Origin of the sequence: Paenibacillus sp. FSL H8-0537 (genome assembly GCF_038051995.1) — a bacterium.
GTDB lineage: Bacteria > Bacillota > Bacilli > Paenibacillales > Paenibacillaceae > Pristimantibacillus.
In genome coordinates this window covers 874,213-931,883 of the sequence record NZ_CP150290.1, presented here as the reverse complement: position 1 = coordinate 931,883, position 57,671 = coordinate 874,213, and the positions used below count along the sequence as shown (strand labels likewise).

41 protein-coding genes (2 of these 41 only partly in view) are annotated in these 57,671 nt (G+C 47.7%); 13 read left to right on the top strand and 28 right to left on the bottom strand.

The window, feature by feature from the left end:
- From MHB80_RS03880 to MHB80_RS03870, 3 genes are all read right to left on the bottom strand, one after another.
- On the bottom strand, window positions 1–1,161 hold the start of the coding sequence (locus MHB80_RS03880) for a cytochrome P450 (RefSeq protein WP_341280938.1). Its footprint begins 2,058 nt before the window's first position; 1,161 of the gene's 3,219 nt are visible here — the first part of the coding sequence; the start codon lies at window positions 1,159–1,161; the stop codon falls past the left edge of the window.
- Between the two features lie 814 nt (window positions 1,162–1,975).
- A complete protein-coding gene (locus MHB80_RS03875) occupies window positions 1,976–2,395 on the bottom strand; it encodes a VOC family protein (protein ID WP_341280937.1) in 420 nt (139 codons plus the stop codon).
- A 47-nt stretch (window positions 2,396–2,442) separates the two neighbouring features.
- The gene (locus MHB80_RS03870; RefSeq protein WP_341280936.1) at window positions 2,443–3,729 is read right to left on the bottom strand and encodes an MFS transporter; all 1,287 of its coding nucleotides are present in this window, start codon (window positions 3,727–3,729) and stop codon (window positions 2,443–2,445) included.
- 133 nt (window positions 3,730–3,862) lie between these two features.
- Between MHB80_RS03870 and MHB80_RS03865 the strand changes: the two genes are divergently transcribed.
- A complete protein-coding gene (locus tag MHB80_RS03865; protein ID WP_341280935.1) occupies window positions 3,863–5,638 on the top strand; it encodes an ABC transporter substrate-binding protein in 1,776 nt (591 codons plus the stop codon).
- Between the two features lie 108 nt (window positions 5,639–5,746).
- On the opposite strand, the gene MHB80_RS03860 is transcribed toward MHB80_RS03865, so the two are convergent.
- Complete coding sequence (locus MHB80_RS03860) at window positions 5,747–6,376, bottom strand: NUDIX hydrolase (RefSeq protein WP_341280934.1); 630 nt, start codon at window positions 6,374–6,376, stop codon at window positions 5,747–5,749.
- Window positions 6,377–6,605: 229 nt separating this feature from the next.
- Here MHB80_RS03860 and MHB80_RS03855 point away from each other — a divergent pair, with 229 nt between their 5' ends.
- From MHB80_RS03855 to MHB80_RS03845, 3 genes are all read left to right on the top strand, one after another.
- A complete protein-coding gene (locus MHB80_RS03855; protein ID WP_341280933.1) occupies window positions 6,606–7,229 on the top strand; it encodes a LysE family translocator in 624 nt (207 codons plus the stop codon).
- A 46-nt stretch (window positions 7,230–7,275) separates the two neighbouring features.
- The gene (locus MHB80_RS03850; RefSeq protein WP_341280932.1) at window positions 7,276–8,385 is read left to right on the top strand and encodes a metallophosphoesterase; all 1,110 of its coding nucleotides are present in this window, start codon (window positions 7,276–7,278) and stop codon (window positions 8,383–8,385) included.
- Between the two features lie 143 nt (window positions 8,386–8,528).
- Window positions 8,529–8,819 carry a TetR-like C-terminal domain-containing protein gene (locus tag MHB80_RS03845; RefSeq protein WP_341280931.1) on the top strand — a complete coding sequence of 97 codons (291 nt, stop codon included), beginning with the start codon at window positions 8,529–8,531 and terminating at the stop codon, window positions 8,817–8,819.
- Here the strand turns inward: MHB80_RS03845 and MHB80_RS03840 are convergent.
- The 17 genes from MHB80_RS03840 to MHB80_RS03760 all read right to left on the bottom strand — a co-directional run bounded on the left by MHB80_RS03840 (window position 8,814) and on the right by MHB80_RS03760 (window position 30,662).
- Window positions 8,814–9,074, bottom strand: a complete 261-nt coding sequence (locus MHB80_RS03840; protein ID WP_341280930.1) for a hypothetical protein — start codon at window positions 9,072–9,074, stop codon at window positions 8,814–8,816. The genes MHB80_RS03845 and MHB80_RS03840 overlap by 6 nt on opposite strands.
- A gap of 29 nt (window positions 9,075–9,103) precedes the next feature.
- Window positions 9,104–10,345 carry a hypothetical protein gene (locus tag MHB80_RS03835; protein WP_341280929.1) on the bottom strand — a complete coding sequence of 414 codons (1,242 nt, stop codon included), beginning with the start codon at window positions 10,343–10,345 and terminating at the stop codon, window positions 9,104–9,106.
- A gap of 11 nt (window positions 10,346–10,356) precedes the next feature.
- Window positions 10,357–11,199, bottom strand: coding sequence for a hypothetical protein (locus tag MHB80_RS03830; RefSeq protein WP_341280928.1), 843 nt, complete (start codon window positions 11,197–11,199; stop codon window positions 10,357–10,359).
- Window positions 11,196–11,885, bottom strand: coding sequence for an ABC transporter ATP-binding protein (locus tag MHB80_RS03825; protein ID WP_341280927.1), 690 nt, complete (start codon window positions 11,883–11,885; stop codon window positions 11,196–11,198). The genes MHB80_RS03830 and MHB80_RS03825 overlap by 4 nt, the downstream gene beginning before the upstream one ends.
- The gene (locus MHB80_RS03820) at window positions 11,878–12,309 is read right to left on the bottom strand and encodes a GntR family transcriptional regulator (protein WP_341280926.1); all 432 of its coding nucleotides are present in this window, start codon (window positions 12,307–12,309) and stop codon (window positions 11,878–11,880) included. Before MHB80_RS03820 ends, MHB80_RS03825 begins: the two co-directional genes overlap by 8 nt.
- 285 nt (window positions 12,310–12,594) lie before the next feature.
- Window positions 12,595–18,132 carry a cadherin-like beta sandwich domain-containing protein gene (locus MHB80_RS03815; RefSeq protein ID WP_341280925.1) on the bottom strand — a complete coding sequence of 1,846 codons (5,538 nt, stop codon included), beginning with the start codon at window positions 18,130–18,132 and terminating at the stop codon, window positions 12,595–12,597.
- A 186-nt stretch (window positions 18,133–18,318) separates the two neighbouring features.
- Entirely contained in the window at window positions 18,319–18,852 is a 534-nt protein-coding gene (locus tag MHB80_RS03810; RefSeq protein WP_341280924.1) for a tail fiber protein, read from the bottom strand.
- Window positions 18,853–18,870: 18 nt separating this feature from the next.
- Window positions 18,871–19,371, bottom strand: coding sequence for a tail fiber protein (locus tag MHB80_RS03805; RefSeq protein WP_341280923.1), 501 nt, complete (start codon window positions 19,369–19,371; stop codon window positions 18,871–18,873).
- Window positions 19,372–19,412: 41 nt separating this feature from the next.
- Window positions 19,413–19,940 carry a tail fiber protein gene (locus tag MHB80_RS03800; RefSeq protein ID WP_341280922.1) on the bottom strand — a complete coding sequence of 176 codons (528 nt, stop codon included), beginning with the start codon at window positions 19,938–19,940 and terminating at the stop codon, window positions 19,413–19,415.
- 81 nt (window positions 19,941–20,021) lie between these two features.
- Window positions 20,022–20,495 carry a GNAT family N-acetyltransferase gene (locus tag MHB80_RS03795; RefSeq protein ID WP_341280921.1) on the bottom strand — a complete coding sequence of 158 codons (474 nt, stop codon included), beginning with the start codon at window positions 20,493–20,495 and terminating at the stop codon, window positions 20,022–20,024.
- A 986-nt stretch (window positions 20,496–21,481) separates the two neighbouring features.
- Window positions 21,482–22,336 carry a diguanylate cyclase gene (locus MHB80_RS03790; protein ID WP_341280920.1) on the bottom strand — a complete coding sequence of 285 codons (855 nt, stop codon included), beginning with the start codon at window positions 22,334–22,336 and terminating at the stop codon, window positions 21,482–21,484.
- Window positions 22,326–24,425, bottom strand: coding sequence for a cellulose biosynthesis cyclic di-GMP-binding regulatory protein BcsB (locus tag MHB80_RS03785; protein ID WP_341280919.1), 2,100 nt, complete (start codon window positions 24,423–24,425; stop codon window positions 22,326–22,328). Before MHB80_RS03785 ends, MHB80_RS03790 begins: the two co-directional genes overlap by 11 nt.
- Window positions 24,426–24,442: 17 nt before the next feature.
- Window positions 24,443–25,693 carry a glycosyltransferase gene (locus MHB80_RS03780; RefSeq protein WP_341280918.1) on the bottom strand — a complete coding sequence of 417 codons (1,251 nt, stop codon included), beginning with the start codon at window positions 25,691–25,693 and terminating at the stop codon, window positions 24,443–24,445.
- Between the two features lie 10 nt (window positions 25,694–25,703).
- A complete protein-coding gene (locus tag MHB80_RS03775; RefSeq protein WP_341280917.1) occupies window positions 25,704–27,308 on the bottom strand; it encodes a hypothetical protein in 1,605 nt (534 codons plus the stop codon).
- 4 nt (window positions 27,309–27,312) lie between these two features.
- Window positions 27,313–28,839 (bottom strand): hypothetical protein, encoded by a 1,527-nt coding sequence (locus MHB80_RS03770; protein ID WP_341280916.1) that lies wholly within the window; start codon window positions 28,837–28,839, stop codon window positions 27,313–27,315.
- A gap of 237 nt (window positions 28,840–29,076) precedes the next feature.
- Window positions 29,077–30,258 (bottom strand): hypothetical protein, encoded by a 1,182-nt coding sequence (locus MHB80_RS03765; RefSeq protein WP_341280915.1) that lies wholly within the window; start codon window positions 30,256–30,258, stop codon window positions 29,077–29,079.
- 35 nt (window positions 30,259–30,293) lie between these two features.
- Window positions 30,294–30,662, bottom strand: coding sequence for an MGMT family protein (locus tag MHB80_RS03760; protein ID WP_341282854.1), 369 nt, complete (start codon window positions 30,660–30,662; stop codon window positions 30,294–30,296).
- A gap of 226 nt (window positions 30,663–30,888) precedes the next feature.
- Here MHB80_RS03760 and MHB80_RS03755 point away from each other — a divergent pair, with 226 nt between their 5' ends.
- The gene (locus tag MHB80_RS03755; RefSeq protein WP_341282853.1) at window positions 30,889–31,746 is read left to right on the top strand and encodes an SDR family NAD(P)-dependent oxidoreductase; all 858 of its coding nucleotides are present in this window, start codon (window positions 30,889–30,891) and stop codon (window positions 31,744–31,746) included.
- A 223-nt stretch (window positions 31,747–31,969) separates the two neighbouring features.
- On the opposite strand, the gene MHB80_RS03750 is transcribed toward MHB80_RS03755, so the two are convergent.
- On the bottom strand, window positions 31,970–32,479 hold the full coding sequence (locus tag MHB80_RS03750) for a GNAT family N-acetyltransferase (RefSeq protein WP_341280914.1): 510 nt from the start codon (window positions 32,477–32,479) through the stop codon (window positions 31,970–31,972).
- Between the two features lie 268 nt (window positions 32,480–32,747).
- Here MHB80_RS03750 and MHB80_RS03745 point away from each other — a divergent pair, with 268 nt between their 5' ends.
- Window positions 32,748–33,701 carry a ribose-phosphate pyrophosphokinase gene (locus MHB80_RS03745; protein ID WP_341280913.1) on the top strand — a complete coding sequence of 318 codons (954 nt, stop codon included), beginning with the start codon at window positions 32,748–32,750 and terminating at the stop codon, window positions 33,699–33,701.
- Window positions 33,702–33,755: 54 nt separating this feature from the next.
- On the opposite strand, the gene MHB80_RS03740 is transcribed toward MHB80_RS03745, so the two are convergent.
- Window positions 33,756–35,513 carry an AraC family transcriptional regulator gene (locus tag MHB80_RS03740; protein ID WP_341280912.1) on the bottom strand — a complete coding sequence of 586 codons (1,758 nt, stop codon included), beginning with the start codon at window positions 35,511–35,513 and terminating at the stop codon, window positions 33,756–33,758.
- A 193-nt stretch (window positions 35,514–35,706) separates the two neighbouring features.
- Between MHB80_RS03740 and MHB80_RS03735 the strand changes: the two genes are divergently transcribed.
- Window positions 35,707–36,672 (top strand): ABC transporter substrate-binding protein, encoded by a 966-nt coding sequence (locus MHB80_RS03735; protein ID WP_341280911.1) that lies wholly within the window; start codon window positions 35,707–35,709, stop codon window positions 36,670–36,672.
- Window positions 36,673–36,812: 140 nt separating this feature from the next.
- On the opposite strand, the gene MHB80_RS03730 is transcribed toward MHB80_RS03735, so the two are convergent.
- Together MHB80_RS03730 and MHB80_RS03725 are read right to left on the bottom strand one after the other, a co-directional pair.
- Window positions 36,813–39,161, bottom strand: a complete 2,349-nt coding sequence (locus MHB80_RS03730) for an endo-1,4-beta-xylanase (RefSeq protein WP_341280910.1) — start codon at window positions 39,159–39,161, stop codon at window positions 36,813–36,815.
- 308 nt (window positions 39,162–39,469) lie between these two features.
- Complete coding sequence (locus MHB80_RS03725; protein WP_341280909.1) at window positions 39,470–40,123, bottom strand: TetR/AcrR family transcriptional regulator; 654 nt, start codon at window positions 40,121–40,123, stop codon at window positions 39,470–39,472.
- Between the two features lie 334 nt (window positions 40,124–40,457).
- Between MHB80_RS03725 and MHB80_RS03720 the strand changes: the two genes are divergently transcribed.
- The 3 genes from MHB80_RS03720 (at window position 40,458) to MHB80_RS03710 (ending at window position 42,793) form a co-directional block, all read left to right on the top strand.
- Window positions 40,458–41,228, top strand: coding sequence for an SDR family oxidoreductase (locus MHB80_RS03720; protein WP_341280908.1), 771 nt, complete (start codon window positions 40,458–40,460; stop codon window positions 41,226–41,228).
- 40 nt (window positions 41,229–41,268) lie between these two features.
- Window positions 41,269–42,021, top strand: a complete 753-nt coding sequence (locus tag MHB80_RS03715; protein ID WP_341280907.1) for an SDR family NAD(P)-dependent oxidoreductase — start codon at window positions 41,269–41,271, stop codon at window positions 42,019–42,021.
- A 127-nt stretch (window positions 42,022–42,148) separates the two neighbouring features.
- A complete protein-coding gene (locus MHB80_RS03710) occupies window positions 42,149–42,793 on the top strand; it encodes an HAD hydrolase-like protein (RefSeq protein WP_341280906.1) in 645 nt (214 codons plus the stop codon).
- A gap of 98 nt (window positions 42,794–42,891) precedes the next feature.
- On the opposite strand, the gene MHB80_RS03705 is transcribed toward MHB80_RS03710, so the two are convergent.
- From MHB80_RS03705 to MHB80_RS03695, 3 genes are all read right to left on the bottom strand, one after another.
- A complete protein-coding gene (locus MHB80_RS03705; protein ID WP_341280905.1) occupies window positions 42,892–49,032 on the bottom strand; it encodes a hypothetical protein in 6,141 nt (2,046 codons plus the stop codon).
- Window positions 49,033–49,532: 500 nt separating this feature from the next.
- Window positions 49,533–50,762: an S-layer homology domain-containing protein gene (locus MHB80_RS03700; RefSeq protein ID WP_341280904.1), complete on the bottom strand. Its 1,230-nt coding sequence runs from the start codon at window positions 50,760–50,762 to the stop codon at window positions 49,533–49,535.
- 25 nt (window positions 50,763–50,787) lie between these two features.
- Window positions 50,788–51,786 carry an S-layer homology domain-containing protein gene (locus tag MHB80_RS03695; RefSeq protein WP_341280903.1) on the bottom strand — a complete coding sequence of 333 codons (999 nt, stop codon included), beginning with the start codon at window positions 51,784–51,786 and terminating at the stop codon, window positions 50,788–50,790.
- 596 nt (window positions 51,787–52,382) lie between these two features.
- On the opposite strand from MHB80_RS03695, the gene MHB80_RS03690 reads away from it, so the two are divergent.
- From MHB80_RS03690 to MHB80_RS03680, 3 genes are all read left to right on the top strand, one after another.
- Window positions 52,383–54,620 carry a carboxylesterase family protein gene (locus tag MHB80_RS03690; RefSeq protein ID WP_341280902.1) on the top strand — a complete coding sequence of 746 codons (2,238 nt, stop codon included), beginning with the start codon at window positions 52,383–52,385 and terminating at the stop codon, window positions 54,618–54,620.
- An 842-nt stretch (window positions 54,621–55,462) separates the two neighbouring features.
- Window positions 55,463–56,263: a hypothetical protein gene (locus tag MHB80_RS03685; protein ID WP_341280901.1), complete on the top strand. Its 801-nt coding sequence runs from the start codon at window positions 55,463–55,465 to the stop codon at window positions 56,261–56,263.
- 966 nt (window positions 56,264–57,229) lie between these two features.
- On the top strand, window positions 57,230–57,671 hold the 5' portion of the coding sequence (locus MHB80_RS03680; protein ID WP_341280900.1) for an alpha/beta hydrolase. It continues 365 nt past the right edge of the window; only the first 442 of its 807 coding nucleotides appear in the window; its start codon is at window positions 57,230–57,232; its stop codon lies beyond the right edge, outside the window.

Here is a 57,671-nt window from a genome sequence, read left to right as displayed (position 1 = left end):
CTTGGCCATATCCTCAAACCGCTCAGGCCGGAAAAGCTCTGCATCCTCTCCCCATGCAGCCGGATCGCGGTGAAGCTGAGGCAAAAGCACACTGAGACTCTGTCCCTTGGGGATGGGATACTTCCCGCCAATGATTGTGTCCTCTCTGGCATAAACGTCAAATCCTGGAGCCGTCGGCCACAACCGCAGCGATTCATTTAATATCATACGGATATAGTTAAGCTGAAGAACCTCCTCATATTGCGGGGCTTTACTTGTCAGCACGCGGTCTACTTCTTCCTGAGCCTTCGCGAGCACTTCCGGATGCTTCAGCAGGAAATAAACAGCAAAGGATAGCAGACCGCTCGTTGTTTCATGACCCGCAATCAGAAAGGTAATGATCTGATGACGAATGTTTTCGTTATCCAGCATTTCTCCGGTTTCCGGGTCCTTGCCTTCCAGCATGCGTGCCAATAAATCCGTCTGTCCCGGCTCGGAGCTTGCCTTTCGTTCGGCAATGATCTTATCCACCAGCGTAAACATCGTCTGAATATCCTCTTCAAAACGGCGTTTTGTTTTGAACATTAACAGATTTTGAATTTTCATTCGCGAGCTTCTGAGCATCGCTTCGTTCAATGCTCGAACCATACTTTGGACAAACGGGGCATGATCTTCCCGGTAAAAGCTGTTAAAGCGATAATTGAATCCACAAAGTCCAATCGTATCCAGCGTCAACCGGGTCATATCATCGGCTACATCGATAGTGTCCTGCGGGTTTAGCCGTGCCCACTTGAGCATTAACTGATCGGCGATGTCAATCATCATGGAGTGATATCCCTTCATCGCCTGCTTGCTGAACGTGGGCAGCAGTATGTTGTGCGCTTTTTTCCAGTTAGGCTCATGCGTCCAGCTTGTAAACAGCCCATCGCCGCCGAAGGCGCGAACGTCCTGCATCTCATTGGATAAATGTTTGTCAAATCGGGTCACATCGCATATTTCAGCAACGAGATCATTGCCCGAGACGAACAGAGTGGATAGTCCCGGTGCGGTAAAGCGGAAAATAGGTCCGTATTTTTCTGCCAAAGCTCCCAGGGATATTGTTGGTGATTCTACGTCAATCAAAGGCAAATTGCCTAGCGGGCCATACGTTTGGGGATGGGGAATAGAGATTTTGTCTTTCATCTTCTATCATTCCTCTCTTTATGTGTTGAAAAATATTAATGAAAGTTCATCGCTTCAGTTGTTGAATCCCTGCACAAAAATAGATTTGGCGGACTCAGCAGCCGTTATTTCAACTGAATCATGGGTTAAGGCACTGGATGCGGACTCAGAAGCCGCTAATAAGCTGTAAATGACTATTTCGACGGGATAATGAGAGCCATAGCGGATTTCCTGTCCGCTTACAGCCTGAAATCAGTGAAAAGACTGGAATAGCGGTACCTCAGTCCTCCAATCAAGGAGTGAGCATCCCAAACTGTTTAGCCTCAACAGCAATTGTAAGCTGAGGTGCACCAGCCCTGAAGCGCCAGATGAGATTGGTCCCAGTGAAACGATAGGCAGGTTGTAGCAGGTTATCCCCAGTTTGCATACACGTCCTAGCCATACTTGTTCAGCATTGAAAAGATATGAGAAAACAAAATTATCAATTGATAGTGTAAACTATCAATTGATAATAGTATAATTTCTTTCGTTTTAATTTTCAACTTTAACTGTATTTTTGAATACTTGTCTTGAGGGGAAACTCAGGCAGCGGGAAATATCTTGGTTAACCTATATAAACCAAGGTGAAACGGCTGTCGACATCCTTTAGCGGTGCGGCACGTTTCATTCCGAGAAATATAGAGAAAGGATAGCGTTAAGATGTCCTTTCTTAATATAAAAAAAGGCTTTGCTCACCCATAGATACAAGTAAGCAAAGCTTTCAGAGCGGCTTTCTTTTTGATTTCTCCAAATCATGTTTCCTTAGTTCAACTTTCCATTAGCCCACAATCAGCTATCAGCTCAGTCCAGACGTGTTTTGCAGCACGATACGATAGCCGTCGGGATCGGCGATGGTGATGGCTTTTTGCTTCCAGTATGGGTTTTCCGGCTCCACCTCAGGGTAGCCCAGCTCCAATAGCCGCTTGGCGATAATTAACTGCTGCTCGCGATCGTCAATGTAGAACACTAGCAGATTATCCTCAGATGGTCGTGCGAGCGGCGCCCCCGAGACATGCTGCGTAAACTCCAAATGGTAGTCCGCCCCCGGCAGGCCGAACATCAAACCATCGTATCCGTCATGCCCCTCGAAGGAGCCAATTCGCAATAGGCCCAGCCCCTGTTCATAAAAGGCAGCCACCTCAGCCAATTGGTTCGTCGGCCTTGCTACTCTGAATTGTACGGCTGGCATCGCGCCAGCCCATTGTTTTTTACTCATGCTGCACAACCTCCTCTATATTGTTCGCTTACAACAGCTATTCGCTTCTAAATCTTCGCTACCGTCGGTGCTGAACCTTGAGGACGCGACTCCCCTGGCGCAAGCCGCTGAAATACATAATGTGTCAGCAGCAGCCCCGTCATGCCCATAACGAAAATAATCATGGCCATGTAACTGGAGTGCAGCACAGCACCAAGACTGATGCCAATAGCGCCGAAAGCGCCAGCGAACTGCCCCAGCAGGCCATTCACCGCTAAATACGAACTTCGCGCATGATCCTTCACAATACCAGCCAAATAAGCTTGTCTTATCGGCGTAAACATGAGCTCGCCAACCGTCGCTCCCAGCATCGATAGGAGCAGCAGCCACACGGAGTTGCTGAAGCCGACGATCGTAAAGCCAAGCGTGTACAAAATAACGCCAATATACATCATTCGTGCCGGACGGAAACGGCGGACAAAGCTGGCTGCCCAGATCGCTAGGCAGACGATGATGAGCGTGTTCTCGACCTGCAGCAGACTGACAAGCCTAATGCCTGTCAGGTCAAAGGTGAAATTGTCCAGCATGGACAGTTGCTGGGGCTCGAACTCTTTTTGCAAGCGGACGCTAATGTAGTTGTACAAGTGAATTTCCAGCGAGCGAATGAGCATCCCGCTGACACTGTAGATAATAAACAGCTTGTCCTGCGCCACCAGCTTGTAATTCAGCACCATATTGCGAATGGGGCCGTTGCCACTGTACTGCAGCCGGCTTTCCTCATCTGGAAAATGGGTTTCCCGAATTAAAAATAACGTCAGCATAAGCGTAGCTAAGCTCGCTAGTCCCATAATCATAAACAGCTCGGTCCGATGCGTCGCAAACAGAAAGCCGCCGATCGGTGCGCCAATCGAAATCGATAAATTGATCGCCCAGAAGTTAATGCTATAAATAAAAGCGCGATTTTCCTTTGTGCTGACGTCGATCAGCATGGCCTCGGCCGCTGGATTAAACATGCCATTGCAAAGACTAAGCAGCAGCATCATGGAAAAGGTCAGCCAAGTGGAATCAATAAATGGCGAGTTCGCAAGCGTCATGACAAGGATGGAAATAAAGCGGATCATTTGGGCGTATGCCATTACCTTTTTTCGTCCATAACGATCTGCCATATAGCCGCCGTACAGGCTCGCTGTAATTTGCACGAGCAAATTAATGAGCAGCAGTAGGCCCGCAATCCCCGCCCCCAGCCGCTGGGTAAAATAAATCGCCATAAACGGCAGGATCATCGCCTCTACGCAGCGGGTCAGAAAGGTCGTCAAAATCCGAATTTTAATATTGCGATCAAGCTGCATAAACATGATGGTTCTCCCCTCTCTCTATGTAGACTTAATTTTAGCTGGGAAAACGAGAATAAAAAGAGTAAGATTGAAATTAAAATTTCACCTTTTATGGACAGCGCTTGCGCCAGCCTGAGCAAAGGACGGTTAGAATATGAAACATAAGGAGCATTATATTAGCCTGCTGTTATCACTGTCTGGCAAACAGCATAAAGGCACAACGATACCGATTACGATTGGCGAGCTGACGGAGGTGCTAAACTGTACGCCACGCAACGTCAAGCTTGTACTGCGCAGGCTGGTGGAGGAAGGCTTTGTGGCATGGAGCGCAGGGGTGGGACGCGGCCATATTTCGCAATTGACGGTTATCCGCGGGCTGGAGGATGTGCTGACGGAGCATTTTAACGAGCTGCTGGCGAAGGGGAAAATGAAGGAGGCCATCGATTTCATCTCCAGCCACGAGCTGCCTTCTGCCTTGCGTGACAAGCTGCGCGCCATGCTTGAAAATCGCATGGGCTTCCAGCTGGAGCAGGCAGGTGCCGCCAATCTTGATGTGCTTCGGGTGACTGTGACGAGGAAGCTCGGCATCTTCGACCCGGCTTTTGCTTTTACCGTTACCGAGGTGTTTCTACTCGAGCAAATCTACAGCCGCCTGATCGACTTTGATTCGGCGTCGCAGCGTTTCCTGTCTTCGCTTGCCCATGCCTGGGAAAGCAATGACGACTACACAGCCTGGACCTTTTATTTGCGCAAAGGAGTCCGCTTCCATCATGGACTGCTCCTAACAGCGGAGGATGTGCGGTTCACGGTGGAGCGTTTGCGTGAGGTGCATTCTCCCTCCTGCTGGCAATACGAGGACATTGCAGGCATTGAGATCGTCAGCGATTATTGCCTGATCTTCAGGCTGCGGCAGCCAAACCCGTTTCTGCTGCATTTTCTCAGCTGCGCGACCATGTCGATTTTGCCGCATGATGTGGCATTTTCCGAGCAGAAGATGCTTGGGACAGGCTCCTTCAAGCTGGTGGAAAATGCAGCGCAGGTGCTGCGGCTCGAAGCCTTCGACCACTATTTTCGCGAGCGGGCCTGGCTTGACCTTGTGGAAATCTGGCATATTCCTTCAGATGCCCCGCGGGAGCGGCAATTTTCCTTGCCGCATATGGATGCCGCATCCGAAGACCATGCCGCGGAAAATAATAGAGCGATGGATTCCTTGCTTGATGGCTGCCGCTATTTAATTTTCAACTTCAGCATGCCGGGCATTCAGCACCAGTCCTCCTTCCGCCAAGCGCTGCGGCTGCTGCTTGACCGCGAACTGCTAATTGCGGAGCTCGGAGGCAATCGCGCCGTACCCGCAAACAGCTTTCTTGTCGCCAGCAGTGAGCTGGCTTCATATGAATCTGGCTCGCTGGCTGATGCAGAGGCACTGCTTCGGGAAAGCGGCTATGCCGGAGAAGTCATTCAGCTGTATCATCACGGCAGGCCTGTTGAACAGCAGGATATGCTTTGGCTGCAGCAGCGGGCAGCTGCTATTGGCCTTCGCCTGAGCCTCCATCCCTATGTCATCGCAGAGGTCTCGCCGCAAAAGCTCGCGCAAACTGCCCATTTGATGCTGGCAACTGAGATACTGGAAAATGATACAGAAGTGGGTCTGCTGCGGCTTTTCTATAATGAGGACAGCAATTTGCATCATTTTCTGACTATGGAGCAGCGAAAGCGGCTGCGGAGCATCCTCGCCCGCTACGTCAGCCTCCCTTCCCCAGCCGAGCGCGCCCAAATTGTAGAGGAAGCCGAGCAATGGCTGCGGCAGGACAACTGGCTGCTGTATCTTTACCATTCCCGGTTCCAGACGCAGCTGCCGCTAGCCCTTCAAGGCTTGGCTATCGACTCCTTCGGCTGGCTGGATTTTTCTAAACTATGGATTAAAAAATAAGTATGCCGGAACGATTATCTTTGATGCTGCGGCGCTGCAACCAGCCTATCAAATAAGGGCAGCCTCGCTAGTAGTTAAACACTACTGGCAAGGCTGCCCTTATTCCGATTAATCCAATATAACCGGCTTATCCGGCTGCTTCAAAAATTCGAACATCATCTTGATCTGCCGCTCCGTATTGCGCTGCACCGATAATGGGGGAAGCGAATCCTCTGCAAAAAAGCCAACATCAGTCGTCTCCGGTCCAACCGCCGCTTCTCCGCCAATGATTTCACATTCAATAAACAGATCGTAAATATGATAAATATCCGGTGGATGCTCGTGCTTCTTTTTGTCCAGCACCGCGAGCAGCCGCTTTGGCTTGACTTTAAAGCCGGATTCCTCCCAAATTTCCTTTACCGCCACCTCAGATGGCGAAATGCCAACGTCCGCCCAGCCTCCCGGCAGCGCCCAAGCCTGATCCTGCTTTTCTTTGATCATTAAAATCCGCTTATCCTGGAACACAACGCCGCGAATGCCGACCTTCGGCGTCGCATATCCCGTATCGCTGGCGAAAGTTAACGCGAGCTGATCCCGCTTCATGCCGGTAGCAAATGCCAGCATATCTACCGAAATAGCGCGAAGCTCCTCATATCGCTCGATATCGAAAGCATTTTCCGAATAGGCAAGCCCATTTTGCGCGAGTGCTTGAACCCGTTTTACCCACTCCAGCCACTGCTCGTCTGACGAATGGTTCATTCCACATTCCTCCATATTTCTAACTCTGGCTTAAATCGCTTTATCTAGCTTGCAATAACCCATTGTATGCTTTCACAATAATATCATGAAACTCTGTATTTGCCTTTATCGTTTCTTCGAGCTTGGCGCGCGGCTGACTCTAGTAAAGTGAATAGTTTGAGATCAGGGAGTCGTTCCTAGTATACTAAAGGAAGTAAGTAACTTTTTAATAGAACAGGATGTGTTGACCTTGGAATGGGCTTCCCTCTTATCGTTTCTAGGCGTTGCGGTGCTGCTGACCTTAATGCCGGGACCAGATAATTTGTACGTACTCACTCAAAGCATCGCCCGTGGCAAAAAAGCAGGAATCTTCACAACGCTGGGACTATGCACCGGCCTCTTCGCCCATATTTTCGCAGCTGCTCTCGGTATCTCCGCTATCGTCTACCAATCGGCAGTTGCCTTTGCCGTTGTGAAGTATGCCGGTGCCGCCTATTTGCTCTATTTGGCCTATAAAGCTTTTCGGCAAAAGCAATCCGCCCTCGCACTCGGCACCGCCGATGAACTGGCCTATGCCTCCTTGTACAAAAAAGGAATCTTCATGAGCATGCTGAATCCTAAAGTTTCCTTGTTTTTTCTGGCTTTGCTGCCGCAATTCGTCAATGAGGCAAGCGGTTATGCTTCGTTGCAAATGATTGCGCTGGGACTCGTGTTCATGCTGCAAGCCATCGTTATTTTTACCCTGATCAGCATATTTGCCGATGTGCTGCGCCGGTTTATTTTCAAACGTCCACGTCTGTCCAGCAAATTGAATATCGTCGAAGGCTCCGTGTTCGGCCTAATCGGCCTTAGCATCGCCTTCAGCAGAAAATAACTAAATACGTAAAAACATAGAAAGAGACATAAAAGGGAGAGTTACCATGTTTATTGTTATGGGTATTGTCATGCTTGCCGTTTTCGGCTCGCTCGTTTTTTATCAAAGCTGGAGCATTTGGCGGTGGCTGAAGCCGCTGCATACGAAGTCACGCAAACTCATTTATACAATCGTCGCCGCTGCGCTGCCCTGCGTCTTTATTACGGCGATGGTTGCGCAAAATGCTATTTTAATTGCCATTGGCATGTACTGGCTCGCTATTTTTTGCTTATTGCTGCTCATTATTCCATCCATACAGCTCATCGCAAGACTGCTGCGCAATACGTCGTTGCCGCGCGAGTCGGTGTTCAAATGGTCTGGCATTGCCGTCCCCGTACTGCTCATTACGCTGCTTGGCTATGGTTCTTTTCTAGCCTACAGCCCCGTTGTACGCACGTATGACATTACGATTCCCAAAGGCGCACAAGACAGCGATCCAGCTAAAAATACATTAAAAATCGTCATGGCCTCCGATATGCATTTTGGCATTTTGTCCGGCAAAGATCATGCCGTCCGTCTCGTCGATCGCATTAATGAGCTGCAGCCCGACATCGTGCTGTTTCCCGGCGATATTTTGGATGATCAAATCCGGCCTTATTTGGACAATGGCATTGATAAAATCATGGCAGCGATCGAAGCGCCATATGGTGTATACGCCTCGCTCGGCAATCATGATAAATACAATGGGCATATCGAGGACATTATTAACGCCGTTGAAGCAGGCGGCATGAAGGTGCTTTATGATGAGTCGGTTACCATAGATGACCGTTTCACCCTGCTTGGACGCAAGGATCATTCCGATCATGAGCGTGCGCCGCTAAGCGAGCTCGTTCAAGGCATAGATGCTGCCAAGCCGTTCATTCTGCTGGAGCATCAGCCCTACGATTTCGATATTGCCGATGAGCTCGGCGTTGATCTGATGGTATCAGGCCATACGCATCACGGCCAAATATTTCCGGCGAATTTCATTACGCAGCTCGTGTTCGAGAATGACTGGGGCTATTTAAAAAAGGAAAAGCTGCAATCGATCGTTTCCTCCGGCTTTGGCTTCTGGGGACCGCCGATCCGACTCGGCTCCCGCTCTGAGATCGTGGAAATCAATGTGACATTCAGTTAGAGCACCGTCTATCTGTTTATAGAAAAATATAAAAAAACAAAAAGAAGTGGGCATCCCTTCTTTTTGTTTTTTACTTGCTTCCTTCTAAATTAGATGCTCCGTTTTTAAGTCTTGTTAGTAGTTTGACTCCCGTAAAAGTTGTTTTGTACACCGAGCTTGCAATAATAACTCCTGTTGCCTCTGCAACTTTTAAATGTGAAGCAACAACAGACTCGCTGTTAAAACATGTAAAGCATTTAAATACTACTTTTCAATTGAACAGCAGCTCCATTGATGCTGAAATTGTGACAGAAGCGCATATCGGTGCCATTCTGGGCGTACTAAATTGGTGGATTGAAAACAAGATGCCTATTGATCAAGGCGAAATTTATAAAATGTTGGAGGATTGGGATTTTTCTGTATTCAACAATAAAAAACAGCGGACACCGTTATGAACGGCGTCCGCTGCTTGCGCTGACGATAAGCGCTTTGCGCATAATCATCTTTTTCACTTTGTCTCGGCGTTCAGCCTCCGGCTGGAGGTGGAAGGCCTGCTCTCGGCCAATCGCAAGCAGCGCCTGTTTACCCGCTTCAGCGGCAAGCCTCTCATCCTGCAAAATATAAAAGGCAAGCTGATAGCTCCATGTTTCCAGCTCTCTGAGCGCCTCGACCATTTGACCCAAGCTGACTGCTGCCTGCATGCCTTGCACCTCACCCTCTTTTTTGGGACGTTTCTAGTCTATTCTTTAATGCTCATATTATTTAGCGCTATATCGCTTAATGCGATCTGTCTCTCTTCCTCGCTGCCCTCAGCCGTCACACTGCCTTTATATAATGGCTCGCCAGTTGCAGCATTCATTACCACAACGGTTCGAGCATCTTCCTTAGCGAGCAAAACATAAAGACGCTCTCCATTAATAAAAAAGCTCTGCAATTCGCCCTCGCCAATCTGACTTGACAACAGTGACCAAGTCTCACCTCGTCTTTCCCCTGTTTCCAGACTGTAGCGTGATACTGTAAATTGCGTCTCATTGTAATTTGTAAAATAGAGGTCACCGCCTGAAATGTAGCGCCCCCCCATTCTACGCGCATCCAATTTCTGCATTTCATCCGGCAAGCGCTGCGTTATCCCGCTCTTATACGAATACACATAAAGCTCTGCCGGAACGCTTGTCGGAACGCTGCTGCTGTTGGCTTCTCCCGTCTGTTCCTGCATAACGATACTTATTACAAAATAATCATGGGGTGCTGTATAATCACTTTGGGTGTTTGCAGATGAAAGGGGAGTCAGCTTGGTCCCAGCAGCATCTACAAATTCCACGGCCATTCTTTTAATGAGCTGACCGCTAGCCGAATCGATTATATAATCAAAATACTGTCTTGCTCCTGACGGCCTATTGTCTGTTTCATATTGGTTTACCATCACATGAAGACCATCTGCTTGCAGCTGTACATCATATATGGTGGCATGCTCTCTCATGCCTTGCTGAGATAGAGGAGTTAATGCAATCGAATAGTCTGCGACCTTGCCAGTGCTTCGATTCAGTATCTCTACCTCTATTGTTCCTTCCGGGTCATTTGTAGCCGTATTGTATGGAATTTTCGCATAGGCTAACCAGTCCTGATCCTGATAAAAGCTGCCTATCTCCGCTTTGCCCCGCATGAAAGCGGGATATATTTCAATAAGCTCTCTCATGCCCTCTTGCTCATAAAACCACTCACGTGCATCCGTTATATACGATTCATAAAGGGACTTTCTACTCCCATACTCATTGCCATGTACAGTTAAATTCAGAGGCTGCGAGCCCTTCCCGCCTATATAAGAACCGACTAATACCAGATTGGCCGCTTCATTCGCATCCCCTTCCAGCGTCTCTAATCGATATTCCGGCAAATGGTCTGCCGAGCCAAAAGCGTAATACGTGCTGAACCCTGCTGCAGCGAGCAGGACGAGCGCCAGCGTAGTTATATAACGTTTCATCTTGCCCCTCCTTACACGGTAATCTTTTTATTTAACAGTCTGATGCTGAGCCATACGGATACCAAAATGAGAATAGCGGTCAACGCCAGCATAATAGAATAAGTTTCCCCTGGATATAAATAGGAAGCCGCATTCCCCGGTCGCTGCAAAGTAACGGGAGCCAGCAGCGCAGCACCGCATACGAATACATAAATAACAGCAAAACCAATGCCAATAACCCGATAGCTTCGTTCCAGCAAAATAACAGTAAAAGCAGCAAGTACGGTCAAAATGCCGATCCCGTAGGCCATCACAAACGCATCAAACTGGCCTGGATAAAGCACTTTCAGCGTTTGATTTTGCAAAATCGCCTGCGACAAATAGGACGGATCGCGCAGCCCCTCTGGTATTACCAGATTAAACAACATCATTTCAAGCGGAAGCAGCAGCAGCTGGAAGGAAACGAGTCCGAACGTAAACAGCAGAATCGCCGTCAGCTTCGCTGCGTAAATGGAGCCTCGGTTACCCGGCAGCATCAGCAGCCGATAAATAAACGTATCGCGCCCCAGCCAATCACGGTACCAAATGAGAAAAACATAAGCGGCGATAACCGCAATGCTGATCAGCACCGGAAGGACAAACCAAAATTGATTGCTGAACATCAGCTCATTAAACGTCAGCTTCCCGGTTTCAGAGAAAGGGTGATATGTAATTATCTGCTCACTCCAGCTGGGGCTCGTTCTAATACTCCGCTCACTAAGCGACCACAGCAGCACTACTCCGAACTGCATGAGAATCGTTAACGCCATTAAGCCCCCAAGCAAATAGCGGAAACGGTGCACTTCCATATGTACCAGCTTTAAATAAAACTTCAAGCTTGATACACCTCCTTCATAACATCCACAATCGACTTGGCTTCCTCCATACGAAGCTGCTCACAGTAGAAATCGCGGCATACCGCACCATTTTGCAGCAGCACCGCCCGATCGATGAGATGTTCTACGTCTGCAATCTCATGCGTCGTAATTAATACACCGCGATCTTCAATTAAATGGCTCGAAAAAACCTCCGTAATGAGCGCTCGGCTGAACATATCAATGCCGGAGAACGGCTCATCCATCAGCACATATTCGGTATCCAGTGCCAGCCCTAGAAGCAGGTTGAACTTCGCCGCTGTCCCTTTAGACAAATGGCCGATTCGTTCTTTACCCTCCAGTTGAAAAAAGCTCATCAGTTCCTTGGCCCGCTCTTCATTCCAGCTGCGATAAAAGTCCGCCATAAAAACCATCGCTTCATCCAGCTTCATGGCAGGCGGCATCGTCAGATGATCCGGGATAAAAGAAATTTTCTCATACCGCTCCTTGCCAAGCTTTTGCCCATCCATTATGATTTCGCCCTTGCGGATCGGCGTCAGCCCCATAATGGCTTTCATAACGGTCGATTTGCCCGCTCCATTCGTGCCGATCAGACAGGTAATTTCGCCCTTCTCGATTTGAAAGGAGACGCCGTCCAGCACCTTGCGCCGACGATATTTTTTATGGATATCCCTCACCTCAATCATGCTGCGCCCCTCCTCCCTGCTTGTCGCCATTCAACTGCTTATCTTCTGTATACTTATGCTTGACCAGCTCCAGCAGCTCCTCTACCGGAACGTCGATTTTACGAACAGAGGCAACGAAAGCCTCGACAGCTTCGCCAATCAGCTCTGCGCGAATGGCCCGCAATACGTTCTCGTCCATAGTAATCCGGCTTGGCGAGTTTCCTTCTGTTACGATCAACTGCTGTTCCTCCATTTCCTTATAAGCCTTCTGCGCCGTATTGGGGTTAATCTTCAACAGTGCGCCGAGCTCCCTTCGCGAAGGAATGATTTGTCCGGCTTCCATGTTCCCAATGACCAATTGCTCCTTAAAAAACTTCACGACCTGCAAGTAGACCGGGTCACGGCCATTGAAAGCGACTTCCGTCCAGCCTTCATTTGTCTTCATCCCGTTACCTCTCATTCTTGTTCCAGCGTGTGTACCAAGTAGTTCATACACTTTAAGTGTATTATGCGGTTAATACGTTTTTCTGTCAAGTATTTGTTAAAAAATAGGTAAAACATCCAGCACCGCAATTTGCGGATACGTTATTTATCAGCCTCGGAACGGTGAAAAATGACGTCAGCAGCATCTACAGCAAGCTGGATACCCGTGACCCAGTGCAGGCGTTCGCCGCAGCGCAAACAGCCCCGAAGACATAAGTCTCCAGGGGCTGCTTCATATTTCAATCTTTTAAATCAGCTTCGAATTGGCAAGCAGCCTCTGCACCATAACGGCAATTTCCGCTCTAGTGATAAAAGCTTTAGGGGCCAGCTGCGCACCCGAGCGGCCTGAAATAACTCCGCCCTGCAGGCTGTCTGCAAGACTGCTTCTTGCCCATGCTGCCGCTTCATTCGCATCAGCATAAGGCAGTAAAATATCGTCAGCATTTGCCGCTGACAATCCCGCTTTCAGTCCAGTGATGGCCATTGCTTTTGCGATAATGACCGTCGCTTGTTCGCGGGTTATGGGCTCATTGGGCCGGAAGGTTCCGTCTTCAAAACCATTGATCAGCTTGTAGGCAACAGCCGTTTGAATCGCCTGATTATACCAAGCGCTGGTCTGCACATCAGAGAATCCGGATGCTCCGGTCTCCAGCTTCAATCCCAGACCCCTTACGATAATAGCCGCAAATTCAGCACGGGTAATCGAGGCATTTGGATTAAAGCGGTCACCACCAACCCCGCTGATGACCATCCGAGAGCCCATATCATTGATTGCCTGCTGCGCCCAATGGCCAGCAGCATCTTGGAACTCTACTGGATTCCAGACCAAAGCATATGTGCTGTTAGTCAGGCTATATATTTTCGCCCAATAACTGCCGTTCGCCTGTACGACCTTAGTTGGAACATGGCGAATGCTACCATCTGCCTCAATCACAATCGCCGTTGTAATTCGCTGTGGATCAACGGTGCTTGGAATCGCTATTTCGCGCTCTACATAAGTATTAAATTTCGCAATCTCCTGCCGTGTCGCCCCATTTACGACCCTGACTGTAAAATCAAACGGCTCTCCAATAAGCTCAAAGCCACCCTTTGCAGCGGCTGATTTCACTTCCTGCAGCCTGCTTGGAGTTAATGCTGCCAGCTCAATTTGAAACTCCAATTGTTCCAGCCCTGTCTGCTGAAGCAGCTCTCTTATAACTTGAGAACCCGTAATTTGCTCTATAGGCAGAGTGTAAGTGGCGCTACCTGTTTGAATTTTGACAAGGGCTTGCTTTTGCTCCAGCGCCTTCACATTATCTCCATTTAGCTTCACGATCAACGCACCTGATTGGATATCCACAGGAAACGTAACAACAACTCCACTTGCTTCATTTGCAAGCCTGCCTTTTAGGGCTTCCTGATTCACACTCAACGTCGTTACGCTTTGATTGTTGACCATTGCAGTTGAAGTCGAGCCTATGTTATACACGATTCCGTTTATTAAGACATTAATGCTTTTATTCGTTGGCGTATTCGGATTGCTTGTGCTTCCACCACTGCTTCCACCGCTCGAAGGAGCAGTCGGAGTTATCGCGTTAGACTGAGTAGATGCAGCACTGCTGCCCGCAATATTGAGTGCTTTTACGGTAAACGTATAACTGGTCCCGTTCGTAAGTCCCGTCACCGTTATTGGGCTGCTAATACCAGAAACTGTAACATTTCCTGGCATCGCTGTCACTTCATACCCTTTCACGGGGCTACCCCCATTGTCGACAGGGGCAGTAAAACTAACGACTGCCTGTGCATTGCCATGAGCAGCTGCGACACCAGTAGGTACGCCAGGCGTATGAATATTTAAGCGCGTCACCTTCACCGTATAGGTTTTAGAAAGCTTCCCTGCTTCTTCTACAACAATTGTGACAGTCTGTTCTGAGCCAGCATTCAGACTAATTGGGGGAGAAGCGATTCCGCTTGTTACTGTCGAACCATCCACTTTAATGGTTCCAGATCCACTTGGCGTCACTGTTAGAGTGGAAACGTTATATGGAACTGTCAATCCGATATAATCATACGTACCACTGGCAAACCCAAAACCGCTTGGACTGTCGCTCAATACAAGGTTAGTGAGGTCTGCTGCCTCTGCTTGCGTATAACTAACGCTTTCGACGTCACTGTCGAAATAATCGGCCTTCGTAGCAATCGCCTTCACGGTTATTGCTGAATTGATGACTGGCTTTGCTGCCGCATTATATTCTAGCGTTGAACCACTTATCGCTGTCGCTGGCGTACTTCCATCCGTCGTGTAGTAGATGTGATCGGCTCCCGCTGATAGAATCTCCAGCTCCGTGCCAAAAGCGACTGCTCCCGCTGCCGGATTAAATGTCGGCGTTTCCTGCGCTACTTTCTCGCGCGTCACTTTAATCACATACGTTTTTGCACTTTTTCCCGTTTCCGTTGCCACAACGGTAATCGTGCGCTCTACTCCCGGCGTAAGCGTAATCGCTGACGAAGCTACCCCGCTCGTTACTGTCGTTCCGTCAACGGTCAGCGTCCCTGTTCCGCTTGGAGTCACCATTACGCTCGCAACACCATTCGCTACTGTCACGCCGTTATACGCATACGTCCCGCCTGCAAACACAAAACCGCTTGGCGTGCCGCTCAGCTCAACGTCTGTCAAATTCGCTGTCGCTGCCTGCGTGTAGCTTGCGCTGCCTACAGCACTGTCCAGATTGTTTGTCTTCGTCGCAATCGCCTTCACGGTCACTGCTGCACTAATTGTAGGCTTTGCTGCCGCATCATACTCTAGCGTCGAGCCGCCTACAGCCGTCGCTGGTGTACTTCCGTCCGTCGTGTAATAGATGTGATCAGCTCCGGCTGATATAATCTCCAGCTCCGTACCGAAAGCCACTGCTCCCGCTGCTGGATTAAATGTCGGCGTTTCCTGTGCTACCTGCTCGCGCGTCACTTTAATCACGTACGTTTTTGCACTTTTTCCCGTTTCCGTCGCCACAACGGTAATTGTGCGCTCCACTCCCGGCGTAAGCGTAATCGCTGACGAAGCTACCCCGCTCGTTACTGTCGTTCCGTCAACGGTCAGCGTCCCTGTTCCGCTCGGAGTCACCATTACGCTCGCAACACCATTCGCTACTGTCACGCCGTTATACGCATACGTCCCGCCTGCAAACACAAAACCGCTTGGCGTGCCGCTCAGCTCAACGTCTGTCAAATTCGCTGTCGCTGCCTGCGTGTAGCTTGCGCTGCCTACAGCACTGTCCAGATTGTTTGTCTTCGTCGCAATCGCCTTCACGGTCACTGCTGCACTAATTGTAGGCTTTGCTGCCGCATCATACTCTAGCGTCGAGCCGCCTACAGCCGTCGCTGGTGTACTTCCGTCCGTCGTGTAATAGATGTGATCAGCTCCGGCTGATATAATCTCCAGCTCCGTACCGAAAGCCACTGCTCCCGCTACTGGATTAAATGTCGGCGTTGCCTGCGCTACTTTCTCGCGCGTCACTTTAATCACATACGTTTTTGCACTTTTTCCCGTTTCCGTTGCCACAACGGTAATTGTGCGCTCTACTCCCGGCGTAAGCGTAATCGCTGACGAAGCTACCCCGCTCGCTACTGTCGTTCCGTCAACGGTCAGCGTCCCTGTTCCGCTCGGAGTCACCGTTACGCTCGCAACACCATTCACTACTGTCACGCCGTTATATTCATACGTCCCACCAGCAAACACAAAGCCGCTTGGCGCACCGCTCAGCTCAACGTCTGTCAAATTCGCTGTCGCCGCCTGCGTGTAGCTTGCACTCGCAACCGCGCTGTCCAGATTGTCTGTCTTCGTCGCAATCGCCTTCACGGTCACCGCTGCGCTAATCGTCGGCTTCGCTGCTGCATTGTACTCCAGCGTTGAACCGCCTACCGCTGTCGCTGGCGTGCTTCCGTCCGTCGTGTAGTAGATGTGGTCGGCCCCTGCCGATACAATCTCCAGTTCCGTACCGAAAGCGACTGCTCCCGCTGTTGGATTAAACGTCGGCGTTGCCTGCGCTACCTGCTCGCGCGTCACTTTAATCACGTACGTTTTTGCACTTTTTCCCGTTTCTGTTGCTACAACGGTAATCGTACGCTCCACTCCTGGCGTAAGCGTAATCGCCGATGAAGCTACACCGCTCGCTACCGTAGTTCCATCTACGGTCAGTGTGCCAGTTCCACTTGGCGTTACCGTTACGCTCGCAACACCACTCGCTACCGTTACGCCGTTATATGCATAAGTCCCACCAGCAAACACAAAACCGCTCGGACTTCCGCTCAGCGCGAGGCCCGTCAAATTCGCTGTTGCAGCCTGTGTGTAGCTTGCACTCGCAATCGCGCTGTCCAGATTGTTTGTCTTCGTCGCAATCGCCTTCACGGTCACCGCTGCGCTAATCGTCGGCTTCGCTGACGCATTATACTCCAGCGTCGAGCCGCCTACCGCCGTCGCTGGCGTGCTTCCATCCGTCGTATAGTAGATGTGGTCGGCTCCCGCTGACAGAATCTCCAGCTCCGTACCTAAAGCAACCGCTCCCGCCGCTGGATTAAATGTTGGCGTTGCCTGTGTTTCCTGCTCGCGTGTCACTTTAATGACGTACGTTTTTGCACTTTTTCCCGTTTCTGTTGCTACAACAGTAATCGTGCGCTCCACTCCCGGCGTAAGCATAATCGCCGACGACACTGCTCCGCTTGCTACGGTTGCTCCGTCTACGGTCAGCGTGCCTGCTCCGCTCGGCGTAACCATTATACTCGCCACACCACTCGCTACCGTTACGCCGTTATACGTATACGTGCCGCCAGCAAAAGTAAAGCCACTCGGACTGCCGCTCAGCGCCAGACCCGTCAAATTCGCTGTTGGCGCTTGTGTATAGCTCACGCTACCTACAGAACTATTTGATTTGCCTATCTTCGTCGCAATCGCCTTCACGGTCATGGCTGCGCTAATTGTTGGCTTCGCTGCCGCATTATATTCCAGCGTCGAGCCACTTACCGCCGTCGCTGGCGTGCTTCCATCCGTCGTGTAGTAGATATGATCGGCTCCTGCCGATACAATTTCCAGCGCTGTTCCAAACGCAACTGCTCCCGCCGCCGGATTAAATGTAGGCGTGTCTTGAGGGATAGGGCTAATCATATTCGTTAGCGTGATGTCATCAATATTCAAGTTGGATGGCGCGAGAGAATTTGCAAAGCGCCATTGAAGCGTTACAGAAGCAACATTCGAGTAGTTGTACGAGGCTCCATTTCCTAATAAAGTCGAAATTTGAAACTTCTTGTTCACATTATCCTCACGCAGGTTAACGTTACCTGTGTTAGAGTGCGTAGCAATCTCTGCCCCTCCAGCATCCTTTAAAGTAAGAGTGAGCAAATCAAGACTCGGACTCGTCAAATTGGAATATCCAGAAATACCTAAATCTCTAAAGGTAAAGCTGCCTAGCACGTTCTGCCCTTCCGCCTTAATGACAAGCTCGCCCGTCGTATTTGAACTCTGCAAATGCTCCGACCATAAAGAAGTTCCTTCCTTTGCAAAGCCATTCGTTACGACAAACTTATCTCCCTGCTTCTTGAAGCCCGATCCGCCTGAATTATTTGCCCCTAAGTTATCACCAAAATCATAAGTCCCATCCGCTGTCCCAGAAGCCGCATTCAAACTTGCTGGAAGCAGATTAAACATAATAGCAAGCACAAGCAGCAACACAGCAACTCGCCTGATCGGACTGCCAAACTCTCCTTGCTTCATCTTCACTTTGCCTCTGTTCTGCCCCACTAATTGATGCCTCATAACCGCATCTCCCCTTATTCTAATAGAAATTTTCGCTTATTTTCCATTTTTTTCTACTCCCACTCAAAAAAACGGGTGCTCTCTCAGACATCTGCCGAGATTTCCTGCACCCGCCATAAAAAATCAATCTTCTTTCAATAAAAGAGACTTCCATCATAATCCACTACTGGTCAGCCTTTGCTTCATCTAGGGTCTTGGAGGATAATCTCCATTAATGCATATTATGAAATTCATGGCCAAATATGGCTGCATATTATTATGCGGCTGACTTCCACCTGTAGGAGCAAGCGCTTGAGGACTCATTAACGTATTATTGGCTAATTTATAGAGCGGTCGCTGAGCTGGTGGCCGCCCTTCTCCGCTCGTCTCCGCCCAATAATGATTAGCTGGATCATCGGAGTTCTGCTGCGCTGTAATTCCGATTGCATTATGGGTGTGCCGAGGCATTTCACTAGTCAAAAGTGTGACTCCCGCGTCTCCACTCTGCTCGCCTACCGTTGTTGGCGTAAGCCCAGGGCCTGTTCCCTGTCCCATAGGAGCCGCACCCACTAAATTTGGCAAAGCAAAGGTTTTTTGTCCATCCCCGCCATATTGGTTGCCAATCACAGAAAACAGAGTAGAAAACCTTTGAATTGTTAAAATATCTCCGTTGCAAAGCGCCCAGTTCATCGGTGGAAAATTCCCCGCAAAAATGCGTATTTCACCTATATATGCATCCATATAATAAAACTGCCTCCTTTAACCTCTTGATGGGTAAATGCCCACAATAGCGATACAAAGATTCAACGCCAAAAAGGGCTGCATATTGTTGTGCGACTGGCTGCCGCCCACTACTGCAATAGCTCCTGCATTCATTTGAACGTTCGCCGACGACATAGGAGCATAAGGTGTAATAGGTGTATTCGCCCATACATTTCCTGATGGATTTACTTGATCCGCCGTTTCCACAGAAGCAGCGAGCTGATGCGTATGCATAGGCATTTCGTTTACCGTTAAGGTATGAGCCGCTACTCCTGCCGCACTGCCAATCGGAACTTTCGGTCCAACATGAACGGGAACTCTCCCCTGTAAATTCGGAAGGGCAAAATTATTGTTGCCATCCCCGCCATAATACGTGCCAAGAAGCGAAAATAAAGCTTGATTTCCTGAAACCTGTAGGAGTTGCCCATTGCAGGCAGCCCAGCCTTTCGGTGTAAATCCATATGGGAATGCTCTAATTTCACCAAGAAATGGTTGCATTTTCATCCTCCTATATTTAAAGTGCTAAATCTATTAAATAACTAAGACTGTGATGGAAAAATGCCTTGAAGGGCAATAATGAAAGACAGGGTCACGGATGGCATCATATTACTATGAGGCAGACTGTCTCCTAAGTATGAAGTACTATTGTTATTCAAAGGATTACGTGAAAGTGGGTTGTTGTTGCCATCAAGACCTGTGGAGTATACAGCTGCTTTCGCCCAAGTATTATTCTGGGGAGAAGCGTCACTTCCGGCAGCTTGAGCTGCTATAGCGGTGTGTGTGTGGGCTGGCAATTGTGAGGCTTGGAGCGTAACACTTTCTGTCCCTCCGATCATGCCTAACGAGTAAGTGGAGCCTTGATTGGAGCCTTTATGGATAGGAAGCCTTCCTCTCAGGTCTGGCAATCCAAAGGTTGTATGACCATCGCCACCATAGGTAGTGCTTAATAATGCAAACAAAGCATCATTTTCTGAAATATTTATCAATTGACCTTCACATTTCTCCCAGCCCACTGGAGCAAAATTACCAGCGAACATGCGAATTTCACCAAGATAAGCCTCGCTCATTGTCTAAATCCCCCCGATTGTTCATAGATATTCATTGAATCATGATAGGCAAGTCAGGGTACTGCTCTGTCTCCAGAATTGCTAGGGCTTCCATTCCATCAACATATGCATCCCTTGCTCCTCCACCATGTGAAACCCAAGTCTTTCGTATAAACGCTGTGCCACATTGCCCTGCATCACATGCAGTTGAATAGGCTGTTTTCTATCGGTTGCTTCATTCTGAAGCTCCTTCAGCAAATACGTGCCATAGCCGGAATTTCGAAAAGCAGACAGCAGTGCCACATTAACGAGTATCATTTTATCCACCTTGCGAACAAGCGTACAAACTCCGATTTGGAAATCATCCTTCATTACTATATAGTTCTCTGCATCTGGATACTGTGCCTCATAGGAGCGCTTCTGTAAATCATATTGCATGCGAAGAAAGGCCTGTTGAAACGATTCCTCCCAGCCCCATGCCCCTACTTCTTCCTCTCGGGTGCTCGCATAAACGCGATATAGAAATGAATGATGCTTCTCCTCTGCCTGAGCCATATGAAGCCTGCCTGTAAGCAACTGCTACCGCCTCCTACATCAACCAGAAATCAAATTCCATTTTTAACTATTCTACATTCATATTTACATTCCTTCTTAATATTCGACATTTTATTGTAAATATAGATTTTATTGATTTTAAATTGAACTTCAACCTAAATTACGATGACATAGACTCCTAAACATATAAGAAAGTGCCCTGATTTCTAATAGAATGAGCTCGCATCGTTGATGAGGATTGGATCATTGAAGACCTTGTCCTTTGTTACCGAAGATTAGGCATAATTCAAGTGCCTAATCACAAGCAAGCCGTTGTATTACTAGTAGGATGAAAAAGTATGTTAGAACAAAAAGGACCAACCAGATAAAAATGGTTGATCTCATCATACGAAAGCGAAAATATATTAGAAAGGGATAGACTCTGAATAAACGATTGTATAAATTTTCGAAACAGTTAATATAGTTGGGTAATTTATCAAAAAATCATTCAGACTTACTGATTCTGTTATCTGTCTATTTGTAATAATCTCACTAAGATGCGTATTAGTATCTGGAGTTATAGTTGCATCTAGAAGGATCATATCAAATGGCTTAGAAAGACCTTTAAATAATATCGAGAGTTCATTATAACTGTTATTAATCTCTCTAATAAAGTCACAAGAGCACTGTCTGTGTATAAGGTAATAATGTTGAGGTACAGTAACATTGAGATATTCATTAATTTGGTCTAAATGGATATCATGTTTTTGTTGGTAATGAGTTAATGTGCTTGAGGGTATTTTATCATTTGTAGCTATATGTAGAAAGAAACACAAAATTCATTCCACCTCCGATGAGTGAACCCAGTGCGTAACTCTAGCACTGGGTTTGAAATTATTTATTAACCCCGTTATCACCAGAAAAAAAGAACCCCTTGATTTCAAGGGATTCTCTATAACCTTCTCTATAACCTACTCTATACCCAACCGCTATCCATTCGGCATTCGTCTTTCCACTATCCCTCCAGCTTACACATCATACTCCAGCTGCTTCCGCGCCTGTACGATAAAATCAAGCGGCGCCGGGATCGTCTCGGGATCATATTGCAGCGCCCCGATCTTCAAGCTCAGCTCCACCTTGTATTTACTTGAAAACTCGGCAGAGTTGAACTCCTGGATTTTATGCCGCAAACGCTCGATGACGATATTGGCCCCTTGGCGGTCTGTGAACAGCAGCAGTCCCCAAGTCGGATTATCCTTGCTCAGCATATAAATCGAATCATTTGTCCGAATACTCGTCTGGCTCATCTGCGAAAGCTCAAAGATCGCTTCCGTCATCCGTTCCTCGCTGACCATCCGCCGTAGCTCATCCCAATATTTCACGTTCACGACAAGCAGCGTGAGCGGAATTTGATATCGAGTGGACAGCGCCATGAAGACGGCGGCGTCATTTTGGAACGAGCGGCTGTTGCGCAGATTCGTATTTTCATCCATCGTCGCCAATCGGCTGTTTGTTTTATTGAGCTGTTCATTTTCCGTTTGGAGCTGTCGGGCCGATAGCGTAAACATCCATGTCACCAGCGTAAACACCGGCGTCATGACGAGCCAGAAGTAATTGCCGCTGCTGATCGTATCTCCCCCTACTAGCGTTCCATACAACGTGTAGGTACCGAAGCCAAAAATAAAGAGAATGTTGAGAATCAGCCCCGTCGTCACATTCGTGAAATACGTTATAATCGCAATCAGAAAAGCGACATTTAGAAAAATAATATTTTGCAAATAACGGTCAGGATCTCCCGCTGTAAATACAATGCTAATGAAGCTGACAACGATGAGCAGCAGAAAGCCGGCATCGGAAATAAGACTGCTCTGATTACGCCTCATCGCGCTCACCCCGTCTTCTGCGATATTTGCGAGCCAGGAAGATCAGTGATACGAGCACCAGCACCATGACAAGCGCTGCCGCGATCACGAAGCTGAGCACATCGGTGCGCTCCATCACATTGCTAATGACGGAGGATTGCTCCGGCTCGGTCTCTTTTTTAAACCGAAATGCGTTTATATTGCCGTCCTTGTCCGTCGATACGCCATCGCCGAACACCTTCCATACCGTCCCTTGGCTGGCGACCAGCTTGGAGGCTAAATAATAATATTCCGAGTCTGCCCCGGTAACGGCGAGCAGGCCATGTCCCGCCTCATACGGAGAATCAATCAGCTGCAAGGTCCCGATGCGCTTGCCATAATCGGAGTCAATGCTCATTTTCTCATTGGACTGCAAGCCTGCGCCATTCGCATCATATTTGAAGTACAGCGCATCATTATGATCACGAATGACCTTATTGCTTTGGAAGGTACCAATCGCAATGATATTTCGGGCTTTCAACACATCAGCAGCAACATCATCGTTATAAAAGAGAACGTCTCCCGTATTGCCCTCCACATATTGGCCTAGTAAATTAAATAGGTTGGCTACTGTACGATACGTATAGGAATCGCGCTCCTTCGGCAGTACAACCGCTACCTGATTAAATGCGCCATCCCGCAAGAAAGGATACGGATAATTGTTGAACAACAGCTCCGTCCGATCCTTTGTATTCAATTGGAGCAGCGAATCCTTCGTCACAAAGGCCCATGGCATTTGGTTCTGATCTTGCACACAAACGGCATTTGAAAGCTCTAGATCAAAGGCGACAACGACAGAGAAGTTGCCGGAAATATTCAGATTTTTGGGAATTGGCAATGTAATGGAGTCTCCATTAGCCAGCTCCTCCGTCAGCTTCTTGCTGCCGATTGGTGTATTGTTGATGAGCACAGTCATCATTGAACGATCAAAATCCAGGTTTTTCGCATAGCGGAAATCGAGGCTGATTTTGCTTGCGTCAGCGATGGAACGGTTGGCCGGCAGCGAAACAAAATAAGCTTTTTCCTGATGGCGCGGCCCCTTCAGCTCATCGCCTGCTTCGGTCAATACGACATTGCGGCTAATGTTGACCACAGGCGTCGATACATCCGTACTCTCGTCAACGATTTTGCGGTCGCTATCGAGCTGGGCCATTAGTGCCTGATTCGCCACAAGGCGGCTCGCCTTCACCAGCAGCGCCTCATCCTTCGCGGTCACAACGAGCGTCCATTGCTCGCCTTGGCGCACGAGCTGAATTAAGCCTTTGCCGTTCAAATCAGGCGTGCCAACGGCTGTTTTCAGCCCGCTTGGGAGCTGATCATACAAAGCAACAGCCGTTACGAGCTTTTTGCCCGAATAATATTCATCATCGAAGGCAAGCAGCGGAATCGTCTTGTCCTGAAGCGTATTCGCCTTGGCAAAGCCCGACAGCGCATAGACCGCCGCTTCCAGCTCGGAAGGTGCTGCCTGCTTCGGCACTGCAATGGTATTCAAGCTTTTGCTTCCCGTATCAAGGCCCGTAAACCGCTCATTAAAATCACGGATGGAGCCGTCCAGCGGCTTGCTCACATAACGAACATCGACGCTTGAGCTGCTGTACAGCTGCAGCCAATTGTCCCGCGCCTCGTTTGGCGAGCAAATTTGATCATTGACGATCGTCTCGATGCTTCCTACTGTCGACAGCGTGTTTGTGCCTTCCGCCAGCAGCTCGCGCGGAATCGTTACGCTAAGGCGCTGCTTTTTCTCCACTGCGCGGTCTGGGCGGAACGAATAAAAGGCTACGCCGTTAATTGCCAAGGTGACGCTGGAACGGTCCTTGTCGGCCAACTGCGACACCATATAGTCAACATTGACGGTGACGCTGCTTACATTCCAATAAGACGGTATTTGAAAAAAGTCCTGGCGCGTCGCCATTACACCCGACATGGATGTGTCGGCTGTAATGAATGAAATCTTATAGCTTTCTGTGCCCGGTGCCTCTGCTGCGTTTGCCGTAGTTGTTCCAAGCTGGCCGAACTGGCCCAGCAGCATCGCCATACAAAGGAAGGTAATGACGAATATGCGTATTTTCATGATGCTCTCCTCCAGCTTTAATAACGTTCGGTTTTGTACCATTTTGCTTCACGCTTAAACACTAAATCCTTGAGGTAGGTATACAAGCCGTAGGCGGCAACAACCATCCACATTTGGCAATAGGATACGTACATCAGCATAATAATCCATACATTGGACAGCCTTAGCTCGCCTTTTTCCGTTGTTAGCGTAATATAAGTGCCTACTATAAACAGCGTGACCGCCAGCACCCAGAGGAAAGAGCTGAATCCAGCAATTGTCGTATGTACATAACCTAAAGCGTGAAGAATCAGCAGCAGATCCGACATAACGAGCGACGTAAGCAGAAGAAAATAAATCGATAAAAAATATAAAATATCAAAGCGGATATTCGTTGCCGAGCGGTCAAACAGCAAGGGGATATTTTTCACAATGACATAAATATTGCCCTTCGCCCAGCGCGTCCGCTGCTTGAACCATACCTTGACCGTTTGCGGCTCCTGCTCCCAGGTGACGGCCTTCGGCTGAAACTTGATTCGGTACCCCATCATATAAATGCGGAAGCTGATCTCGGTATCCTCGGCAATCGCCTTCACATCCCAGCCGCCAATCCGCTCGACGATATGACGCCACATTATGAAGTTCGTGCCGGGTATCGTGCAAAGCTTGAACAGCTTCCATCTGCCCGCCTGCGCCATCCATTGGAAGGAAAGCGTCTCAATGTTAATGAAACGGGTGAGCAGATTCGTATCGCGGTTGCGTGTGCGAAACTTTCCGATGACCGCGCCCAGCGTATCATCATTCGTAATTTCACCGACCAGATAGCGAAGCGCTGTGCGCTCCGGCGTATTGTCCGCGTCATAAATGGCAATCAGCTCGCCGCGGCTCTGCTGGAAGCCAATGTTGAGCGCATTCGACTTGCCCTTGCCGCCTGTAACCTTGTCGGTGTTGATAACCATTAAATTGCGTCCTGCGTATCTGGCTTGCACCTCGGCAAGCAGCACGGCGCTGTTATCCGAGGAATTATCGTTAATGACGATAATTTCGTAGCGGTCATGCGGATAATCGAGCGCCAGCAGCGATTCGACCGTCTTCGTAATGACCTTGCCCTCATTGTGGGCCGGAACCATAATGGTGACAAAGGGAGTCTCCCCCTTGATTTCCGGTACAGGCTTCCCTTCGCTCTGGATATAAAATAAATAGCCGGCGATAATCAGCACCACATTGACGAGCAGGAGCGACCAAATACAGATAACGGCAATCAACATGAGGATGTCTGCGAGTGTCATAGCTGTCTCCTTATTTGAAGTATTTGCGTCTGTATAGTCGGTATCCGATCATAAAGAGGAAGCCGAATATGAAGAGCGACACCATAATAATGACGATAAAAATTTTATTTTGCACATTAAACAAGGTGGTAAAGCTTACCGTTCCCTTATCCGCGTATTCATAATCAGAGCTGACCTGCCGCAGCGCATCATTCAAGGCTACGGCTTGACCATTAATGGTCAAGCCGTAGCCTTGCGAAAGGATGACATGCGCCTCGGTCCTTACCTCGTGGCCTTGTTGCTTATAATCCGCGAAGGTCATCCAGCTCTCGGTAATACTGGCGAGATCGGCGCTCAGCTGTGCTTCATTTTCAGCAAAATCATACGTCAGTGCCGTATTCATCGGAAGCGGCTCCCAAGCCTTGCCCTGGTGTTCAAAGCCTGCTAGAAAGCTCGGGCTTATGCTGTAAAGCGATGAGGCGAAGGGCTTGGAAACGTTCGTCTGCGAGCGGTACATCAGCTTCTTATTAGGCAGCAGCACCGCCGAATCGAAGAAGCCCATGCCGTCCACAGCGTATTCCTTGTCGTAGGACCAATACATTTCCGCCCCCATGCCGAGCGGGGCAATGCCGTAAGCGGCTAATACGTCAATGAAATAGGTCATCTTCATTTTGAGCGTCTGGTCATTTTGACCGATGGTTGAAGCTACGACAGGCGCATTGACCAGTACAGTGCCGTTTCGCGACTGCACATATTTTAGCGCCTCCAGATAGCGCTGCATCGCCGGAAAATCCGAATTGTTGAATACCGGCTGGACGCTAATCGCAAAAGGAATGCCGGCATCATATAATGTATCGGCCATCCCGGCCAAAAGCGTTAAATCCGAAAACGGGTATATTTCCTTAAAAAGCAGGTAGGTTTGCCCCGGCTCGGCAAGTCCAAGCCAATCCTTCAGCACATACGACATCGCCAGCTCGCTCAAATTCCCCTTCTGAAAATAAGGCACATACGCAGCATGCTCATTCCTCGCTGCGTAGGGAGAATTCCCGTTCGCCCCATCATTTTGCTTGGGAGTAAAGCTGCCGTATGCCTCGGCTTGAGGCTCGCCCGTCGCCATCTGCATCACGATGTACGGAGTATTCTGCACACGTACCGCCTCATCCGAGAACGGGCCAATCGCAAGCCGCATCGTTTCCTCGCTCGGCGTTTGTTCAATGGCAATATGCAGCGCTTCCTGCTGCCGGGCGGGTAATTCCTCTCCAATATGAAAATAATCCCCCCGATAGGCTCCCCTATCTTGAACAAAAGCGGCGTTCGTCAGCTCCATATCAGCTGCATTGCGTACTAGAATCACCTTGCTGTACGGCTCCAGCATGCCGCCTGAGTAACCGTCTACAGAGAGGAGTGTGACCTCCGCTCCGAATGCGGCAAGCTGCTGCTGCAGCGCCTCTACATTGCCAGCCTTTGTCGTGCCAAGAGCCAAGCTGTCATAGAGCAGCAGCACACGGATCGGCTCCGCCTCTTTATCTGCGGCAGCAGCGAGAGAAGAAGTGGAATAACCATAAAGCAAACAGAGCAACAGCAGCAGGTTCAATAGCGTTTTCGGTAATGGTTGTCTACATTTGCTTTTTTTCACCTTCTCACCTTCCCAGCCTCTCTACATGTATTTCGTTTGGCGAATCCTGCTCCTGCTCGCTATGCCATAATCTGCGACGCACACCGTCAGCGATGACCAAAAACGTAATGAGATCAAAGGCTGCGGTGAACAGAAATTCATGCTTGGCCAAATCGGCGTCCCCCGCCCCGATAATCGAGACGAAGATGCCGGATAAGCCAGCCAGCATCATCATGACGATGAGCGGCAGGCGCGAAGCCCGCCTTAGATTGCGCGCCTTGATTGCCGCTACGAAAGCCGGCATATATACGCCAACTACGACAATCATCCAGATGACGATGAAGCCGAAGGTTTTGGGCGCAAGCGCCTCTTTCAGCAAGCTGTAGCCGGAGAAAAAGACCGTCTGCTGGCCGAACGGCTTGCCAGCCGACTTTTCATAGTTGCCCATCGCCGCAGGGCGGATGCTGAACGCATTTTTCGCTGCCAAATTCAGCATGCTGCCAGCTTGATCCGGATGGCTGATATAATAGCCGACAATCGCCCCAAAGCCGTACTGGCTGTAAAAGTTTTCCTCCAAAATCGGCGAATCCACATCCACCGTCGTAAACGGCTCATAATAAATGCTGTCCTTTAAAATCGCATATTGCTTGTCCATGCCGAGCGCCTCTAAGGCGCCTTCCGGATCATCCGAGCCCATCAGCACCCCCCGCGTCATCGCATGGTATTTGTTAATGTTGACGAACTCCTTCGGAATGAGCACATACGTTGCAATGCCCGCAAGCATCAGAACAGTGAGCGATGTCAGCATTAGCACGCGGAACGTTCGCTTCACATGGATGAACAGGTAGAACAGGCCGATGACGGCAATAATGACGCCAACCGGGGCATTTTGCTGCTTGCTCGTCGTAAGCAGGAAGCCGCTGACCGTAAACACGGCGAGCATCGCGTAATCATTGTAACGACGGCGGTAAAGCAGCAGCCCTGAGGCAAAGACGAGCATCATCATAATGAGCACGATGCCTTCGCTGAAAAAAGAGTTGAAAAACGCCGTATATCCGGTGTCGCCAAACATAAAAATCGCCAGCAGTGCGATGATATAGCCGTATTTACGGGCTATTTTCCAAGTCAGGCTCTCGACGAGCAAATAAATCGCAATGACGTAAAGAATCGTCAATATAGCCGCCTGAAAACGCACATCGAACACCTGGCTGCTGGCCAGCAGCGTATTCAGCGCAACCGACAATTGAATAAACCATGACTGTGAGGACGTAAAGGTTGTCCCATTTTCATTATAATATTGCAAAATGCCAAAATTCTTTACAAAGTGGCCGAGATATTGGCTGTCATAATCAGGAGCGTTAAAGTATAAACCGTTGCTGTACAAAATACGAAAAAAGTCCCCGTTGTCTGCCATCCCAATATACGGTGGCGTGAACAAGGCGATGACGGTAATGATGAGCACTGCTAATGCCGCGAAGCTGGCAGGCGAAAGGTATCGGCTGAATAAAGCGTAGGCTCGCCGAGCGTAGTGCTTGGCCCTGTCTAATAACATGTTGGGCGCCTTCTTTCTAAATATCGTTTATAAATTTGGTGAAAAAGGATCATCACTGCGTAAAAGGTTTGGCTTACGATCGCTGTTGCCATTGGATTTCTTACTTGAATTAAAACTGATTTAGCTGTAGAAATCCAATGCCAAATGCGAACGCTACCGCTTCTCCAGCTCAAACCTTTCACTCCGCTTGCCTTTATCTCCAAAGTTTCTGCTAAGGAAAATTATTGAAAAAGGCTTTTAGTAAGTGTAAGCAAGCAAAGCCATTAGGTTGTCGAAGGAGTAGGCCTGCTGAGCAGCCGTGTCGCCAAAGCCGCCGAGCAGCGGGCTTCCGACCTCCTCGATCTGGAACTCATTCATTTTGCCAATACTGTCGGCATAAAGGGTCTGATCCCCAATCACGGAGCCAATCATCGCTGTAATGGCATAGATGGCCGTCGAGCGCGTGTCCGTTGTGGCTGCGCCTTCCTTCGTGTATTGGCCATAAAGCGTACCCGCCTTAACCCTATCCTTTATGTATCGGATGCTTTCGGCTTTTTCTTCACCCATTTCGGCTAAAATAAGCACAGTCAGCAAAGATTCCACCATATTGATATGATCCGAGCTGTATTTCCCCTTGCCATAATCATAGCGGGTCTCATAAAAAGGAAATTCATCCGTTAAATAACCGTCCTTAATGATTTTCTCCATATTAGCGATCAGCGTTTGCCGCTCCCCCGCCTCAATAGGCAGCAGTCTCAGCGTCTTCAAATCGATGTAACACAGCGTAATAAAATCATTCGTTATTTTGTACGTTTCATCATAAAAATCATACAAATAGCCATTTTTCACATTATGCTCGTAAAAACGCATGCCGAAGCTCTCGGCTTCCTGCTTATAGCCTTCATTTTGAAAAACGTCGCCAGCCTCATACAGCGCCCGAATGATGCGCAAATCGTCAACCGCCGCGTTTAGCGTATAACGCTTCTGCAGCTTAGGGCTGAAGCGGTAGCTGAAAGCCGTCTCCATATTAAAGGTTTGCTTGGCGCGGGTCCACTCTTCCTCAAAAGCAGCCTTTTGCTGCGTTAGAGCCTTATAGCGCATCATAAGCCCCGCCGACTCGCTGAGCATTTCATGCCCCGTCGTCAGCTCCGCATTTTGCTCCGTGTCCTGCAAATTCGTATAAAAGCCAGCCGTCCCGGACAGCTTGGTCGTTATAAAATGATACAGCTTCTGCCGCTTGTCCTGCATTTGCAGCTTGTCTCCAAAATGCTGCTCTGGGAGCAATGCTGCTGTAGGCGCATCCTGTGGCGATTCCGAGGAAGCTGGCAATGCAGATGGAACTGGCTGCTCCGAGCGTCCACATGCCGTCAACAATAACACGAACGTTATAGCGGTTAAGATCACTTTTCTCCCCGAACCGCTTGCTTGTATTTTACGCATCTATCTGCCTCGTTTCTCTGAATCCAGTCATTTTTTTAAAACATCTGGTCGACATCGTCTGGGTCTAGGTTATCCCACGCTCCCATTATGTCCGCTGACGCCGGATTAAAACGATATTTTGCCAAATCCAGCTTGCCCTGCGCACTCACCTCGATGCCCTCTTCCTCCAAGCGAGACCGCTGCTCCATATTCCCCTCTTCACTCGGAATGGCGATTTCGCCCTGCGCATTGACAACCCGGTGCCACGGCAATTGATGAATACTGCTCTGAGTATGCAAAATCCGCACGACCTGGCGTGCCCCTCTGCGGCTTCCCGCAAGCTCGGCGATTTGCCCATAGCTCATAACAGCACCTGAGGGAATGCGTTTTATGATTTCAATGACTCTTTTCGTAAATGGCTGCATCATGGCCTCCGTTAGAAAGCTTATTTTTCTTTTGAAAAGATTGTAACATGTTTCAGCATTCGACTGGTTTCTACATTTCTTAAAATAACTTGCAAGCCCTATATTTCAAAAAGTTTTGCCGGATCGCTTGACTTGGAGCTGACTCCAAGTTGTACGCTAATGCCATTAAGAGCAGCAGCAACGGATAGCTGCTGAGATGGTTCAACCATATAGAGGAGGATCCATGATGAGGAACAAACCAATAGATGTACAAACAGCGCTTATCACAGGCGCTAACAATGGAATTGGACTTGAATTGACTCGCAGGCTGCTTGGAGAAGGCTGGCATGTCGCCGCGCTCATTCGTTCCGATTTTCTAGAGGATGACGAGGAGGTGCAAGCTGCTCTGCGCAAGGGCCAGCTCCGCGTGTATAAAGCCGATTTAGCTGATTTTGCAAGCTTAAAGCAGGCACTGAAGCGAATGAAAGAAGCAGAAGCAAAGCTTGATGTGCTTTTCAACAATGCTGGAGGAAGCTTTTCGGAGCTGTCCATGACCAAGCAAGGGCGGGAGCAGCATTTTGATTTGCAGACAGTCGCGCCTTATGCCGTCTTTATGGAGCTGAAGGAGCTGCTGAAAAAAGGAAGCTGCAAGACGATCGTTAATACGTCGACCAGCTCTTTCAAAACCTTGAGGAAATTCGACTCGCAAACGTTGGAGCGCCCAACGGAATTCAAGAAGCTGTTCGGTCCCTACTCCACCTCCAAGCTCGCTCTTTCCTTGTGGACAAAGGAGCTTGCCCCGGAGCTTGCAGCTGAAGGGCTTCGCATCATCAGCGTTGACCCGGGCGGCAATAATACGATTAGAAAAGGAAAAAAGTCCGGCCTGCCTTTTTATATAACGCCAATCATGAAGCTATTTTTCCCACATCCGAGCAAAGGAGCTTCCCTGCTTTATGAAGCAGCAATCGGCAAGGAGAAGCTTGCAGCGCCCGGCTCTTATCTTATAAATGGCAAAGCAGCCGAGCTGAAATTCACAGACCAAAGCGCTAAAGTACTGAGCCTCGTCAGCTCGATTTATGAACGGGAGTTTGCGAAGCCCCAGTAACAATAACTTTAACGGCAACGCCAACGCCAAAGAGCAGTAAAGAATCGAGCTGTAATAGCTTTATATAGTTGATATTTAATCAGATGAAATATAAGATGCTTTTAAAAGCCCAATTAAGAGCGGTAAACTCCTAATTGGGCTTTTGGCGATATTCGTTATTAGGGGGTATTATCGCTATTTCACCCACTCTATTAGCTCATATTTTTCATAATATGTAAGTGGGCTATATTTCTTTATAATATAATACCGTGGCATATAGGTTGCCATCGCCTGAACGAGCGAATTTCGGAATACGCCCCGCTTCAGTAAAGCCCAGCGACTGGTACAAAATATTAGAAGGCGCTCCTTCTAGCGTATCCAAAATGAGCAGGCTTCGTCCTTCCGCAACAGCCCGCTCCTCCGCTTGCTGCATCAGCAGTCTGGCAATGCCTTTGCGCCGCTGCTGGGGCTGCACCATCATTTTGGCGATTTCCCCACGATGGGTCGCATTTTGCTTTTGCGCCAGCTGAAGCTGTACGGTACCGACAATTCGCTCTCCCTCCTTGGCAACCCACAGCAATGTGCCCGGCTCCAATACGCCCTGCCAATAAGCTTTGGCATCCTCCCTGCTAAGGGGCGGCAGGAAGCCGATCGACGCTCCATCCTCTACGACCTCGACAATGAGCCCGACTAACTCCTCTAACGTATGCTCATTCAGTTCTGTCAGCTCTTCTACTCGCAATGATTGGCCCATGCCCTCAGCTCCTTTTCTATCTCTGCTTCATCTTCTCTAGCATATCCAATTTCTGTTTTAAGCTCAATATTCGTATTTCGATCCAAGCCCCCAGTAGTCGTCATTGTAATTCATCGAATAAATCTTCAATGCCGCGAATAATTTCTGTAAAGACCGCATCGGAGATGTCCGATACTACGATGCCAATAGACAGCGTTTTGTGTGACTTTAAATTTTCAAGCTTCAAAACAAAAAGTTGGCGAAACGCTTTTCCTTTAGGAGGCTTAGGATGCAAAAAATAAAGCTTTTTTCCGGCACATCCAATCGCAAGCTCGCTGAGCAGGTTTGTTCATTGCTCGGGCAGCCGCTTGGCGATGTGGCCATTACCCGACATCAAAGCGGGGAAATTCACGTTTCCTATCAGGAGCCTATTCGCACCTGTGACGTCTTCATCATTCAAGCGATGTCCCATCCGGTCAATGAGCATTTGGTGGAGCTGCTTGTGCTCATTGATGCTGCCAAGCGTGCTTCGGCCAATAAAATTAATTTGATCCTGCCCTATTATGGCTATGCCCGCCAAGAGCGAAAAACCGCTCCCCGCGAGCCAATTTCGGCGAAGCTGGTCGCCGAGGTGCTGACGACTGTAGGCGCCAACCGCATCGTAACGATTGATCTGCATGCCGATCCGATTCAAGGCTTTTTCGAAATTCCGGTTGACCATTTAACCGCCCTCGATCTTATTATCCACCATTTGAAAAGCAAAAATATTAATAATCCGGTCGTCGTTTCTCCCGATGCAGGACGCGCCTCAACAGCGGAAAAGCTTGCGGGCGAGCTGGATTGCCCGTTCGCTATTATGATCAAAAACCGCCCCGCTCACAACCAGACGGAAATAACGCATATTATTGGGGATGTAGCGGGCAAAACGCCTATCATAATTGAGGATTTGATTGATACCGGAAATACAATCGTCAATGTCGTTAATGCCCTTAAGCAAAATGGCGCTGAGAATGCTTATGTTTGCGCTACGCATGGACTTTTTTCGGGAGGGGCCCACAATTTGCTGGCCTCGCCAAATATCAGTGAAATCGTCGTCACCGATACGATTGCGATACAGGAGGAGCATGAGGCTTTTGGCGAGAAGCTTGTCATTTTGCCAATAGCTCCGATTATCGCTTCTGCCGTTCAAATTATTATTCAGGGCGGCTCCATCGATACACAGGTTAACTCAGGCAAGGTTTAACATCCGAATACATTTTTCAGCAATCATAGATCCCAATCGTCCTATTTGGTTTGATTACCGCATACGAATGGGGCCCGCTGCCGTAATTCGCTGCGCGATTTCTTCCGCCTGCAGCAATGTCGACAAGGGATCGGATAAAAAATATTTACTCCACTCTAGATTTATCACTTCACAGGTCGACACTTTATCCAGCTCATGCCGCAGTATTGAATGTGTAGCGGAGCTGCCATGCGGACTATTCAGCATGAGCAAATAGTCGCCAAGAAACGCGCTAATTTCCCTTCTGTCTATTTGGGCATATTCAAGCCCCTGTTCTATGATTTCACGCCGCACTTTTTCGGCAGGCTTAAATCCCAGCAGCTCATAGACAGCTCTGCCGCCACGGCCCTTGCTGTTTCCTATCAGGTCGACGTGCTCGCCCCAATTCGGATCAGCTATTGTAAATGTACGCCCAGGGGGAACATATTTGCTTACATGATTGCGTATTATAGTTGTCCGCCGCACGAACTCACTTAGCCATGCAGCCGCTTCCTCTTGTCGATTTAAAATATGGCCCATCGCTTGCATTTCCTCCGCTATTGTCTGGTACGCTCCGCTTTGATAAACAACCGTTGGCGCAATGCGGGCATACGAGGCGTATGCGCCGGGGTCCCAGGTAATAATCAGGTCTGGCTCCAATGCCAGAACCTTTTCCAGCGAGATGTGGTTATGATTGCCGATATTCACAGCCTCCGCATTCGTATAGGGCTCAAGCCACTTCTTGCCCCCGATAAGAGAATACGGCGCTCCTAGCGGTGTAACCCCTAACGCCAAAACATGGCCGATATCCCAATCCACCACTACCCGGCTCGGCGTAGCCGGAACCTGAATGCTGCCCATTGGCGTAGCAAGCGTTCTTGCACTTGGATTGTTGTTTCCCCGAATGACTGGCTCTTCACTATTCGCTCCTAGCCATACCTTTACAGCTGAATCAAGCTCGCTAGCTCCTATTTCGAAGGTTGGTCCGTATTTTCTAAGCTGCTCCCTATAATGCTTGGGAGAGATTCCGAAATTCTTTTTAAAATAACGGCTCAATGTGAAACCATTCGCGTAACCGACCTGCTCAGCAATATTTTGCAGGGTTGCTTCCGTTTGTCTAAGCAGTCGCGTTGCTTGAGCCATGCGAATTTGAGCCAGCACACGTCCTGGGCTCATATGAAGCCGATTATGGAACAGTCGGTTTATATAACGGGTACTGCAATTAAATGCAGCTGCTACGTGCTCAACAGTTAGCGACTCCTTATAATGCTCTGCAAAATAGCCAATGATTTGCGTTGTTCGGTCAAGACCTGAGGCTAGTGCGCGATGCTGCCGTATTTGCTTCAGCAGCTCGTACAGCCATTGATAAAATTGGGAAGTCAATTGGATACGCTCCAAATAATCAATGTTTTCCCATTGCCTCTGCAGCTGCGCCATATGCGCCAAAAGCGGTGAAGGATAGGATAGCTGCATGCCAAAGTGGGCATTCAAATCCGCAGCATCCACGGGCAAAGGCCCCACAAACATATATACAACCCAATAAAGCTCTATCGCCTCATCGGCTATGACGCTTAGATGCGCCCCTTGGCTGCCATGAATGGCATAGCAGGTGTCAACCCTATGCATCTCTTGATCCAGCCATATGATTCCTCGGCCGCGCATGACAAATAAAAAGGTGTTGGATGGACATATTTGGGAGCTAGGTGCCTGGTTAATCTCATATTCATAACGCCGGACATCCAATAGCCGGACTGGCCTATTGTCCCACAGCGCTGCATATTGCTCTATATCCATAAGAAAGCTCCTATCGTTAGCATTAAAACGGGCGTGCATCCTCATCATATATGATAACGATTCTCAATACAATCTTTAGTCAAGTTCCGAAACGGGTATGCTCTCGTTCCGAATTGGTCATTGTACAATCTAAAAATTTCATCTAAAGTGAGATTCAAATGAAAATTGTTATCAATTAGAAAGAGGGTTCGAGATGTTTAGACAACAAGCTTTTCACAAAATGGCATGCCTTGCCATGCTAGCACTTGCTGTATTCCTCGCTGGCTGCGCTAATCAGGAGACTGCTGAACAGGTGGAGGATACAGCCCAAACACCGGTAACTCGGATGATAAACACATCTATTGGCGAGATCGAAATCCCAGCTCAGCCCGAGCGCATTATTGTAGATTGGAATATCGGACATGTGCTTGCTGTAGGCGTCACTCCTATCGGAGTGCCTCACAGCCTTCTCGATTATGGCGAGTTTATGCGCAAGCCTCTGGAGAAAACAGCGGATATCGGAAATCACAATCAGGTTTCACTTGAAAAAATGGTAGCGCTTGAGCCTGATCTCATTATTACGTGGAACAAGGATGCCTATGATTCCTATTCCAAAATCGCTCCGACGGTCGTTTTCGTGCCTGACGAATATGCATCCATGGAAGAGGAGGTGACCGCTATGGGTGAAATTCTGAATCGCCAGACGGAAGCTGAAGCGTGGAATGAGCAGTTTACCCAAAGAGCAGAAGCAGCGCGCAAAAAAGCACAGGCGGCCGTACCGGCTGGCGCCACCTTTACGATAGCCGATTTTAATTGGCTTACCAATGTAGGCATTGTTGGAAAAAGTGCAAACCGCGGCGGTAAAGCGGTATACGACTTGCTTGGCCTCACGCCTGCTACAAAAATCAAACAGGATTTAATTGATAAAGGCGAGGAAAGCATGGATATCAGCTCCGAGCTATTTGGGGAATATGTAGGCGATTATCTCCTGCTTATGAAGTCCGAAAACAGCGATAAAGAAGATATTCCTGAAATATGGGCGGGGATGGATGCCATGAAAAATAACCAGGTATATGAGCTGGATATTCATAAATACCTTTCTGCTGATCCCTATACGACGATATATCAGGCAGAAGAAATTGCTGAAAAATTAGCCTCCAAGCAAACTAAGCTGCAATAGGCCACAGAATAGACCCTAATAGACCTATTCATGTGCTGATCAATCGTCTTCCTTTGTCGGTCAAGCTGATTGATTCAGCCTATCGTTAAATAAGGAAGGGCGAAAAGGCAACGCTATGCCTTCCGCCCTTCCTTCCTCGTTTAGCTAGGCTCCGTGCCCCACACTAAATTTCCGTTTTGATACAAGGTGACCTTTGTATAATCTGCATAAGTGATTCGCAGCGGGTTAAAAGAATAATCATCCGTCTCGCTGAAATTCGTCCAATCGTTCTTATGAATGCGCGTATGAATTTCGCCAGATGTTCCGCCCGCCGGAATACTGCCAGCGCCAGCGCTAAAAGACAGCTCCACATAATGATCGGCGCCCGTCCGCGGCGTGCTCAGCTTGACGAAGCTGCCCGCCACATTATTATTGCCTACTTGGGCATAGTCGCTGAAGAAATTTTGCTGTTTTTCTCCGTCAATCGTGTACCAGTAGCGAATAGTAAGTCCGCTCAATGCGATGGGAGCGGTCCCGTTATTTTTTATAATAAACTGCGGCTTCAGTTGGTTATCCCCAGCATTGGTATCCCCTGCCCGGTAAGCTACCGCTAATGAACCAGAAGGCTGCTCTGGTCCGGTTGTACCGCTCGGTGTGGCGGCTGCTTCGGCTGAGGCTGCTCCTGTGCCTGCGCTGTTGACCGCTTGAATAATATAATAATAGGTCGTTCCGTTCGTAACGGCTGTGTCATTATATCCGCTGCCAGCTACAGCAGCAGACAGCGTCGTATATGGCCCGCCGCTCGTCGTCGCCCGTTTCACCGTATACGAGGTCGCGCCAGCTACCGTATTCCATGCAAGCTGTACCTGCACGTTGCCAGCTGTTGCTGTTAAGCCGGACGGCGCAGCAGGAACGAGCGGCCCCTCAGGCGTCTCGACCGTTTCCAGCACCGACCAATAGGCGGGCTTGGACTGCAATCGCTCATCGAATAGGAGCGGCCAATTGTTGCGGGCTACCGGGAAGGTGCGAAGCCAAGTATGCGCATCATCCTTGCCCCATAAGGTCACATTCGTAACGGTGTCCGTATGCCGCAAAAACACCTGGAACAGCGACTTGTACAAATTGGCTTGGCGTGTTTTTAGCTCCTCCGAAAATGTCTCATAGGATTGTGAATTATCCGAATAGACGCTAATATCCAGCTCGGTAATATGCGTTTCCAGTCCCAACGCTTTGAATTTGATGATGGAGCTTTCTATTTCTGCAAGCGTCGGGTAATAAAGACTGATATGCGTCTGGTGGCCGACGCCGTCAACCGGAATGCCCTTAGCCTGCAAACGTGTAATTAAATTATACAGCGCCTGGCTTTTTGCCGGTTCATGCGTATTGTAATCGTTAATGAACAGCTTAACAGTCGGGTCTACCGCATGGGCGAACTCGAATGCTTTTTCAATATATTCTTCACCCGCAATTTGATACCACAGGCTGCGGCGCAAGCCATCTGATTGCGATGCATCGATGACCTCATTCACTACATCCCATGCATATATTTTGCCCTCATATCGTTCCATTACCGTCTGAATATGATTTTGCATGCGTGCATACAGCACCGCTTTGCTGACCAGGTTACCGTTCGCGTCCCGGAACACCCAATCCGGCGTTTGCGCATGCCAGACTAGCGTATGTCCCCGCACCTGCTGGTCATTTTGCACACCGAAAGCTACAGCAGCATCTGCCTCCGTAAAATTAAATACGTTCTCCTGCGGCTCTGTGCTATCCCACTTCAGCACATTGCCAGGCGTTACGCTGTTAAAATGCTTGGTCAGAAGCTGTTTGTCAGGCTCGGTCAGAAGCTCATCATTCGTAAAAGCCGAGCCAAGCAGAAATTTTCCGGCAAAAGCATCTTGAAGCGACGGTATGTCCTCTTCAATAATAATTGGGCCGAGATCCGGCTGCCGCTCTAACCGGAAATCGTCGATGTAGAAGGAAGCGGTTGCACTTCCTGATACCTCAAAATAAACCGATACCTGTGTGGCCGGCTCGAGCATTTTGAATGCAGCCTGCAGCTTCGTCCAGCCGCTCGCTGTGACTGCTCCAGATGCAATATTCTCATAGCGGGTACCCGCTGGCAATGTGCGCTGAAGAGACATTGAAATATTGGTGTTTGCTGCTCCAGCAGGCAGCTTGACCCAACCAATAAACTCATACGTTTGCCCAATCTCAAGCTGGCTTGTCACATCCAGAGAAGGTCCATGCCAAGTGTTTGTCCGTCCACTTACCGCCAAGCCGTAGGCTCCGCTGCGCGCTGCTGCGGCATTCGCAGCCAGAACCTCCTCACCGCCGCGGCCAACCCATTGCTGCGCCGTACCATCCTCGAAATCGCTCAACTGGAGCAAGGTATTTCCGGCTTCCTCCGCTTGCACAGGCTTTGCCCAATAGAGGGGAAGCAATAAGCTTAGGATAATCAGAAATTTAAGCGCTTTCATAAATGGATAAAGCTGACGAATACTCATTCTTTAATTCACTCCTTTTTCTATTCGGTTACGGTAACCACTCACAAATCCGTAGTACTGTCATTCAACATACATAAGCGAAGCTAACGACAAATACTTGTCTATATTTTTAATTAGACGCGCCTCCTCCCTATGTTGGTTGAAAGAGCCTACCCCTTTGCAAGCAAGATACCCGATAGATAAAGCTGGGAACGACCCGTGTAAAAATTATACATCTTCCTAGACCAGCCTACAATATCAATTAATAGAAAAATTTGTAATTATAATTTATACAGCAGCTGTAGAAGATGGCAAGCCAATCTTAGGCATCACTGATTATAAGGGGAATAGACACTTACCGTTGGAGATGAAGAAGTCACATTTTTTTTGAAGGTGATTTTATCCATTTTGCGATTGACCAGTCCAATTAACTGATCCGCCATGTAGGACGTGGAATATTTAAAGCCTGACTCTTCCCAATAAAGAATAACCCCTATTGCAGCTGACATCTGGTAGCTAAGCATTATTTCATAGTCTAGAGCGGGGCTTCCCTCATCCATAATAATGTGCATATCGCGCCTCATCGACTCCCGAAGCACGTCGTAAAGCTCGAACCCGAAGCTGCGATCTACAGAGAGCAGCGCTTGAAATTCATCTTTATTTTTCTCAATATGGTTAAACAGCTGCAGCGCCGAAGGATAAATATCTTCTGCCTTTACCAGATCCATCCCCTCGTAAGGGATGAGCAAGGTCTCGGCAAAGCCAAGCAGAAATTCGCTTCGTATTTCTTGCAGCAGCTCTTCTTTGCCTACAAAATGCTTATAAAAAGTGCCGCGATTGTAATCCGCCCGCTTCGCCACATCAAGTATGGTCACAGCCTCATATCCTCGCTCTAATATGAGCGACACGAATGCAGCTTTAATCGCTTGACGCGTTCTTCTTGTTCTTCGGTCCAGTTGATCCTCCGTTGCCAATGCGCTCATCCTCCAAAGCTTATAGGTCATATTGTTTCTATTATACCTCATTCAATATTCCATAATAAATGTCAGCTAATCTTGCCTACCTATTAAGCATCCAAGACATGCATACGTTGGAATACATTTAAACATCATAAGCAAAATCAACAATTGAGCTTCATATGTTCAATTTCCGTCCAAAAGTAGACATATATTCTTTACCTGTCACCTACGTGACACTGAAGAGAGTATTGATTATTGTCGTGACAACATTGTGAAGTGTAACCTGTAATGGCAGACATACATCATATTCATTCAACATAACGCTCGACTAAATTATACGATAAGGATGCGATAAAACATGGTTACTACAACAACAACGAAAACCGCAGTCATTACAGGCGCCGCTGGCGGCATTGGAAAAGAGCTTGCCCGCCGTTTTGTAGAGCGTAAAGTTAATTTGGTCCTAGTAGACTTGAAGCTTGAAGCCTTGCAGCAAGTCGTTGCTGAGCTTGGCCTTGACGATTCCAACTCCCTAATCGTAGCAGCAGACGTCTCCAAAGAAGAGGATGTTGAAAACTACGTCAATAAAGCCGTTGAAAAATTTGGCACAATCGATTATTTCGCCAACAATGCAGGCATCGAAGGCCCATCTGGACTTATCGAAGAGCAAAGCGTGAAAGCACTCGACCTTGTATATAACGTAAACGTTCGCGGCGTATTCCTCGGCCTTCACTATGTCGTTCCTGTGATGAAAAAGCAAAAATCCGGCGCGATTTTGAACACTTCCTCGCTGGCAGGCCTTATGGGCGCACCAGGCATGTCCCCATACATCATGTCCAAGCATGCCGTAATCGGTTTAACTCGCGTTACAGCTAATGAGCTTGCTCCGCTTGGCATTCGTGTCAACGCCGTTCTGCCAGGCACAATCAATACGCGCATGATGCGTCAAATTGAAGAAAACTTCGGCAATCCGGAGGCCTTCAAAAAAGCCAATGAAGCGGCAACACCTATGGGTCGTTACGGCGAGCCGGAAGAAGTGGCAGCGGTAATGAACTTCCTCCTGTCGGATGAAGCATCATTCGTTACAGCATCTCTTTATACGGTCGATGGCGGTATGGTCGGACAATAACAACTAGATAAACACCTAACCGAAAAGGAGACTATCCACTATGAAGCTTGAAAACAAAGTCATCATTATTACAGGTGCGGGAAGCGGCATTGGACGTGCGACTGCCTTAAAGCTTGCTGCCGAAGGCGCTATCGTCGTATCTTCCGACTACAATGAAGCAACCGCTAAAGAAACAGCGGAATTGATCAAGCAAGCCGGCGGACAAGCTTCCGCGATCCGCGCCGACGTTTCCAGTGTCGAAGATGTTAAAAACATGATCGACATAGCAGTTCAAACGCATGGGACGCTTGACGGTATTTTCAACAATGCTGGCGTAGGGGATATTCGCTCCTTTGAGGATCACACACCGGAATATTTCAACCATGTTATTTCCGTAGACCAATTTGGCGTGTATCTCGGTATCTACTATGCTTCCAAGAAAATGAAGGAGCTTGGTGTTAAAGGTATTATTGTCAATACCGCTTCCATCTTCGGTTACATGGCTGCTAAAGGCAGCTTTGCTTATCAGGCTGCAAAGGCTGCGGTCATTATGATGACAAAATCGGCAGCACTGGAGCTTGCTGAGGACGGCATTCGCGTAACAGCAGTAGCACCGGGCTTTATTGATACACCGATCATCAAGGACGGCGATGATTTCAAAACCTTCCTTGCTGAGCAGCATCTGAGCAAAAAACTCATTCAGCCGGAGCAGATTGCTGATGTTGTAGCTTTCCTCTTCTCCGAAGAGGCTTCGGCTATCAATGGACAGACGATTCCTGTTGAAGATGGCTTTCTTATCTTTAAACGCTCTTAATTCATACTAGCAAGCAGCAGCTGCCGATTGCCCGCAGATGCTGCTCTTTTTTTGCAGTCAACCATACTTGTTGTTATCGTCGCCTCTTTATAGTATAAATAGGCATAACAAGGGAGCTGATGCTGGTATGTACAAGCATATTATATTTGATTTTGACGGCACGATTGCCGACTCTGCTGCCGCTATTTTGACCATCTATAATGAAATGGCGGTGCAATATCGTTTTAAGCCTATAACGGAAGAGGAATATAAAAAGCTGAGCAAGCTTACTTTGCAGGAGCGATTCAAGGCGCTTGACGTCCCCTTTTATCGGTTTATGCTGTTTCGCAAAATCAGCAAGGAATTCAAACGGAAATATAACGAGCATGTAGCCTCCATTCCATTTTGTAACGGAATGCAAGAGGTATTGAGCCATTTGCTGCAAAGCGGCATAAAGCTATCCGTAATTACATCCAACGCCGCAAACAACGTCGCAGATTTCCTGCAGCCACACGGTATTCACACCTTGCATGAAATACGCAGCTCCAACGGTCTGTTCGGCAAGCATAAGACCATTCAAAGCTATTTGAAAGAAAACAAGCTTCGACGGGAGGATGTAATCTACGTCGGTGATGAGCTGCGGGATATCATAGCCTCCCATAAATGCGGCATTAAGGTAGTCGGAGTCACATGGGGACTCGATCCTAAGGAACTGCTGGTATCCGGCAAGCCTAGTTATTTAATTGACCAGCCAAATGAGCTTTTGCGTCTGATAGAATCCACCTCTTCTTAACCTCACATATGGCAAAAACATATCAGCCTCGAATAACAGTAAAACTGACGCCAGCCGAGTATCGACATCAGTTTTACTGTTTACTATATAAACAGGCTCTATCGCACGCGATGAACGCCCAGAACCTCATTAACTGTGCCGTCAATCGATACATGGACGACATCCTGCTTCACCGTTCCGTTATTATAATAAGCTGTAAATGTGAAGCTTAATGTTCCTTTGTTAAGCTTTTCGAAGGAGGCATCCCATAGCTCGCCAGCCCATAATGTGCCCGCCGTATTTTTCACCTCCAGCTTCGTTTGAAATCTGTTCATGACAACCTCTACGCGCTCCGGCTTCGTATCCGTCCCCGTTTCTGTCGCATTCGCTACCAAAATGAACTTTTCTCCTGCCCAAAATACGCTATATGCACGTGGAGCTTCTTCATCCCCGCTCTGCTTTTTATTATAGGATTTACGAATGCTGTTCCAATCGTCCGTATGATTGACCATTCCCGCTACTTTCAGCGGCTGTACTTGTACGGTTTGGGAGATCGTTACCGGTTCGGCTAGACCATCATCTACAGTGACGCTAAGCTGCCATGCGCCAGTCTGCTCCATTTTGAGCCTCGGCCCTGTCTTCCCATAAGGATAGGAAACTGTATATTCATACGCATATTTTTGCCCGGAAGGCGACTTAAGCTCCATCTTTAGAGCTAGCGTATCTTTGTCTGGATCAGCTGCATTCGCCTCGAACGTTACCATGTCCCCTTCAAAAATCGGTTTCGGAGACCAGTCTACATTAATCGTTGGCGGACGATTCGTCACAAAATAAATATACGCATATTTCCCTGGATTGCCCGCTACATCCGTATCTATGACCGTCAATCGATAGGCTTGTCCGGGAATTAATCCCGCTATTTGATGCGAACGGGCAGCCGCCGGCAGAGCCATATTGTATTCGGCTGAACCATCGCCATTCAAGTCAATCGTTGTCACACTGCCATCTGTATTAACCTTTTGCATATAAAAGACCCGAGCCGCATGGCCTGAGGATGGGGCCGCATCGCTAAAAGCATTAAAATTAACCGTTACCGAGGTCGGTTTAATTTCAAGATGCTCCTCCACATCATCCGGCTGCACCGTATCCACAAAGAGATAGCCATTGCTGCTGTATGGACCCCATACATAACTGTCATACGCTCTTGCCTTCCAATAATGCAAACCTTCCTGCAAAGGAAGTGTTGGTACATGGCTGGTCGCAGCATTCGCCATATTAGTATCCAGCACTTTGCGACCGGCGGCATGGAAAAATACCTCGTAATCAATTGCTGTGATAGGATCATTTTCAGGATCAATGGTAAATACACGCAAGACCGGACGATTGTTATTTGTATAAATCGGCTCTGCTGCTGCTGCTCCGTCGTAGCTTAACAAGTAGGTAGTGGGCGGCGAATCGATGATAAAATATGCGGCATTGCTATCATCGGACCACGCTCCACGACTGAATACGCGCCCCTGCACCTTCACCTTGCGTCCAATATCTATCGTGCCCGCTTCAAGCTGGAAGCTCGCATCATCGCCCGGGTATTCTACCTCTAGCGCCGTTTGACCATTATCCACATACGTTAATTTCAAATAAAACTGTTCCTGCGGATCATTTTCTTTATCCCGGTATATCCACATCAGATTTGGATCGTTCAGGACAACCGTTGGAGCAGAAGATGTGCCGCTAGGATAAGTCAAAACCATTTCCGGTCTAGACTGATTAACTGGAGATAGCGCCTCCTTGTAAACTCTCGTCTCCGACCAGAAACTCCATGCCCCATGCATGTCCTTCACCTGCTCCTGAACGATAAGCTCGACGCCAGGGCGGCTGTAAAGCAATCTTTTCCCTATTGTCCAAGCTCTCTCGTCCGACCAGCGCGTTCGAAACAAGCGATCCGCCAAATATCCGGGAACATCCGGGTCATAGGACGTGTCGTGCGTCAAATAATCCAGCGCTTCCCCTCCAGCATAAATGGTGCCAGTAAACCAAATATCCGGCTGCGCAATTGGCCTGCGGTGCACATAAAGCGATTTAATAACAGGCTCTGAGAACAAACGGTAATCAGCCAAACCGGGATTATCCTGTGCCGTATAAGTGATGGCATACAGTCCGGGCTTGTCGAGTGAAGTTAGCGCCGCGCCGAAAGCTCTTCCATTATATTGGCTAAGGCCGAGCGTATTAGCAAAATAACTTGGATTATGCGCGTAGCTCCATTTTTCCGCTAATCTAGCATCTGTCTCGGGATCACTAAATAGCTTATTGTATAAAATCTGTTCTCCTATAAGCACGGCCTCATAGGTTTCCTCTGGAATGGAATCGCCATAATTGATGCGCTTCACTTGGCTAAACGAGGCCTGCTGCTGCCCAAGCGACATCAAGCCTGCTGATCCCTTTTGGTACGTTGCATCCGTCGCTTCCAGCTTATTAACCCCATTAATAGAAACGCGGTGCACACCCGCGAGCGATTCCAGCTTGAAGGCATAAGGGATACCCGCACTCCTCGGCATCGCGACCTGAGCCATAACAGTCTTGATTCCGCTCTTCACTTTGTAAAGCGTCAGTGTACTGCCCATCCACTCCACCGCATACATATTTTTTTCATCTTGAATTTGAATGGCCGCTCCTACCGGTTTTTCATTCGATAAATGATTGATGGATAAATCAAATTCAAGCACCTGATTGCGCATCATGCTAGTTGGATCATAAAGCAGTCCGCCCCATGCCTCGCTATCAATTTCAACCGTAGTATCGTTAAGCAGCCGCGGCAAATCTCCCGTTGATTCACCTTTGAAAGGAATAACTACTTTTTTGCTTGTAAGCGAGCTTGAATACGGTCCCGTATAGATTGTATTTGTTCCAAAGCCTAGAACAGAGCCATTTGGGAGAACGTTCGAGGCGCCGCTAAAGGCAACTCCGTCATAGCCATTTCCATCTGAATATTTCATCGCATCCGTCACGAATAAGGCTTTGTTCTCAAAAGTTTCCGCACCTAAATACGGTGTTTGATTAATGCTCAATACACCTGCCCAATGCTGTAATTTTTGAAATGCTGAGCTTGCCCAAACTTGCTGGCCACCCGATGTCTGATAAGTGATTTTATTAAAGAGCTTCACACCAGCTGCCATAGCCCAAAATTCATCCGAAGGCTGTGAAAATGGGCCGATTAAGCCTGTTTTAGGCCATAAAATTTGCGTCATCACCGGATCGTTTGGGGTGGGGCTTTTAACATTAGCTGCAGAAAACTGGTCAAGCATCCTGTAAGGGTTTCTATCATCGTTTCTCGTTATGGAGCCATCTGGCATAATCAAAAATCCATACGGTGTCGCCATTATTCCCGGCTTATTAACCGCTGTTTTTGCGAGCTCATTAGGGAATTTCAAATCGTCAATCGTGCCGCTGTTCTTCTCCGGCCTCGTAAAGCTATTTGTTGCAGTATGGTAAGACAGAACACCGCTCACCTGAGAGTAGCCATGATTACCAAGCTCGAAGCGCATGGAGGTCGCATAGCTTTTCGTCCGGTCAGTCGACATCGTAATTGCTGAAAGCATGCCATTGCCAGTTACATGACTGGCTATTAATTGACCACTCGGATTTACAGCATAAAATAATGCCGTCCAATTATCCTCCGTACCTCTGCGCATGTTCGCAGCCAATAACAAATTTCCACTTGCATCCACATCTACACTGCCAATCTGGTAAACATTCCACATATCTATTCCTGCATGCATAAGCTTTGTCCAATACAGTGTTTTTTGGGCTACAGAATATTTAGCAACATAAAGCTTTTGCCGAATATCAAACGTTCGCCCTCCATTGCTTTCCCGATACGCGACATACAGAAACTGCCGATCTGGTGAAAAAGCTGTGCCAATGACCTTATTGCTCGGGTCGTCCCAATAGCTGCTTCCTGCTGCTCCTCCCGCAGCTGGCGGCGCAATATTCGGGTATTCTTCCAACAGCTGACCAGTCTCGATGTTATATAAACGCAGCGTGTCGCCTGAAGCATTTACGATCCCTTCTTCCAGAAAATAAGCCTGTTTCATCTGGCTCGGATGATATTGATAAAATGCCCCTTTGAAAGTGATTCCGGGATGTACATACGTATGTTCAATCTGGCCTGTCCATATATCACGGATGGCAAACGCCCAGTTTTTAGACTCTGGCGGTTTGTAGCTGTAAACCCAATAATAGCCCGCTTCGGTCATCACCGTCGTTTTGTAGCCAGCATAAATTTGGCCGATACTGCCTTCCCATGCCGGCAGCGGCTTCACATTTTTCGCTAAATTATAGCTTCCATTAAAATCTGCCCATAGAGCATAACGAGTCGTTAGATTAGCTCCATTTGATTTCCAGCTTGCCTTATTCGTCGTACCCCCTTCATATGGCGTCTTATTGACCCATGAGCGCAAAATCGAATCCGGAGAGTAGAAGGTAACTGGCGGACCGCTGCTCTCCCCCTGATCTGGCTGCTGGGTCAGGCCAATAGCTGTAAAATCAACACTTGGCGCACGATTAATAATGTCCGTTGCCACAATAGCAGACTGCGCCAACAAGCCATAATCCTCCGTTACCGTTGCACGGTATTGGCGCTTGCCGACTGTCGTATATTTTACGCTGTGCGTGTCCTTGTACGTACCGCTATATAACGTGCGCCATGATTCCTCGTTAAAATTGCCATCATTGTCAGCATCGTAACGTTCTTCAAGCAAAAGACGCTCCAGCTTGTCGCCATCTAGGCTACTCGCATCAATATAAACCATATTTTCGTTATGACGCACACCATGTTCGGCAGCGGAAAGCTCCACTACTGGCGGCTGATCAGGTACAACCTCCAATGGATAGGCTGCCCATTCACTCTCTCTCCCTTGAGAATCATGCACCTTTCCCTGAAGGGTATAGGCTCCAAGCTGATCCGGTGCTTTAGCAGGCCATACACCAGTCGTGTAAGTGCCACTATCATTTTTCTTATAGCGGATTTCCGACTTGTTGAAATCAATCGTCACTCCCCGATCCGACAACGGTGTAAAGGAGTTATTCAGATGATAGGGCTGTGGGAACGGCCTTCCCTGAATCCAGCGCGTCACACCAGAAATGATGGCAACGGGTTTTGGATCATTGACATAAAGCAGCGCCGTATCTGATTGGCTTTCATAGTCGTTAGATACATTCAGCGTGGCTTTATAAACGCCCGGTTCATTAAATATGACCGCAGGATGAGAGAAATCTCTTTGATCAAAATTTAATTTGTCTAAATTTTCAGTTAATTCCCATGAATAATCGGTATAACCTCGGGCTTTCGCCGATAAAGTTGCCTGGTCGCCGGTGAAAATAGAGGTTGGACTCCAGTTGGCATTTACTTCAAGTATCGGTCTTGGTGCTGGCGTCGGCTCTGTTACTCCATTAGTAGCTGTAGCAGTTGGCGTAGCCGCTCCCGGCTTGGTAACGGTGGTCGCGCATTCAATGGCCTGCTCCGCTGTCGTTCCATCCGTGAACGTGACTATTGCCCGCATGACGAATGTCTCGGTATAGCTGTCTCGGCCAACCAACTGGGCTTTCGGTATTGTGAATGCAAATTTATAACTGATCGTATCCAAAACCTGAGCAATGGTCTGCGTTTGATATTGGCTACCATCTTCAAGGCGAGCGAATACTTTCCAGTTTTTTATTTTGAGCGAGCCTCGCTGCTTTAGGGTTGCTGTAATTGTTGAGTTTACAGTAACAGCTTTGTCCGCAAAAGTAACGGTAGATGGATCAGCTTTGCAGGTGCAGTCGAGGTAGGGCTGGTCTATTGGTGGGATTGGCTCGAGTGTAAGTCGAACTTCTCCTTCGTATAGATAGGTTTGGGCTGTCCAGTTTGTATAAGTGTCAAGGTTATAAACCGCACTCATTGCATGCCCGGTTCTTGTTGCTGTAGGAACTAGTAATGGATTATCAAGTACAGTAAGGGTTGCAATTTCTAGATAACCCCTATTGTCAGTTCCACTTTCTTTTCCCGTCTTTAAAACTTTTACAAATGCACTTGGACCTACTGGATCTGCCTTGATTAAATCAACTGATTTAGATTTCAGCTTACTAAATCCTATCTCATCTCCAGTTGGCTTATAAATATAGGTAGATGGTCCGGAAAACCCATCACTAATAGCTAATGCCCAGCCTGCGCTGTCAATTGCGATCTTCACAGGTATGCTTTTACCATTAATATCTTTGCCCATCTTACCTGGGCACTCAGCTATACCCCTGACCCAGCAATCCGAGTCAGATGGTGGTGATACAAAGTATTCGACATTGTTGTTTGCTGAGAAATACCACTGTTTCCCGTTAATTGTTCTATTCAGAGCAAAATACATCTGAGAAGTATAACCTTTATTCTCGACATCTACGAGTGCGCCTGCAAATTCCGGTATTGTAATTTTATTGTTTATTGGGGTACCAGTGTTTAGCTTTCCTTTGTTTACAAGACTGGTACCGTTAGAAGAGCTAACTTCCTTCCAAATCTCGTAAGTTTTAATTTGATAACCATTAGGTACTGCAGAGCTAAGATTAACCTGTAAGTCCCTCAACGTTACCTCGGAGCTGTATTTCTGCACCTGGCTAAATGGAATTTTTATTGTTTTTGAAATTGTAGGAGCTCCAGAAATATTCGAAGGTTGAATAGACAATCCTGACAAAAAAATCGCGATAGTCAATAATGATGCAATTAAAACTCTCCAATTTATTTTTTGAACCATACATCTTTCACCTCTGTCAAATAAAATTGAGAGTTTTTATTCATCTGCGAGCCATATCGCTCCAGATGAATTGGCAAGGCTCCATACTTTTTAATTTGTTCGTCAACAAATTTTTTACTTGCAAAATCAAATCTGTAATTATGACCGCTACCATCTTTTTTATCGAAACTAAAGGCCATCTTGTTGAAAAATAAACCATCACGTTCTTTTACAGTACCATCACTGAAGATATATTTATCGTCTAAAAACACACCGCCGTTATTGCCTTCCGTGTACATGTAAAATGAAGATTGCACCAATTTCCATTTAGAAGAGTCTACGATTAAGTTTTTGCCAATAAGTTTATATGCGAAAACATAGCCCTGATTTTCTTTTGCTAATTCTCCGCCAAGTATAAGATCGGCTCCTTTTAAATATTCTGCGTAAAAACCAGCTTTATCTGCAGGATCAAGAACCAGCAATTGATCAATAATCACATCATACGTTTTATCAATATTTACTCTATGCGGAAACTTTACTAAGTCATTCTGGCCGAACATAGTAATCATATTATGTCTATGCCACTTCACTTCCGCCGCTGTTGAAGCCCCCTGATCCACCGACAGCTTCCCGCCACCCGCGAGTTTCAGCAGGCGCGTGACGATAACCGCCGCTTGTGCCCGAGTGGTTGTCCCATCTGGGTCAATCGTTTCCGCCTTGGCACCTGTGCGGGACAGCAAGCCTGCGTTCACGGCGCGGAACATCAGCTCATCCGCCGTCAGCTTTGCGCCGCGGTACTCAGCATTTGCTCCGCGTACGGCGAGCTTAGCCATTTCCACGCGCGTTACCGCCTTGCCCAGATCGCCCGTGAAATCGCCAGCAGCATAGATTTTCGCATCAGTCAGCGCCCTCTGATAGCCTGTATACCATGGCTTGCCCGCAGGAGCAGCCGCAGCCTCTACCTTCGTCGTCAGTGCAATAACCTTGAGCAGTTCCGCACGCGTAATCGGATTTTGCGGCTTAAACGTTTGATCCGGATACCCGTTCAAAATACCCGCCTTCACCGCAGCTTCAATTGATTCCTTCGCCCAATGTCCTGAAATATCCTTAAACACAGGAGCAGCCGCCTGAGCCATTTTAGAATCTACCGACGTTAACGACAACGTAGCCATTACCGCCACCAACACTAGCAATACAATAGAGCCCTTCCACCATTGCGATCCCATTTTCCCCATCTTATTCAGCCTTCTTCCGATTAGATTAGTTTGAGTAAATCATAATGGCCAAGCTCTTGCCGGCCTCGCTTTTGTCCATTATGATTTTCTTTCCGTTGTAGGTTTTCAGCAGTCTAGCCTCCAACGCTTTTCCAGCATCCAACTTCACCGCGTCCCCGTAAGCTGCATCCGCAGATTCCCCCACATAACGGGCCAATAGCTCTATTAACAACTGTTTATGTACAATGGGCTTCTCATATAGCCATATCGTCGTTGCTTTTTTCCTGCTGTCATACTCCATCGTTATTTTGTAATCGGCGGGTTTTCCGTTGCCTTCAGGATTAAGCAGCACCGTTTGCCCACTAACCATCACATCGCCCGAAAAGCTTTCGAGTGACACAACCAACTGCTTCAGCTCCCCAGTCGTTACGTAAGTTGGCTGTTCCGTCAAGCCCGCAACGCGAGCCTGCGCTGACTGCCAATTCAGCAAACGATGAATGACCACAATCGCTTCCGCACGCGTCAGCTTGCGGTCCATCCCGATCCTGCCGGCGGCATAACCCTTCATCAGGCCAAGCTGCTTGGACATATAGACATAACCCTTTGCACGTCCTGCCTTGTCCTCACCCGCCGCCCGAACGAAGAGCCTCGCCGCTTCTCCGCGCGTAATCGCTTGATTCGGCCTAAACTTGCCTGTATCATATTCCGTAATTTTCAATAAACTAAGCTTCAATCCAACTGCCATATAAGGGCGAAACCATCCGCTGTCATCTAGAAATGGCGTATCCATATTGGCCACCTCAAGCTGCTGTGCTTTTATAACTGCGGCAAGCAGCTCTGCGCGAGTAGCTGGCTTATTCGGTCGAAATGTAGCATCCGCATAGCCGCTCGCATAACCAGACTGTACCGCCTGCTCCACAGGAATACGTGCCCAATGGCCCTCCATATCGTTTAGCCGCTGCCTCGCCTCTGCCGCCTGGGCATGCAAAACCGGATTAAAGGCAAGCGCCACAACGACCGTTAACATAAATTGATTTTTCTTCATGCGGGGACTCCTTCATAGGTAAAATGGCACAGCCCATCCCCCCATAAAGCGCAAAAAAGCACGCAAAAAACCCGGGAGGATTTAAGCGTGCTTCGCTTCATAATTATTTTATACTTTACCCTATTTTATAAAATATTGTCAATCCATTTTTTAGCTTATTTTGTCACAATAACTCATAATACCCTTCATCATTATCCGAAATCCGCCGAATTACCCCATGTATAGCTAATTTTCTATGATCAACAGTTGATATACGATCCACTTCACGCTCATCGCTCATTTTGAAAAACTCGCCACTATGCCCGTTATTTCACCATCTCCTTAATCGTATATGCCATAAGATATCTCTCACCGCCTATTGAGTGTTAGAGTTACCCTAATATATTTCACAACCCAAACTTACAAATGAAAGCGATTACAAAAAGTCGGATTTAAACATGTTAGATGTCGTTATCGTCGTAGTTGCATCGGAACTGACTTCTTATAATGAAAAGGCATCATAAAGGAGGGCTGTGAAAAAATACCGGGCATCATAGAACAAACGATCAGGTATCACGGTATGACGGTAAATGACAACAGAGAGGATGATTGTACAAATGGGGAAGGTCAGACAATTGAGCGTCGTTGCTTTGCTCCTCGCCGTTTTATTCGGAAGCATGCCGCTTTACAGCTACGCAAGCACAGCGGCACCCGCCGCAGCAGCTGTATCCACCGAAATTCAGTCACTAATGGATCAAGGCATCATTAAAGGCAATGGCAAAGCACTCAGCGAAAAATATTGGAGCAAGCAGGCGACCCGCGCACAAGCAGCGACGCTGTTTCTTCGTTTGAAAGGCTTAGAGAAAGAAGCACTTAGCTATTCGGGAAGCGATTCCATCCCTGATGCGGCGAAAGCAGGCAAAGTGCTTCAGCCGCTGGTGAACTATTTGAAAGCCCATCCGCATCTCGGATGGCTTGCAGATAAGGATGGCCTATTCGCCCCGCAGCAGGCTGTCACGGCGCAGGAATATGCCCGAGTGCTGCTGAAGGCGCTTGGCTATGAAGCTGGCGTTGACTATAAAGAAGCCGATGTGCTGGCGTTTGCAGCCAAGCAAGGGCTCGCCGCATTGAAAACAGGCGGCAAGCTGACCAATCACCAGCTTGCAACCGCAACGGCGCAAGCGCTGAAAGCAACGCATAAAAGCAGCGGCGAAACGCTGGCAGCGCTTATAAAAAAACAAGCGGCACAAGCCCCTTTCACTGCCGATGTGACGCAGCAGACCGCCTATGGCGCAATTAAAGGCGCCAAGGATGAAGCGAGCAGCACGCTCAGCTGGCTCGGCGTGCCTTATGCGAAGGCACCGGTCGGCGAGCTTCGCTGGAAAGTGCCGCAAGCGCCAGCAGCTTGGACAAGCACGCTCGAGACGACCGCTTTCGCTGCGAATTGTACCCAGCTCGCAGCTGGCAAGGCGGCAGGCAGCGAAGACTGCCTGTATTTGAACATTTGGCGGCCGGCTGACAGCAGCACAAGCCTGCCCGTTCTCGTCTTTGCGCACGGCGGCGGCAATATGACCGGCTCCGGCAAAGATTTCAAAGGCGACCTGCTTGCCGAAGCGACGAACAGCATCGTCGTATCGATCAACTATCGCCTAGGTGCGCTGGGCTTCTTCCATCACCCTTCCCTAGCAACAGGCGATGCGGTTCAGGATTCGGGCAACTACGGCCTGCTGGATATTTTCCAGGCGCTGAAATGGGTGCAAGGCAACATTGGCGGATTCGGCGGAGACGCTGCCAATGTGACGCTTTCCGGCCAATCGGCCGGCGGCCGCGATGTCATGGCGGCCGTCATCTCTCCACTGAGCCAAGGGCTGTTTCAGAAAGCCATTGTGCTCAGCGGCGGCATGACGACCGCACCTACGGCGGACGGCGACGCCAAGGTGAACAGCGCGCTGGCGAAGCTGGCCGCTGCGGATGGCACAGCCGCCGATGAAGCGGCGGCTGCCAAGTGGGTAGCTGGCCAAACAGCCGAGCAGCTTGCGGCATATTTGCGCAAGCAGCCTGCTGCGGACCTCGTGCAGCAGTTCGGTGGAACGGCCATCCGCATGGCGCCGTTCCCGCATTTATTCAGCGATGGCACGGTGCTGCCAGCGGAAGGCTTTGACGTATTAAAGAGCGGCAAATATGCGCAGCTTCCGATGATTTTGGGCAGCACCGCGACGGAGTTTTCCGCCTTCGCTTTGAGTGATCCTGCCTTCGCCGCTGGCTTCGCAGACGGCAGCCTGCTGAAGGACCCTGTGAAGGGGCCACAATATGCAGCCGCCATCAAATATGGAAGCGAGCTGTATTCCGGCTTCAACGCGGAGCGTGCAGCCGAGGTACTGACGGCTCGTTCCGGTCAGCCAGCCGTTTATGCGTACCGTTTCGCATGGGGCACACAGGATGGTGTCATTTCGAGCAGCCTGCAGCAGTTGATCGGCGCAACGCACGGCGCGGACATGGATTTCATTCTCGGACGCAAAGCCGGCATTGCCGCCTATTTCCCTGACGGCTACTTCTCCGAGCAAAATGAGCCAGGACGGAGTGAGCTCACAACAGCCATTCACGGTTATTGGAAAAACTTCCTCTACACCGGCAATCCAAATGCCAGCTCTCTGCCAGCATGGACTCCGTGGACGGCTAAGGATGGCGCTAATCGCATTTTGCGTCTGGATGCTTCGAATGAGCATCAGACGATTCATATGTCGAATGAATATTACAAGAAAGCGGACGTGCTTTCCCGTATGGAACAGGAGCTACCAGCGGACACCTTAAAGCTTCTGCAAGAAAGCGTATTGGCAGGTAGATTTTTCTGGTAAGCGGTAATCGCAGCGTTAGGCATGCAGCTTAGCCTTGCATCGACATGCTTGCAACGATATAAAAAGCAAACAGCCCGGCAGTTGTCCTGAATGGACGCTGCCGGGCTGTTTTCATCGTCCAGATAAGTCGTAATCAGGTTGAACGCATAGCCTTCCAGAATCGTGCTGTAATAATGCTGCGTAACCGTCTTTTCACAAGCGTCAAGACCTCATTTCCGGCATATAAGACGCAATATTCCTAGAAAAATATATTTTCCACATCCATACTCGATTATATACCATGAATCTGAATATTCATTTTCTTATGGTAATTAACGATGCTCGCCTAAATTTTCAAATTCAATGCTATCGCTTTGAACTTTATATCCTGTGAAACCACCTCCTTCCGAAGGTTCTATTAGACACAAGTACCCAAGATTACATACAAAGCAAAATTTCCGAACTGAGGACGGTCTGTTTTAAATAATCGATGTTATCTAAGGTAAGCAAAACCACCACATGATCGAAACACAATCATGATCGTTTAAAAAATTGCAACATATTCCTCCTTACTCGGCTCAACTTCTTCAAAAATTCAGTATAGATACAAAAAATTTTCAAATATCCCAAAAATATTTGAAATACGTTAATACCTCGATGTACAAATAAATAATTAAATTCGGAACTTTTTTCTTTACAAAATAATATAATTATGGTATTATTTTCTTCAGTTGGCTTAATTTAATTAAATCATGAAGGAGTTGGGATATAATAACTAATTAAATGTGAGAATGAGATTTCAAATTATTAAGTAGAGTTATTTTACGATTATTACTATAAAACACAATTAGGAGATTGACTCAATGAAATTCAAATCAATTATTTCTTTTATCGTTCTTATTTCTATGCTAGTAGCATCAAGTTCAGTTTATGCAACAGCTCCAATAGTAAAAGAAAATATTATTCCTTCTCAGACTCAAGCAATTTATTCACAAGAAGGAGAATTAATTGCTCTCAGAACTTTGAACATACAATCTGATACAAAAATAAACAAAGAAGGAACATCAATCAAACTAACACAAACCATCCATTATGAATTTTCATCCCCAGAGTTCGAAGCGAAGTATAAGTCGGAATATGAAAACACAAACTATGTAGAACATTATTTTGTAAATAAAAATAATGAAATCTATCATGATGATGTTAAAATGACTGACGAAGAATTAAAACAAGAGATATCCATAACTCCAAATCCATCAGGCAATTTGAAGCTGTCTGCTCTTTCAAATGATGCTAATGGGATTCCAGCTATTTGTCACTACTATGGAGACTATTCTACATACACCATGGCATGCTACGATCGTATGAATTTTGAAAATGCTCCAGGAGGAAATAATATCAAGAAAACATCTTCTATTCAAAATGTATATGCTGTGCGTGCGATGAATACAATTGATATTTTCTATGGAGATTATAAAACATTTCAAGGTGCTAAGGTAGCATTCTCAAGCGCTGCCCTTACTGCGATATTTACAATTGAAACTGTTATACTTGCAATAGCTGCTGGTGGTGGAGCTGCTATTGCTGGAGTAACTGCCATAACATATTATAATATATGTAATGGAGATCTTGAAAAAGCATACGGTTATCTTAAACAAATTTAAATTTATATGCATACAATCCAATTGAATTGTATGCATTTGGAGGTTATATGCTTAATATACTGCTAATTATAAACTTAATATTTTGTATATTAATATTAACTTTATTGTTTTATAGAATGAATAAATATAAAATGAGTAAATACAACCGAGAAAATATTGGAATAAGCATTATTGGCATGATTTTATCTTTTTTTTATATTATAAACAATAATGGGAACCGTTTAAGCATAATTTTCATCCCTATATTCACTCTATTCTTTGCATTATTAATTTTACATTTAAAAAAAGTATTAAAAAAATAGACTTTATTCCTTATTACCAAAATTGCGATTAAATTATTCCCATTTTATTAATATGATCTTGTTAATTCACTCTTTCTTTGAACGCCCTTTACCCTGGAAGATTTATTTATAATCGTGTTTTCTGAAAAACACCCCTGAGACCCAGCAAACTGTGTCGTCTGCTCCATGCTTCATTTCTCTTAATGGATATAATCGTAGTTAATAGAACTACTCCGTATACAGTAATCAAGGAGCTGAGAAGCATGCAAATTCACGTCCTTCTGAAAATTGAAAGTCAGTTTCAAAGTCTGCTCAGCAATCCGTGTTGCCAAACAGTTCAATTATATATTTGAAACTGTTTATTATTTCCTGAAAATTCCACAACCAGGCGTAGGCTCCGTTTCTATTTTAAACGGAGCCTACGCCTTCGATATTTTGAAGCAAGCCTTCTCCTATTTCATATTTGTCGGAGTGTTCCCATACATCTATACGTTATAAATGTTGACCAGTTCTATTAAGTACAGTGGTCCTGTATATTTTAAAGGCCGTACTTTAAATAACTCTCGCATTCCAGCATTGAATCTTACTCCCCATCATCAATCTTCCTCTATTTTCCGATATAATGAACAAGAAGTCTGCAATCATCGTTATCACTTCATCAGGGCGCTTCAGAAAGGAGCTTCATATGACTATCGACGTTTTGGAACGGAATAACGTAAAGGTAATGGGTACTGGCAGCAAAACGATTGTTTTTGCTCATGGCTTTGGATGCGATCAGGATATGTGGCGTTATATGGTTCCTAGCTTTGTAGACAACTATCGCATTGTATTGTTTGATTATGTAGGCTCCGGAAAATCGCAAATTCACAATTATGATTCACAAAAATATAATGACCTTGAGGGCTACGCCCAGGATGTGCTGGATGTGATGGAAACGCTGGATTTGCGAGATGCTATTTTCGTCGGCCATTCGGTTAGCAGCATGATTGGCATGCTCGCTTCCATTCATGATTCCAAATATTTCGAGCGTATCGTCATGCTTGGGCCTTCTCCGCGCTATGTGAACGATCTGCCGGATTATTACGGAGGCTTCGACAAACGAGATATAGAAGAATTGCTTGCGATGA

What these genes read in the sequence shown, in the direction of transcription:
- MHB80_RS03875 (WP_341280937.1), bottom strand. Translation starts at nt 2,395, where the DNA reads ATGAGTAAAAAACAATGGGCTGGCGCGATGCCAGCCGTACAATTCAGA.
- MHB80_RS03870 (WP_341280936.1), bottom strand. Translation starts at nt 3,729, where the DNA reads ATGTTTATGCAGCTTGATCGCAATATTAAAATTCGGATTTTGACGACC.
- MHB80_RS03865 (WP_341280935.1), top strand. Translation starts at nt 3,863, where the DNA reads ATGAAACATAAGGAGCATTATATTAGCCTGCTGTTATCACTGTCTGGC.
- MHB80_RS03860 (WP_341280934.1), bottom strand. Translation starts at nt 6,376, where the DNA reads ATGAACCATTCGTCAGACGAGCAGTGGCTGGAGTGGGTAAAACGGGTT.
- MHB80_RS03850 (WP_341280932.1), top strand. Translation starts at nt 7,276, where the DNA reads ATGTTTATTGTTATGGGTATTGTCATGCTTGCCGTTTTCGGCTCGCTC.
- MHB80_RS03835 (WP_341280929.1), bottom strand. Translation starts at nt 10,345, where the DNA reads ATGAAACGTTATATAACTACGCTGGCGCTCGTCCTGCTCGCTGCAGCA.
- MHB80_RS03825 (WP_341280927.1), bottom strand. Translation starts at nt 11,885, where the DNA reads ATGATTGAGGTGAGGGATATCCATAAAAAATATCGTCGGCGCAAGGTG.
- MHB80_RS03820 (WP_341280926.1), bottom strand. Translation starts at nt 12,309, where the DNA reads ATGAAGACAAATGAAGGCTGGACGGAAGTCGCTTTCAATGGCCGTGAC.
- MHB80_RS03815 (WP_341280925.1), bottom strand. Translation starts at nt 18,132, where the DNA reads ATGAGGCATCAATTAGTGGGGCAGAACAGAGGCAAAGTGAAGATGAAG.
- MHB80_RS03810 (WP_341280924.1), bottom strand. Translation starts at nt 18,852, where the DNA reads ATGGATGCATATATAGGTGAAATACGCATTTTTGCGGGGAATTTTCCA.
- MHB80_RS03805 (WP_341280923.1), bottom strand. Translation starts at nt 19,371, where the DNA reads ATGCAACCATTTCTTGGTGAAATTAGAGCATTCCCATATGGATTTACA.
- MHB80_RS03800 (WP_341280922.1), bottom strand. Translation starts at nt 19,940, where the DNA reads ATGAGCGAGGCTTATCTTGGTGAAATTCGCATGTTCGCTGGTAATTTT.
- MHB80_RS03790 (WP_341280920.1), bottom strand. Translation starts at nt 22,336, where the DNA reads ATGAGGCGTAATCAGAGCAGTCTTATTTCCGATGCCGGCTTTCTGCTG.
- MHB80_RS03785 (WP_341280919.1), bottom strand. Translation starts at nt 24,425, where the DNA reads ATGAAAATACGCATATTCGTCATTACCTTCCTTTGTATGGCGATGCTG.
- MHB80_RS03780 (WP_341280918.1), bottom strand. Translation starts at nt 25,693, where the DNA reads ATGACACTCGCAGACATCCTCATGTTGATTGCCGTTATCTGTATTTGG.
- MHB80_RS03770 (WP_341280916.1), bottom strand. Translation starts at nt 28,839, where the DNA reads ATGTTATTAGACAGGGCCAAGCACTACGCTCGGCGAGCCTACGCTTTA.
- MHB80_RS03765 (WP_341280915.1), bottom strand. Translation starts at nt 30,258, where the DNA reads ATGCGTAAAATACAAGCAAGCGGTTCGGGGAGAAAAGTGATCTTAACC.
- MHB80_RS03760 (WP_341282854.1), bottom strand. Translation starts at nt 30,662, where the DNA reads ATGCAGCCATTTACGAAAAGAGTCATTGAAATCATAAAACGCATTCCC.
- MHB80_RS03755 (WP_341282853.1), top strand. Translation starts at nt 30,889, where the DNA reads ATGAGGAACAAACCAATAGATGTACAAACAGCGCTTATCACAGGCGCT.
- MHB80_RS03750 (WP_341280914.1), bottom strand. Translation starts at nt 32,479, where the DNA reads ATGGGCCAATCATTGCGAGTAGAAGAGCTGACAGAACTGAATGAGCAT.
- MHB80_RS03745 (WP_341280913.1), top strand. Translation starts at nt 32,748, where the DNA reads ATGCAAAAAATAAAGCTTTTTTCCGGCACATCCAATCGCAAGCTCGCT.
- MHB80_RS03740 (WP_341280912.1), bottom strand. Translation starts at nt 35,513, where the DNA reads ATGGATATAGAGCAATATGCAGCGCTGTGGGACAATAGGCCAGTCCGG.
- MHB80_RS03735 (WP_341280911.1), top strand. Translation starts at nt 35,707, where the DNA reads ATGTTTAGACAACAAGCTTTTCACAAAATGGCATGCCTTGCCATGCTA.
- MHB80_RS03730 (WP_341280910.1), bottom strand. Translation starts at nt 39,161, where the DNA reads ATGAGTATTCGTCAGCTTTATCCATTTATGAAAGCGCTTAAATTTCTG.
- MHB80_RS03725 (WP_341280909.1), bottom strand. Translation starts at nt 40,123, where the DNA reads ATGAGCGCATTGGCAACGGAGGATCAACTGGACCGAAGAACAAGAAGA.
- MHB80_RS03720 (WP_341280908.1), top strand. Translation starts at nt 40,458, where the DNA reads ATGGTTACTACAACAACAACGAAAACCGCAGTCATTACAGGCGCCGCT.
- MHB80_RS03715 (WP_341280907.1), top strand. Translation starts at nt 41,269, where the DNA reads ATGAAGCTTGAAAACAAAGTCATCATTATTACAGGTGCGGGAAGCGGC.
- MHB80_RS03710 (WP_341280906.1), top strand. Translation starts at nt 42,149, where the DNA reads ATGTACAAGCATATTATATTTGATTTTGACGGCACGATTGCCGACTCT.
- MHB80_RS03705 (WP_341280905.1), bottom strand. Translation starts at nt 49,032, where the DNA reads ATGGGCAAAGATATTAATGGTAAAAGCATACCTGTGAAGATCGCAATT.
- MHB80_RS03700 (WP_341280904.1), bottom strand. Translation starts at nt 50,762, where the DNA reads ATGGGGAAAATGGGATCGCAATGGTGGAAGGGCTCTATTGTATTGCTA.
- MHB80_RS03695 (WP_341280903.1), bottom strand. Translation starts at nt 51,786, where the DNA reads ATGAAGAAAAATCAATTTATGTTAACGGTCGTTGTGGCGCTTGCCTTT.
- MHB80_RS03690 (WP_341280902.1), top strand. Translation starts at nt 52,383, where the DNA reads ATGGGGAAGGTCAGACAATTGAGCGTCGTTGCTTTGCTCCTCGCCGTT.
- MHB80_RS03685 (WP_341280901.1), top strand. Translation starts at nt 55,463, where the DNA reads ATGAAATTCAAATCAATTATTTCTTTTATCGTTCTTATTTCTATGCTA.